Annotated in this window: 56 protein-coding genes (1 of these 56 only partly in view); 42 read left to right on the top strand and 14 right to left on the bottom strand. The window is 59.8% G+C overall.

The window, feature by feature from the left end; genetic code table 11:
- Positions 1-2148 precede the first annotated feature (2148 nt).
- A complete protein-coding gene (locus EPN96_03985; protein TAL17690.1) occupies positions 2149-5124 on the top strand; it encodes a hypothetical protein in 2976 nt (991 codons plus the stop codon).
- Between the two features lie 66 nt (positions 5125-5190).
- Here the strand turns inward: EPN96_03985 and EPN96_03990 are convergent, their stop codons facing one another.
- Positions 5191-6105, bottom strand: coding sequence for a hypothetical protein (locus EPN96_03990; protein ID TAL17691.1), 915 nt, complete (start codon positions 6103-6105; stop codon positions 5191-5193).
- A 13-nt stretch (positions 6106-6118) separates the two neighbouring features.
- Complete coding sequence (locus EPN96_03995) at positions 6119-7105, bottom strand: glucokinase (protein TAL17692.1); 987 nt, start codon at positions 7103-7105, stop codon at positions 6119-6121.
- A 144-nt stretch (positions 7106-7249) separates the two neighbouring features.
- Between EPN96_03995 and EPN96_04000 the strand changes: the two genes are divergently transcribed.
- Positions 7250-8911 (top strand): hypothetical protein, encoded by a 1662-nt coding sequence (locus tag EPN96_04000; protein TAL17693.1) that lies wholly within the window; start codon positions 7250-7252, stop codon positions 8909-8911.
- A 14-nt stretch (positions 8912-8925) separates the two neighbouring features.
- On the opposite strand, the gene EPN96_04005 is transcribed toward EPN96_04000, so the two are convergent.
- Positions 8926-9678 (bottom strand): hypothetical protein, encoded by a 753-nt coding sequence (locus tag EPN96_04005; protein ID TAL17694.1) that lies wholly within the window; start codon positions 9676-9678, stop codon positions 8926-8928.
- A gap of 25 nt (positions 9679-9703) precedes the next feature.
- Positions 9704-10501, bottom strand: a complete 798-nt coding sequence (locus EPN96_04010) for a DsbC family protein (GenBank protein TAL17695.1) — start codon at positions 10499-10501, stop codon at positions 9704-9706.
- A 278-nt stretch (positions 10502-10779) separates the two neighbouring features.
- On the opposite strand from EPN96_04010, the gene EPN96_04015 reads away from it, so the two are divergent.
- The gene (locus EPN96_04015) at positions 10780-12057 is read left to right on the top strand and encodes a CCA tRNA nucleotidyltransferase (GenBank protein ID TAL17696.1); all 1278 of its coding nucleotides are present in this window, start codon (positions 10780-10782) and stop codon (positions 12055-12057) included.
- Position 12058: 1 nt separating this feature from the next.
- Here the strand turns inward: EPN96_04015 and EPN96_04020 are convergent, their stop codons facing one another.
- On the bottom strand, positions 12059-12652 hold the full coding sequence (locus EPN96_04020; GenBank protein ID TAL17697.1) for a hypothetical protein: 594 nt from the start codon (positions 12650-12652) through the stop codon (positions 12059-12061).
- Between the two features lie 142 nt (positions 12653-12794).
- On the opposite strand from EPN96_04020, the gene EPN96_04025 reads away from it, so the two are divergent.
- The 14 genes from EPN96_04025 (at position 12795) to EPN96_04090 (ending at position 26695) form a co-directional block, all read left to right on the top strand.
- On the top strand, positions 12795-13160 hold the full coding sequence (locus EPN96_04025) for a response regulator (protein ID TAL17698.1): 366 nt from the start codon (positions 12795-12797) through the stop codon (positions 13158-13160).
- Entirely contained in the window at positions 13157-15280 is a 2124-nt protein-coding gene (locus tag EPN96_04030) for a HAMP domain-containing protein (GenBank protein TAL17699.1), read from the top strand. The genes EPN96_04025 and EPN96_04030 overlap by 4 nt, the downstream gene beginning before the upstream one ends.
- 32 nt (positions 15281-15312) lie before the next feature.
- On the top strand, positions 15313-16698 hold the full coding sequence (locus tag EPN96_04035) for a GAF domain-containing protein (GenBank protein TAL17700.1): 1386 nt from the start codon (positions 15313-15315) through the stop codon (positions 16696-16698).
- Positions 16699-16953: 255 nt separating this feature from the next.
- A complete protein-coding gene (locus tag EPN96_04040) occupies positions 16954-17574 on the top strand; it encodes a precorrin-8X methylmutase (GenBank protein TAL17792.1) in 621 nt (206 codons plus the stop codon).
- An 8-nt stretch (positions 17575-17582) separates the two neighbouring features.
- Positions 17583-18713, top strand: a complete 1131-nt coding sequence (cbiD, locus tag EPN96_04045; protein TAL17701.1) for a cobalamin biosynthesis protein CbiD — start codon at positions 17583-17585, stop codon at positions 18711-18713.
- Entirely contained in the window at positions 18710-19933 is a 1224-nt protein-coding gene (cbiE, locus tag EPN96_04050; protein ID TAL17702.1) for a precorrin-6y C5,15-methyltransferase (decarboxylating) subunit CbiE, read from the top strand. The genes cbiD and cbiE overlap by 4 nt, the downstream gene beginning before the upstream one ends.
- Positions 19930-20709 carry a precorrin-4 C(11)-methyltransferase gene (cobM, locus tag EPN96_04055; GenBank protein TAL17703.1) on the top strand — a complete coding sequence of 260 codons (780 nt, stop codon included), beginning with the start codon at positions 19930-19932 and terminating at the stop codon, positions 20707-20709. Before cbiE ends, cobM begins: the two co-directional genes overlap by 4 nt.
- Positions 20706-21773, top strand: a complete 1068-nt coding sequence (locus tag EPN96_04060) for a cobalamin biosynthesis protein CbiG (GenBank protein ID TAL17704.1) — start codon at positions 20706-20708, stop codon at positions 21771-21773. The genes cobM and EPN96_04060 overlap by 4 nt, the downstream gene beginning before the upstream one ends.
- A complete protein-coding gene (gene cobJ, locus EPN96_04065; protein ID TAL17705.1) occupies positions 21773-22507 on the top strand; it encodes a precorrin-3B C(17)-methyltransferase in 735 nt (244 codons plus the stop codon). Before EPN96_04060 ends, cobJ begins: the two co-directional genes overlap by 1 nt.
- A gap of 24 nt (positions 22508-22531) precedes the next feature.
- Positions 22532-22825, top strand: coding sequence for an ACT domain-containing protein (locus EPN96_04070; GenBank protein ID TAL17706.1), 294 nt, complete (start codon positions 22532-22534; stop codon positions 22823-22825).
- A 15-nt stretch (positions 22826-22840) separates the two neighbouring features.
- A complete protein-coding gene (locus tag EPN96_04075) occupies positions 22841-24205 on the top strand; it encodes a PFL family protein (protein ID TAL17707.1) in 1365 nt (454 codons plus the stop codon).
- A gap of 179 nt (positions 24206-24384) precedes the next feature.
- On the top strand, positions 24385-24846 hold the full coding sequence (locus EPN96_04080; GenBank protein TAL17708.1) for an aminoacyl-tRNA deacylase: 462 nt from the start codon (positions 24385-24387) through the stop codon (positions 24844-24846).
- A 13-nt stretch (positions 24847-24859) separates the two neighbouring features.
- Positions 24860-26227: a dipeptidase gene (locus EPN96_04085; GenBank protein ID TAL17709.1), complete on the top strand. Its 1368-nt coding sequence runs from the start codon at positions 24860-24862 to the stop codon at positions 26225-26227.
- Between the two features lie 75 nt (positions 26228-26302).
- Complete coding sequence (locus EPN96_04090) at positions 26303-26695, top strand: hypothetical protein (protein ID TAL17710.1); 393 nt, start codon at positions 26303-26305, stop codon at positions 26693-26695.
- A 69-nt stretch (positions 26696-26764) separates the two neighbouring features.
- Here EPN96_04090 and EPN96_04095 read toward each other — a convergent pair whose 3' ends face one another.
- From EPN96_04095 to EPN96_04120, 6 genes are all read right to left on the bottom strand, one after another.
- Positions 26765-27580 carry a DUF2971 domain-containing protein gene (locus tag EPN96_04095; protein ID TAL17711.1) on the bottom strand — a complete coding sequence of 272 codons (816 nt, stop codon included), beginning with the start codon at positions 27578-27580 and terminating at the stop codon, positions 26765-26767.
- A 185-nt stretch (positions 27581-27765) separates the two neighbouring features.
- Positions 27766-28224, bottom strand: coding sequence for a single-stranded DNA-binding protein (locus EPN96_04100; GenBank protein TAL17712.1), 459 nt, complete (start codon positions 28222-28224; stop codon positions 27766-27768).
- Between the two features lie 218 nt (positions 28225-28442).
- A complete protein-coding gene (locus tag EPN96_04105) occupies positions 28443-29285 on the bottom strand; it encodes a hypothetical protein (GenBank protein ID TAL17713.1) in 843 nt (280 codons plus the stop codon).
- Positions 29282-29698 (bottom strand): membrane protein insertion efficiency factor YidD, encoded by a 417-nt coding sequence (locus EPN96_04110; GenBank protein ID TAL17714.1) that lies wholly within the window; start codon positions 29696-29698, stop codon positions 29282-29284. The genes EPN96_04105 and EPN96_04110 overlap by 4 nt, the downstream gene beginning before the upstream one ends.
- Complete coding sequence (locus EPN96_04115; protein TAL17715.1) at positions 29673-30668, bottom strand: serine acetyltransferase; 996 nt, start codon at positions 30666-30668, stop codon at positions 29673-29675. Before EPN96_04115 ends, EPN96_04110 begins: the two co-directional genes overlap by 26 nt.
- Positions 30661-32469 carry a menaquinone biosynthesis decarboxylase gene (locus EPN96_04120; GenBank protein TAL17716.1) on the bottom strand — a complete coding sequence of 603 codons (1809 nt, stop codon included), beginning with the start codon at positions 32467-32469 and terminating at the stop codon, positions 30661-30663. Before EPN96_04120 ends, EPN96_04115 begins: the two co-directional genes overlap by 8 nt.
- Before the next feature lie 122 nt (positions 32470-32591).
- Here EPN96_04120 and EPN96_04125 point away from each other — a divergent pair, with 122 nt between their 5' ends.
- From EPN96_04125 to EPN96_04175, 11 genes are all read left to right on the top strand, one after another.
- Positions 32592-33401, top strand: a complete 810-nt coding sequence (locus tag EPN96_04125; protein ID TAL17717.1) for a futalosine synthase — start codon at positions 32592-32594, stop codon at positions 33399-33401.
- A gap of 263 nt (positions 33402-33664) precedes the next feature.
- Positions 33665-33856 (top strand): hypothetical protein, encoded by a 192-nt coding sequence (locus tag EPN96_04130; protein ID TAL17718.1) that lies wholly within the window; start codon positions 33665-33667, stop codon positions 33854-33856.
- A gap of 605 nt (positions 33857-34461) precedes the next feature.
- Positions 34462-34731, top strand: coding sequence for a zinc ribbon domain-containing protein (locus tag EPN96_04135; protein TAL17719.1), 270 nt, complete (start codon positions 34462-34464; stop codon positions 34729-34731).
- A gap of 61 nt (positions 34732-34792) precedes the next feature.
- Positions 34793-35677, top strand: coding sequence for a 4-hydroxy-tetrahydrodipicolinate synthase (locus EPN96_04140; GenBank protein TAL17720.1), 885 nt, complete (start codon positions 34793-34795; stop codon positions 35675-35677).
- Positions 35674-36471, top strand: a complete 798-nt coding sequence (locus tag EPN96_04145; protein TAL17721.1) for a 4-hydroxy-tetrahydrodipicolinate reductase — start codon at positions 35674-35676, stop codon at positions 36469-36471. The genes EPN96_04140 and EPN96_04145 overlap by 4 nt, the downstream gene beginning before the upstream one ends.
- 20 nt (positions 36472-36491) lie before the next feature.
- Positions 36492-37661 carry an LL-diaminopimelate aminotransferase gene (locus tag EPN96_04150; protein TAL17722.1) on the top strand — a complete coding sequence of 390 codons (1170 nt, stop codon included), beginning with the start codon at positions 36492-36494 and terminating at the stop codon, positions 37659-37661.
- A gap of 2 nt (positions 37662-37663) precedes the next feature.
- Positions 37664-38188 (top strand): 2-amino-4-hydroxy-6-hydroxymethyldihydropteridine diphosphokinase, encoded by a 525-nt coding sequence (gene folK / locus EPN96_04155; GenBank protein TAL17793.1) that lies wholly within the window; start codon positions 37664-37666, stop codon positions 38186-38188.
- Positions 38185-38436, top strand: coding sequence for a hypothetical protein (locus tag EPN96_04160; GenBank protein TAL17723.1), 252 nt, complete (start codon positions 38185-38187; stop codon positions 38434-38436). Before folK ends, EPN96_04160 begins: the two co-directional genes overlap by 4 nt.
- The gene (locus EPN96_04165) at positions 38437-40227 is read left to right on the top strand and encodes an aldehyde ferredoxin oxidoreductase (protein ID TAL17724.1); all 1791 of its coding nucleotides are present in this window, start codon (positions 38437-38439) and stop codon (positions 40225-40227) included. It abuts the gene before it with no gap.
- Positions 40227-40823: an aldolase gene (locus EPN96_04170; protein ID TAL17725.1), complete on the top strand. Its 597-nt coding sequence runs from the start codon at positions 40227-40229 to the stop codon at positions 40821-40823. Before EPN96_04165 ends, EPN96_04170 begins: the two co-directional genes overlap by 1 nt.
- Before the next feature lie 10 nt (positions 40824-40833).
- A complete protein-coding gene (locus EPN96_04175) occupies positions 40834-41112 on the top strand; it encodes a hypothetical protein (GenBank protein ID TAL17726.1) in 279 nt (92 codons plus the stop codon).
- 60 nt (positions 41113-41172) lie between these two features.
- On the opposite strand, the gene EPN96_04180 is transcribed toward EPN96_04175, so the two are convergent.
- Genes EPN96_04180 through EPN96_04190 form a run of 3 tightly spaced genes read right to left on the bottom strand, consistent with a single transcriptional unit; the run spans position 41173 to position 43227 of the window.
- Positions 41173-41892 carry a hypothetical protein gene (locus EPN96_04180; protein ID TAL17727.1) on the bottom strand — a complete coding sequence of 240 codons (720 nt, stop codon included), beginning with the start codon at positions 41890-41892 and terminating at the stop codon, positions 41173-41175.
- A gap of 28 nt (positions 41893-41920) precedes the next feature.
- Entirely contained in the window at positions 41921-42373 is a 453-nt protein-coding gene (locus tag EPN96_04185; protein ID TAL17728.1) for a DNA polymerase III subunit chi, read from the bottom strand.
- A 44-nt stretch (positions 42374-42417) separates the two neighbouring features.
- Complete coding sequence (locus EPN96_04190; protein TAL17729.1) at positions 42418-43227, bottom strand: methyltransferase domain-containing protein; 810 nt, start codon at positions 43225-43227, stop codon at positions 42418-42420.
- Positions 43228-43288: 61 nt separating this feature from the next.
- Between EPN96_04190 and xth the strand changes: the two genes are divergently transcribed.
- The 14 genes from xth to EPN96_04260 form a co-directional block, all read left to right on the top strand.
- Entirely contained in the window at positions 43289-44071 is a 783-nt protein-coding gene (xth, locus tag EPN96_04195) for an exodeoxyribonuclease III (GenBank protein ID TAL17730.1), read from the top strand.
- A gap of 10 nt (positions 44072-44081) precedes the next feature.
- Positions 44082-44696: a nitroreductase gene (locus tag EPN96_04200; protein TAL17731.1), complete on the top strand. Its 615-nt coding sequence runs from the start codon at positions 44082-44084 to the stop codon at positions 44694-44696.
- A 221-nt stretch (positions 44697-44917) separates the two neighbouring features.
- A complete protein-coding gene (gene amrS, locus EPN96_04205) occupies positions 44918-45946 on the top strand; it encodes an AmmeMemoRadiSam system radical SAM enzyme (GenBank protein ID TAL17732.1) in 1029 nt (342 codons plus the stop codon).
- 4 nt (positions 45947-45950) lie between these two features.
- Positions 45951-46424, top strand: coding sequence for a universal stress protein (locus EPN96_04210; GenBank protein ID TAL17733.1), 474 nt, complete (start codon positions 45951-45953; stop codon positions 46422-46424).
- A gap of 13 nt (positions 46425-46437) precedes the next feature.
- Positions 46438-46872 (top strand): Rrf2 family transcriptional regulator, encoded by a 435-nt coding sequence (locus EPN96_04215; GenBank protein ID TAL17734.1) that lies wholly within the window; start codon positions 46438-46440, stop codon positions 46870-46872.
- Between the two features lie 22 nt (positions 46873-46894).
- Positions 46895-47728, top strand: a complete 834-nt coding sequence (ispH, locus tag EPN96_04220; GenBank protein TAL17735.1) for a 4-hydroxy-3-methylbut-2-enyl diphosphate reductase — start codon at positions 46895-46897, stop codon at positions 47726-47728.
- A 211-nt stretch (positions 47729-47939) separates the two neighbouring features.
- Positions 47940-48878 (top strand): bifunctional riboflavin kinase/FAD synthetase, encoded by a 939-nt coding sequence (locus tag EPN96_04225; protein ID TAL17736.1) that lies wholly within the window; start codon positions 47940-47942, stop codon positions 48876-48878.
- Positions 48875-49741, top strand: a complete 867-nt coding sequence (gene aroE / locus EPN96_04230; protein TAL17737.1) for a shikimate dehydrogenase — start codon at positions 48875-48877, stop codon at positions 49739-49741. The genes EPN96_04225 and aroE overlap by 4 nt, the downstream gene beginning before the upstream one ends.
- 33 nt (positions 49742-49774) lie before the next feature.
- Positions 49775-51469 carry a type IV-A pilus assembly ATPase PilB gene (gene pilB, locus EPN96_04235; protein TAL17738.1) on the top strand — a complete coding sequence of 565 codons (1695 nt, stop codon included), beginning with the start codon at positions 49775-49777 and terminating at the stop codon, positions 51467-51469.
- 64 nt (positions 51470-51533) lie between these two features.
- Positions 51534-52652 (top strand): PilT/PilU family type 4a pilus ATPase, encoded by a 1119-nt coding sequence (locus tag EPN96_04240; GenBank protein TAL17739.1) that lies wholly within the window; start codon positions 51534-51536, stop codon positions 52650-52652.
- A gap of 29 nt (positions 52653-52681) precedes the next feature.
- Entirely contained in the window at positions 52682-53896 is a 1215-nt protein-coding gene (locus tag EPN96_04245; protein ID TAL17740.1) for a type II secretion system F family protein, read from the top strand.
- Positions 53897-55486, top strand: coding sequence for a hypothetical protein (locus EPN96_04250; GenBank protein ID TAL17741.1), 1590 nt, complete (start codon positions 53897-53899; stop codon positions 55484-55486). It begins immediately after the preceding gene.
- A gap of 4 nt (positions 55487-55490) precedes the next feature.
- On the top strand, positions 55491-56855 hold the full coding sequence (locus EPN96_04255; GenBank protein ID TAL17742.1) for a sigma-54-dependent Fis family transcriptional regulator: 1365 nt from the start codon (positions 55491-55493) through the stop codon (positions 56853-56855).
- Between the two features lie 54 nt (positions 56856-56909).
- Positions 56910-57345, top strand: partial view of a cobyric acid synthase gene (locus EPN96_04260; protein ID TAL17743.1) — the 5' end (the start) only. The gene runs 1067 nt beyond the window's last position; the window shows 436 of its 1503 coding nt (coding positions 1-436); the start codon lies at positions 56910-56912; its stop codon lies beyond the right edge, outside the window.

Genomic DNA, 57345 nt, shown 5'->3' on the forward strand with positions numbered 1-57345 from the left:
CACAGACGGCGCGGTCAACGCGGTAACCTGCTCCGGCGCGGGAGTCAGCGTGGCGAACTGCCACGACGAAACCGGCGACGCCGGAACCTGGGCGCGCAAGTGGACCACCGACGCCTACCTCAACGTAGCGTCCAACCCTGAAAACTCCGCCGCTTCGCAGTGCAACGGCTGCCACGGCACCTTCGCTGGCGGCTGGAGGACAGGCACGGCCGCCAACACAGCCGACGGGCAGGTCGAGCACGGAAAAGACTGGGACGTCGACGCCACCCCCGAAGTAGCCGCGAGCCACGGCGACCCCAAGGACTGCATGCAGTGCCACGTCCTCGGCGACCCGGCCTACCCGACTACCGCCTCCGCCGCGCACCGCAACGGCAGCATAACGATGAATAACGACGCCACCTCCAACTACCTGGCGGCGACGTGGGACTGCAGCACGACTTGTCACGGCGGGGCCGCGGCGAACCATAAACTCGAAGACTCCGGCTTCACCACCGTGGATTACATCAACGGCCCCGAGGCGACCTGCGTCGGCTGCCACAACGGCGGCAACACCGCCGCACCGAAGGTCATCTGGTCTGACGCTTCGGCGACAACCGGAGCCACCGCTCACGACACCACTTACGGCTCGCATCTGAAGACCGCCACGGCAGAGACTTTCACCACCGCGACGGACTTCAACCTGCAGTGCAAGAAGTGCCATCCCGCCACCGGCCATTCCGGCGGCCTGGCGGTTCCTCTGCCGCCCACCTCGTACTCCAACGGCGTCATCGCTCCGTACAGTCTCCAGACAACCCTGAGGATCGACTACACCGTCAACAGCGGCATCCACCTCGGCGGCACCTCCACGCCGACCATAACCAGCGAGGCGGTAATCTGCTGGAACTGCCACAACCTCGCCACGGTCAACGTCTCCGAGTGGGGCACCAACAACAACGTCGTTACCGGCACCTCAACTTACGACTACGGCGCTCTTAAGACAGTAGCCTACACCGGCTCCGCCACGGCGGACTGGGTGGCCGGCATCTGGCACAGCGCCCAGGGCCTCACCGCCTCCTCGCAGCTCTTCGGCTACAAGGCGTTGGCGACGAAGTCGATCCACTCCGCCAATCCCACCTCCGGCACGCAGACGATATCTGGCACCCTTTACTCGGCCATGGCAGAGACAAAGGAAGCGGTCGCGGACATCCGCTGCTCCTACTGCCACGACGTTCACAGCCATACGACCAAGGCGCCGGCCGTATCGGTAGGCCCGTTGGGCCAGCCGTACCTCCGCGGTACCTATACCGGCAACATGTACAAGGAAGACGGCGCGCCCCATTCCTCCATCACCTACTCCAACAGCGCGCTGTTTGGCGCGGTTCCGCGCGGCGTCACCGCGAACGCCCTCAACGGCGGTTACTTCATCGACCAGAACAGCGGTAATCCCACCAGCACCATCAACGTCACCGGCGCGGGCGCGACGGCGGCGGGCCTTTGCGAGCTCTGCCACGGTAGCGGCGACGGCACCTGGACCGGCGGCGAAATCGCAGCCATCAACTACAGGGCTGACTCGCCCGCCCTCTGGATAAGCTCCAATGGCCACGCCAACTCCGTGAAACAGGGCACCAAGACCACCGCCGCGGCCAACAACATCTTCGACTACTCCCACGGCAGGCCGACACCCGTATCGGTAGGCAGCATCGACACCGCCGCCCTGACCGGTCAGATTCCGGGCATGGCTTACAAGAGCCAGCCCACCTACGGTTACGGCTACCGCGGGAACGAGGACTCCGCCACCTTCGGCGGTTACACTCCCGCCTACGGTGGCAGGTACGCCATGAACTCCTACGACTGGGGCGCCACGCTAGACGGCACCACGGTTAATTCAACCTACCACAACTTCATCTGCTCGAAGTGCCACAACCCGCACGCTTCGAGACTGCCGAAGCTGATGATAACCAACTGCCTCGACATCAACCACAACACCTGGGACGACAACAAGTCCTCGCAGACCAGGTACACGAAAACCTACCTGCTCAACGGAGTTTCCACGAGGGCCGACAGAAACAAGAAGACCGCTTACTTCCTCTCGGCGCAGAACTGCCACCGCAGGGATGATCATACGCTCATCACGCCCTCCCTGAATCCCGGCTGGAACAAGGTGACGCCATGGTAACAAAGAGAGCGAAAACGAGTATTATACACAGACGCACCATGCATGAAATCAGAACGGCTCCGTCAGGAGGTGTCACCATGAAAACGAGAACCAACAAAGTCTGCCTCTGGCTTGCCGGGTTGCTGATCCTTCCCTTGCTGGCGCTCGGCGTTGCAAACGCGGCTCAGCCGGAGTTCAAGGAAAAGGGCTTCTTCACCCAGAGGGGCGGAGTGATCGAGGTAACGGGCGGAAAGCCCGGCTGGAGGGCCTCAAAGGGCGGGGATTCCGCCGGAGGAGTCAACTACGGCTATCTCGACGTTCCCTCCAGGTATCTGGATCCGGAGAAAGGTTCGATTACCTTCACGGTCGAAAGAAACGAGGAGGGGGGAGAACCGGAAACCCTTTTCGCGATGGTGGACGCCGAAAAAAGACATGTCCTCAGTCTGCTTCTGAGATGGGACATGAAGCCGCTGCCTTTCTTCGTATGGTCGAGCGGAGTGTCCGGCCTGCAGCCTCTGGGAAACTACTATCCGATTCCCTACACCGATGAAGGCTATATAGAGGGCGCTTCGATGGGCAACATCCCAAGAGGCTCCACCTTTGAATTTGCCTTCACGTGGGGGCCGCTGCCTGAAGACAACACGGTTCTGATAAACGGCGTAAAGGCTACGCTTCTGGTTCCGTCCGGGTACGCCTTTCCCAAGTGGTTGCAGAGCGCCGAAAAGGCGGTCATCGGAGTTGGGCCCAAAGGGGACCGTTATAATTCCCACATGGTTTCGACGCTCCGTTCGGTCAAGATCACCGGCGTCGCGCCGCAGACCGTTCCGGCGATACTCGCCGAATCCCCGTGGGGCGGCGAGATAAAGGTAAGCTGGACCGGCTCCGTTTCAAGCGACGTGAAGGAGTACGAAATATACAGAGGCGAGGGGAAAGCCCCCGTCGTGGGCGGCGTGCCCTACAAGGCCACCGGCCTCCTTGAAATAACCGATACCAATATCGTTCCCGGCGTTCAGTACTTCTATACCGTAGTCGCCGTCGATTATCAGGGGCTAAAGAGCGTGCCTTCCGAAGTCGTCAGCGTGACCGCTACGGCCGGCGACGGCCCGAGAATCACCGAAGTAACCGTTACCCCCTCCGACCGCCCGGTGCGCACCGGCGACCTCCTCACCTTCACGTTGAAGGGCGAAAGCGGCGCGACGGCCATTGCCGACATAGAGGGCCTCGTAAAGGATCTGCCCCTGACCGAAAAGGGCAGCACCGGCCTCTACACGGGCGCTTACACCGTCGCCCTCGCGGACATCAAGGCCGAGCGCGGCCTCTACCGCGTGGTGGGAAAACTGGCCGACGACCTGGGCAAAAGCGCCCTCGGCGGCTCCGAGCTGACTGTAGTCAGCATAGCCGATCTTAACGACAAAACTCCGCCCGCCATCGCCTCCGTCGAAAACGACGCCTTCGCTGTCGCCGGTTTCAGCGGCAAGCTTGTCGCCGGAGACATCCTGACCGTGACAATGTCGGGCGAGTCGCAGGGCTTCGCCAGCTTCAAGATCGACGGCGTGACCGAACCCGTAAAAATGCCCGAAGTGCAGCCCGGCCTTTACCGCGGCAGCTACACCATCGGCTTTGACGACGACGGCCTCGGCGTAGTCACCACCGCCACTCTGGCCGATTTCGCCGGCAACGCCGCCACTCTCGCCGGCACCCAGAAGTTCGACATCGACACCAGGGTCCGCATGGTCGTAACCGCCAGCGATCCCCTTCTTCCCGCCGACAAGACGAGCAAGACCAAAGTGCTCGTAAAGGCCGAGGACGCAAACGGCGAGCCGGTAGCTGGACACGATCTGGCCCTCACGCTCTCCACCACCTCCGAATATACAGGCGTGGTCGGCGGCGGCAAAATCGAAGAAAAGTTCGCCGCCAAGGATGACGTGGACGATCTCGAAATCCGCTGGGGCGGCGTAACCGACTCCTTCGGCGAAATTTCCGCGAACTACACCGCCGGTTTCGCGGCCAAGACCGCCCTCCTGCTGGCGAAAGACCTCACGACCGGAGACATGGGAGCAGGCTGGCTGAACACCTACGTAGCCTCCACCGTCTCGATACAGCTCATCCCCAGACTCGCCCGTCCGGGCGCGCAGCCCGCGATCAAGCTTGCCATCACCCCCGGCTGGCTGACAGCGGACGGCCGTTCCAAGGCGAGAGTCAAGGCCTGGCTGGGTGACGGCTCCGGCATTCCGATGGCTGGCGAAAGGGTCACCTTCTCCGTCGCCGGCGCAAACGGCAGCATAAGGCTTCTCAGCGGAGTCACCGACAACACGGGTCTCGCCGAGGCCGAATACAGGGCCGGTACGATCGCCGGATTCGTGACCATCATCGCCGAAGCGCCCGATTACGCGGTCAGCCGCTCCGGCCAGATCGAACTTCGCAGCGACGCGCCCGCCAAGATCGGCCTCGTTTCGAGCGTACTGGTGCTCCCGGCCGACGGAAGCTCCACCAGTGACATCATCGCTACCGTCACCGACATAAATGACAACCCGAACAAGAAGACCCCCGTTCTCTTCAGCCTCCTCGAAGGCAGCGGAAGCGTAAATCCCTCCGAAATCCTCACCAACGACGACGGCGTCGCCAAGGCCGCCTACACCGCCGGACGCACCGCCGGTCTGGCGATTGTCGAAGCGAGACACACCTCCCGCGCGCCGAACGAAGACGAACTCAGAAGAGTCTACGGCACTGTGTTCGTACCCAAGCTCTACGAAGGTCAGGAACGCGACCGCATTAAGGTTGACGAGTGGCTCGTAGCAGTCGGCGACGAAGTCGTAAAGGGCCAGCCCCTTGCCAGACTCTCCGGCGACAAGGGCGACTACATCCTTGCGGCTCCCGACAAGGGCGTCTTCGAGAAGATCGTCAAGCACAAGCGCGACAGGGTCGAGCTTGGAGATACGGTCGGCTACGTCGCAATCGACAAGGCCGTCTGGGACGAAAACTACAAATAAGACAATCTGACAGCAAAAAAGGGCCGCCCCGTAAGGAGCGGCCCTTTTTTTGCCCTGGGTTCCGGGTTACTTCTCTGTCTTGCCGAGGCGACCGAGGCTTTCGCGAATCATCCTTATGAATATTTCCGAAGTCTCGGGTAAAAAGCCGAGCCCCTTGTAGTACTCTTCGGAATCGATCATCACCGTCGGGCAATCGGTCTTTACGCCGCCTCTTTCGAGTTCGCTTTTCCAGCTTTCGGGCTCGTCTCCCATGATGTCGTTCATGATATGGTCTCCCGCGACAAGCATGAGGGGGATAAACCGCGCATTTTTCACAGGGAAATCCAGGGCGGCATCGATGGCGTCGCTCCGTGTGACAACCCCGTCCACCGCGCCGAGAAAGACGTTGGAAAACCGCTTGGAAAGGTAGCGGTCGAGGCCGAGAATCGCGATATTGGAGGGTTTGTCCGTGGAAGGGGTGCCGTGGGCCACGATGACGTTGGAGCCCTTGTCTGCGGGAAGAAAATCAGGCTTCAGGGCGTCCACAACGTCGTACATGTCCTCCCACTTCTGAAAAAGTGCGTTTCCGGTCTCTATGCTGAGTTCCGGGAACCGGGCTATCGCCTTTAAAACTTCCTCGTACTCCTCGCCGGGAAAAATGTGGAGCGGCTGAACGACCACCTTCTTCACTCCCTGAGCCCTGAGGGTTTCCAGAACCTCCTCAAGGCTGTAAAGGCGCATCGGGCTGCCTTCCTTTTCCCATTTCGCGTTCATCTTTTTGCGTATTATCCCGGAGGTGAAGGCCCAGTGAATGGGATTTTTGGGAAACGCCTCCCCGACGCGCTTTCCGATAACGTCGTAGGTAATCCCGGCCTTGGTCGAGGTGCCGAAAGCCGCAAGAATCACCGGGGGCTCGTCCTTTACGGTCTCGGCGCGAAGAGGGGCCGAAAAAAACAGAACCAGAGAGGCCGCCGTAAGGGCGTTTTTAAGCAAACTGTTCATATTGAATCCTTGTTTAACTCCGCTTGAAAAAATTAGCGCCGATGCGCGCCGCGCCGAAAAGGGCGGCTTTAGGCTCGACCACTGCGAGAACGGGGAACTTCTCCAGCACGCTACCGAGCCTTCCCTTGGCGAGGTAAGACTCCATAAATCCCATTTTCATAAGAGAGGGGAGTATCGTAGCGATGATGCCGCCGCCGATGAAGAGCCCGCCGGTGGGAAGCGAGGAAAGCGCCAGATTGCCCGCCTGGGCGCCGTAGGCGCGCGCGAAAAGCTCCAGCGCCGCAGCACAGGCCCCGTCGGAACCGCATTCCCCCTCCTCGGCGATAACCGAAGCGGGTTCGGCGAAGCGCATCTTTCCAGTCACCCGTTTTGACCGGGGGAAACGGCCCGATTCGACGAAAAACTCGTAAGCCCTGACCAGTCCAGGCCCCGAGACCACCCTTTCGATGGACACGTGGCCGAACATTCTCTTTAAATAAAGGTAGAATTCTACCTCTATATCCCGCGAAGGGCCGTAGTCCCGGTGTCCGCCTTCCGAAGGGAGAGGAACAAAAGAACCGCCCGAAGGTACCAGCAGTCCTTCGCCGAGACCCGTTCCGGCGGCGATAAAGGCGTGGACGCCGTGCGGGTCTGGATGACCCCGCTGAAGAACGGTAAAACATTCGGGCGAAAGCTCAAGAGTGCCCATCGCGGCGGCGGAAACGTCGTTGGTGAAAATTACGGGAACGCTTCCGAACAATCCCGCAAAACTGCCGGGCGAAAGTTTCCAGGGAAGATTGGGGGAAGTAATCTCGCCGTAAAGGACGCAACCGGCGACGCCGACGCTTATCGCGTCAGCCTCTTCACCGGCAAGAAAAGAAAAGAGCCCCTCTTCGGCGGAGGGAAGGGAAGCGGTGGAGAAGTTCTGAAGTTTCACGAGCGAAAGAGTCTCTCCGCTGAGGGTGAAAACGCCCATGAATGTTTTTGTGCCGCCGATATCGGCGCAGAGAATTTTCTTCATCTCCACCAATCCGTAATTGAGTTCGCGGGGATTATAAACCAAAGAACGCCGCCGATAAGAAAAATAAAATCAGGCTGGTATCTTCCCCTGTGGCTGATAATATCAAAGTGAAAATTATCTTGTCCTTACATTGAAGGCGAGGTCATGGAAAATAATTCAATAGAGATAATCCCCAAAGACGCGGCAGGCAGCATCGAAGAGGCGACGGCGAGATTTTCCGGCGAGGAGGTAGCCCGCCGCATTCTTGAGAGAGACCACACGCTCTGGAGCGATTCTCCCGAGGAGATCTGCGACAGGCTGGGCTGGCTGGAGGTAGCTGAAAATTCGCAAAATGCGCTCGAAGACCTGCGGGCTTTTCGGGAGGAACTGATAAAGGACAAATTCGGGAGGGTGCTGCTTCTCGGCATGGGCGGCTCAAGCCTCGCCCCAGAACTTTTCGCGAAGGTTTTCCCGTCCGGCGGCGGCGTAGCGCTTTCGGTTCTCGATTCGGTCCTTCCCGATGAGATTCTCAAAAAGGAAAGGGAACACGATCCCGCCGAAACCCTTTACGTAGTCTCCAGCAAGTCGGGCACTACCGTAGAGGTGGATACCCTGATGAAATATTTTTATTCCAAAGCCGTAGAAAAGCTCGGAGCATCGGAGGCGGGAAAGCACTTTATCGCTATCACCAACCCCGGTACGGCTCTCGTCCGCACGGCGGAGAGTCTTTCCTTCAGAAAGACCTTCTTTTACAGACCGGACATAGGAGGAAGATACGCCGCGCTTTCGCCCGTCGGGGTGATTCCGGCGGCGCTCATCGGGATGGATCTCCAAAAACTCCTCGCCAGCGCCGTAAGAGAAGCCAAAGCGAGCAGGGAGAAGGGGCTTTCTGCGGGGGCAAAGCTGGGAATCGCCCTCGGGGCGCTCGCTCTTCGCGGCAGAGACAAGCTTACCCTCCTCACCGGAGAGAAAATCGCCCCTTTTCTGGACTGGCTCGAACAGCTTGTCGCCGAATCGACGGGGAAAGACGGCAAGGGGATCGTGCCGGTAATAGGCGAAGCTCTCAAACCCCCCTCTCTTTACTCAAGCGACAGGGTCTTCGCAAGAATCCTCCTCCCGGGGGAAATGCTCTACGAAAAAGAGCTGAAGGCTCTCGCGGCGGCGGGACACCCGGTGATTACAATACGCCTGGAAGACGTTTACGAACTCGGAGGGCAATTCTTCCTTTGGGAATACGCCACTGCCGTAGCCTGCTGGCTGCTTGAGGTCCACCCCTTCAACCAGCCTGACGTGGAGGCGGCCAAAAAATTCGCCAGAGAGGTTCTCGCGGAGTACAAAATCAGGGGGAGGAGCGACGAGGGAGAGGTTGCCCTTCGCGACAGCCTTGCCGAAGTCTACGGCGAGACAACCGGGACGGACGCGATCGGCGCGGTCAAAAATTTCGCGAAAGCGGCGGAGGAAGGGGGATACATCGCGGTTCAGGCCTACCTTCTCCGGCGCGGGGAGGTTGAAAAATCCCTCGCGGGTTTCAGGGAGGCTCTGTCGCGCTGGAGCGGCGTCCCCGTGACCCTCGGTTACGGGCCGAGATTTCTCCACTCCACGGGCCAGCTTCACAAGGGCGGACCGAAGGGGGGAATTTTTATACAGATTTGCGCGAAGGACGGGGAGGATATCGAAATTCCGGGGGAGGGGGTTACCTTCGGAACGCTGCGGACCGCCCAGTATCTGGGTGATTTTCAGGCTCTGAAAAAGAGCGGGAAAAAGGTGCTCCGGCTAAAGCTGCGGGGCGACGCGGCTGAAACGATCGAAAGACTTTCCCGAGGCTGACAAAGAGACGAAATTCAGTAATCCTTGCCGGTCTCGATGTCGTGCAGCCAGCCCGCTACAGTGCCCTCTTTCCGGTCGATGAAAATGATGAACTTCGAGTCTCTCGCCTGGACGGGGAAGATGAAAAAATCTTCCCTCGCTCTTCCCTTTTTTCCCAGAAAAGCTTTTACCTTGTCCATGCCCGCCGGGCCTTCGGGGACCATCTTTTCAAGTTTCGGCTCGGAGTAGGCCAGCTCCTCCAGAGCTTCCTTTCCAAGCGGGACGTAGTACCGGTCGAAATTATAAATCGGAATTTTCGTCTGCATCGACTCGAATCTGATTTTCTGCCTCTCGTTAAGGTCTCTTGGCAGGTCAAGGACGACGTAGGCGGGCTTGTGTCCGCCTCCTAGTTCCCCCGCCCTCTTCGTAGCCGCCGAAGAGTTGTCCGCCTCGATGGAATAAAAGGTGCCGTCGGACCCGACCACCGCGACGGTGCGCTGGCCGTAAATCGACCAGAGCCCCCAGGACATGGCGGCCAGTTGCAGCGCGCCGATGAAAGCCAGATCCTTGATTATGACCTTTTTTGCCTTTTTGGGGTTACAGACGATGAGGGTGAGAAGCGGGCCCACGGTGGCGTCCACGCAGGCGATTATGCGAAGCGCCCTCCACCCTCCCTCGGCGTAGAGGAAGGGGGGAGGGAACCACCAGAAGACGAAAAGGGCGCTGATGGCGGTTATAAGGACCGCGCTTATCAGCAGATGAAGGCCGAAGGTTTTGTAGCGGTTCATCGGAGCCCGGCGAAGCTGTCGATTGTCACTTTTTTAACGGCGGCAGCGGACTGTCCACGAATTTTATGACATCCTCCGCGGATCTCGCGCCGGGGAAAACCCTTCCGTCAGGGACGATGAAGGTAGGGGTCGAGCGGATATCAAGCTTCGCCGCCAGCGCCTCGTTTTTGTCGATCTGATCGGTCTTGCAGGTGGCGGCGGGTATCTCCTCCCCGGCAAGGGTCTTGTCGAGAAGCTCCAGGGATTTGGCGCAGATTATCGCTTCGGCCTTCGCCCTTGCTTTCGGGTGAATCTTGAGCGGCAGCATTTTGATGTAGAAGGCTATGTCGCTCCGCTTCGCTACAACCTTTTTCATCTCCTCCTGAAACTTCTTGCAGAAGGGGCATTCGGGGTCGTCGAAGACTATGACCTTGAATTTCGCCTTGGGAGAGCCGAGCACCAGAGCGTCGTCGAGGGGGATGTCATCCGTGTTGACCCTGTTTAGCTCGGCCATCGTCATGCGGGTCAGGCTTTCGCGGGTGGCGATCTCGACCACGTCCCCCTGGATGAGATACTTTTTGGAGTAGTCGATGTAGAGGGGGATCTTTTTGTTGTTGCGTTTGTCGAAGACGGCTATGGACCACAAGCCCGGGACTTTGGACAGCTTGACCTCTATGACCTCGGCGGTGAGGCCGAGCGGCGCTATCGCTTCCTGAGCCTGCTCTTTTGAAAGACTGTGGCAGTCCACGCAGCTTCCCTCGCCGCAGCCCCCGAAGGCGAAGGCGCCCTCCGTTACCGCGAAGAGGGCAAGACTCAGGATGGATAATTTAATCAGGCGATTCAAGGCAACACCTCCTCAAAAGCAAACACTTGGGCGTATTGTACAACTTAACGATAAATCTTTAAAGGAAAGGGATGGGGCAAAATACGCGATTTTTTTGGCTGCGTACGCTCAACCCGTACAGACGCGCCGCCGGGCCGGAGGGTTTAGCATGGCCGATCGAGGCCCAAAAATCACTCCCGCATAAAATTTCAGACGGGCTCGCCCGGCATGACCTTTTCTGATAGAATGCGCACGGATTAAAGGATACTGCACGTACGAGGTTTTGAAACTTTAAGGTCATGCAAGCCAAAGAAGAGATTTCAGCCACAAGCCCGGTGCGGCTTTCACGCCAGGAACACCCGCTAAGCCGTTCCCTCATCGATCCGGACGTCCTCTGGATAATGAGAAAACTCCGCAGCGAGGGATTTTTGGCCTATCTGGTCGGAGGAGCCGTCCGTGACATCCTGCTCGGCAGGGAGCCGAACGACTTCGACATCGGGACCGACGCCCGGCCTAGCCAGATAAAGCACATATTCCGCAACTGCAGGCTCGTCGGCAGGAGATTCCGCATAGCTCACGTGTTTTTCCGCAGGAGAGGAGAGCCTGACAAGGTCGTGGAGGTGACCACCTTCCGCGGCCCCGCCGGGAGCGCCGAGGGGAGCGAAATGCACCCGGAGGACATGGATCACACCGGCGCGGCCTTCGGTTCGCCCGAGGACGACGCTCTTCGGCGCGACTTCACCGTCAACTCGCTTTTCTACGATTTTACCGATTTCACGATACTGGATTACACCGGCGGCCTGAAAGACCTCGAAGCCGGAATAATTCGCCTCATCGGGGACCCCGACGAGAGATTCGCCGAAGACCCCGTCCGCATGCTAAGAGCCCTCGAATTCGCCGCGCGGCTGGATTTTTCCATCGAAGAGGCGACTCTGGAGGGCATACGCAGAAACGCGCCGCTTATCTCCGGCGCCTCCAGGGCGAGGCTGCGCGAAGAGCTTCGCCAGATGCAACAAAAGGCGATAACCGCAAGGGTTCTTTCAAAGGCCGACGAGCTCGGGCTTTTCAAGGCCATCTACCCCAACGTCAGGGAGACCGGCGGCATATTTCACATGCTGGAGTGGCTCGACCAGAGGGTTCGCGCGGGGGAGGAGGGGCCGGAGTTCGCTTACGTGGCGGCGATGGCACTTCCGGGAATAGCCAAAGAATGCCCCTTCGGGGCCGACATATCCCTGGAGCTGGCCGCGGAAACCTGCTCGCGCGAGATTGGCGAGCTTTGCGCCGAGTATCAGCTCGCGGCTCACATACGGCACAACGCGCGCGAACTTGTCATGTCGCTCTACCGCATAGGTAAGGGCAAAAATTACCGCTCGAAGGGGCGTTTTGCCAGAAAACCGGAGTTTCGCTTCGCCTGGGAATTCTGCCTCAAATACGCCGAGATCAGGGAGGAGCTTCGCCCCGCGCTGGAGTACTGGCGCGCGTTTGTCGAAGGAAAGAGTTCCGAGACGCCCGCGAAGAAGGGGAGACCGAGGAGGAGACGGCGCAGGCCTAACAGAAAGCCCGAAGCGGCCCAATAGCTTATCTTCCGGCGGGAGTCCGCTTCTTCCAGGCCTGAATCTTCCTTATGGTTTCCAGTTGCGCTTCGGAATCCTTGACGTTCGCCCCGAGGTCGATGGCGGTCCGGAGCCATTTCTCCGAGAGGTCGGGGTTGCCCTCGTAAATTTCCGCTATCGACAGTTGACGGGCCACGGAGGCGCGAAGGGGGGGGTCCATTTCCGCCGAAAGCTCCCAGGCTCGCTCCAGCATAGCCTTGGCCTTTTCGATGCTGTCGTCGGTGGGGTAATCCGCCGCGAGGTCGGCGGCGGCGAGGTCGGTAAGGATCGAGACGTAGACTGCGGCCTCCCTCGACTGCGGCGAGGTTTCCAGGGTTTTCCGGGCCTCGTCGAGAAGCTTCCTTTCCAGCGTCTTGTCGCCGCCAAGGTGGGCCTTGCGGGCCTCCTCTATGTTCGAGGTGACAAGCTGGGAGGTCCGGTGGCCGTGGACGATCGCCTTCTCCCTCGTCTCGGAGGAGGCGAAAAAGCCAAGAAGGGCGCCGAGCCCTATCGCGGCTGCGGTCCAAAGGAGCGGGTGTTTTTTTATGAAATCGAATCTGCCCGGGGCGGTGGTTTCCATGGAGCCATCCTATCGGTCCCCTTTGCGGGTGTCAACGAGTTGGATAAACCCGATTGACTGACGTGCCAAAATAAAATATCGTTTTTATGGTTTGCCCGGGGCTTGCCTGAAAGCCGCGCGATCTCCTGCCGGAGGCTTGAGAATGTCCAAAAAAAAGGTCCTCGTCGTCGACGACGAGCCGAATATACTGTTGTCGCTGGAGTTTATCCTCGAGGAAGAGGGGTTTGAGGTTAAAACCGCAGGCGACGGCGAGGAAGCTCTCGAAATCGCGCGCTCTTTTTCTCCCGACATAGTGCTTCTGGACGTAGCCATGCCCAGGAGGGACGGCTATGAGGTCTGCCGCATCCTCAAGGAAGAAAAAAATCCCGCCAGGGTGATAATGTTGACCGCCAAGGGCCAGCCGCTCGAAAGGAAAAAGGGGCTTGAGGTCGGGGCTGACGCCTACGTCTCCAAACCCTTCCACGCCGGAGAGCTTGTAGCCGAAATGCGGGCTCTGCTGGAAAAATGACCCCCTCCAAGGACAGGACCGTTCCCTTCCTGAGGCGCATCCGCGTGCGCCTGATCATCTCGCTCGTCCTGATTTCCGTCATTCCTTTCCTGATCATTTCCGCCGCCATCCTGAGCTCCCTGCCCGAGGGCACCGCCCCGGACGTTATGACGCCGATTTACGTAATGGGCGTCTTTCTCGGGCTCTTCTGCGCCTTCGTCGCCTGGCAGCTGGCCGAAAAGTTCACCGAGCCTATCGACGAGATACGGCACGGCGCTGAGATTATCGCGAGAATAAACCTCTCGCACCGCATCTCCGTAAAGACCGGCGACGAGCTGGAATCCCTCGCCAGGGATTTCAACGACATGGCGCACGCCCTCGAAGGGGCCTACAGCGAGCTTGAGGACCGCGTGCGGCAGGTGACCCTGAATCTTCAGGAGGAAAAGAGCCGCCTCGCCACGGTGCTTCGGACAATGGTCGAGGGCGTCGTCGCGGTAAACGAGGTCGGCGAAATAATTCTGATGAACCCCCGGGCGAGGTCCGTGCTCGCGGGCGGGCCGGAGTTCGGGGTCGGCTCGCCGCTGAACCGCCTCCTCCCAAAGGGAAGGGTCGATTACCACATGCGCAGGCTCCGCGCCGCGTGGGAAGAGGGACGCGACGGCGTCGAGCATGTCATATTTCCTCTCCCCGGCGGGAAGCTGCTCAAGGGCGTCATGGCGGCGATGCCGGGGCCGGGCGGAGAAAGGGCGGGTTTTCTGCTGGCCTTCCGGGACGTGACCGAAGAGGCCGAGCGGGAAAAGCAGATCGAAACGGCCCTGCGCACACTTCCGACGCGCCTCAAGAGCCCGATGACCTCGGTGCAGTCGATCGCACAGATAATCGAGACTCACAAGAACCTCTCCGAGGAAAAACAAAAAGCCTTCGTCTGCGCCCTTCGGAGCGAAGTCGAAAGCTGCCTCGTCCAGCTTCAGGAGGGAGAGAAGGCTGAGGCCAGAATGCCCAGCTCCCACTGGCAGGGGCAGCCGACCGACGCCAAGGGGCTGGTGGAAGAGGCTCTCGCCGCAATCCCCGGCGTTTACGCCCATTTCCAGCCCCCGGAGGGGCCCCTTCCGCCCGTGGCGGTAGAGCCTTACGGCTGCATCCTCGCCATGTCCTCGGTGCTAAGGTGGCTGGCGGCGAACTCCACCGGCTGGAACCCCGTCGAGGCCACGCTGGAAGCCGAAGAGGACATGGTGGTCGCCACCTTCCGTCTTGCGGGTTCGCAGGGGCCGAGCCCCGAAGGGATGGAGTCGATGCTGGTCGAGCAGCAGGGCGAGGAGCAGATCACCATAGCCGAGGCCGTAAAGAGAAACCGGGGCGAAATATGGACCCGTGTTTCGGAGGGCTCCTTCGAGGTCCGGTTCGGCATGGTCAGGGCCTCCCGGATGCCGCAGGCCGAAAGCGGCGTCAGAATCTTCGACGATCAGCCGGATTTCTACGATTTCGACCTCTTCCTCGCGCGTTCGGGGGCCGAGGTCAGGGAGACTCTTGAGAGGGACCTGAAGGATCTGGAGATCGTGGTTTTCGACACCGAGACAACGGGACTTAGGCCCTTGAAGGGCGACCGCGTAGTCAGCCTCAGCGCCGTGAGAATCCGCAAGGGAAAGATAGTGCAGGCCGGAGATTTTCACACCCTGGTCAACCCGCAGATTCCGATACCCAAAGAGTCTACCCTCTTCCACGGGCTCACCGACGTGATGGTGAAGGACGCGCCTTCCATCGCCGAGGTCTACAAGAGCTTCGGCCAGTATATCGGCGGAGCGGTGCTGGTGGCCCACAACGCGGCGTTCGACATGAAGTTTCTGGAGATAGCCGCGAGAGAGAACGAGCTTCCGCAGGTAGACAACCCGGTGCTCGACACCCTCTTTCTCTCTTACGGCGTCCACGGCGACCTTCCGGGCCACAATCTCGACTCCATAGCCGAGAGACTGGGCGTCACGATAGAGGGGCGTCACACCTCGGACGGCGACGCCAGGGCCACCGCCGAGATATTCGTGCGGCTTCTTCCCTTGCTGGAGGCGAGGGGGGTGCGAACCCTCGGGCAGGCCAAGGCTTTTTGCGACCGCAACCTGATCTTGCGCTGGCAGGCCTCCCGTTTCTAGTTCTTTATTAAAGCCTTTCAAAAGGGCTTAACATGGCGACTCTATACCTCATAGCCCTTCTTATCGGCCTCGGCGTGGGCGCGCTGGCGGCGTTCGTCCTCATGGGGAGGCTCGCGGCCGGAAGGGCGGAGCTTGAAAGAAGGCTCCGCGACCTCAGCGTCCTCCACGAGGCCAGCGGCATATTAGCGGCCAGCCTCGACCTGGACAAGCTCCTCGACAGCATTTTGAAGCTCATCAAAAGGGAGTTCGGCTTCCAGCACCTCGCCATACGCCTGTTGAACGAGCGCGGGCATCTTGAGGTGCGGGCCTCGATAGGCATGGACAGGGACTACATCGAGGCGACGAGGATTATCCCCACCAGAAGCACGATGTTCGGCAGGGCTTTTCTCGACGCGAAGCCGGTGGTCGTCCGCGATACCAGGGAGGCTCCGCCCTCCTCTCACTACGAGATGCTCCGAAGGTTCATCCCCGTCACCGCGCTCGTCCACATCCCCATGATTCACGAGGACAAGCCGATAGGGGTTCTCGCCGCCTACTCCACGAGGGGGCCGGAAAAATTCACCGACCAGTTCGTCGCCCTCCTGCAGGCGCTGGCCAACCAGCTCGCGCTGGCGGTGGTGAACGCCAACCTCTACAAGCAGGTGCGCTCCGCAAGCCTTGTCATGGAGGAGAGGGTAAGGCAGAGGACGGCGGAGCTTGAGGCCGCCAACGAAAGGCTGAGGGAACTGGACAGGCTAAAGAGCGAGTTTTTGTCCAACGTCAGCCACGAGCTTCGCACCCCGCTCACCTCCATTCAGTCCTTCTCCGAGATATTCCTGCGCTACGACGTGGACGATCTGGCCAAGCGGCGGCGCTTCGCCGAGATAATAAACGACGAGGCGCAGCGGCTTACGAGGATGATAAACGACCTTCTCGACCTCTCCAAGATAGAGGCAGGGAAACTCGAAGTTAACCTCCAGCCCGTCGATCTCGCGAAGCTCATAGAAAAATCACTCAATTCCACCGAAGCGCTTTTCTCAAAGAGCAGTCTTCAAATAGAGAGGCAATTCGACAAGAACATCCCCATGGTCTTCGCCGATCCCGACAGGCTGGTGCAGGTGATAAACAACCTTCTCGGCAACGCGGCGAAGTTCGCGCCCGACGGCAGCACCATAACGGTCAGGGCGAGGTGGCGCGGCCGTTTCGCTCTTGTATCTGTGACCGACGAGGGGCCGGGGATAGACCCGAGGAAGGTCAAGGAGATTTTCGACAGGTACACCCAGCTTCGAGACCCGCGAAAGCACCAGTCTCTGGGAACCGGGCTCGGCCTTTCGATATCGAGGGATCTTGTCGAGCGCCTCGGAGGGTACATCTGGGTCGAAAGCTCCCCCGGGCGCGGCGCGACCTTCTCTTTTTCCGTTCCCCTGGTGGAGCAGTGAGTTAACCGCAGACACGCCGCCGGATTTCCTGTTAAAATCTATCGCACGCAGCAAAGCTGCACCCGCATGGCGGCCGGTCTCGCGGACTTGACTTGCCTGACTTCGCTGTGCAAGCATCTTTCTCTTCTTGGAACTGAAAAGACATCGCAATAACGCTCTGCCCGCGCCCCGGTCTTCACCGAAGACCATGAGGCTGGCTCGGAGCGGATACTGGAGATACTGGTGACCGGACTTGACAAGAGGTGGGGCTACGACATACGCCCCGACGAGATAGAAAAGGAAAGTTTCCGCATAATCGAAGGGCTCGCGGACCTGTCAAAACTGAATCTCGCCCAAAAGGCGCTGGTTAAGAGGGTGATTCACGCCACCGGCGACCCTTCCTTCTCAGCGATAGTTAAATGGAGCGAAGGAGCTATTGAGGCGGGAGCAAAGGCCCTTTCGGGCGGCGCTCCCATCGTTACCGACGTGGAGATGGCCCGCTCGGGGATAAGCAGGGTCCGCGCCGACAGGTTCGGCTCCACGGTCAACTGCTACATCGGCGACGAGGGAGTCACGGCTTCGGCGCGCGAAAGAGGGGTGACCCGCTCGATAGCGGCGGTCGAAAAGGCCGTTAAGAACTTCCCCGAGGCGGTCTTCGTATTCGGCAACGCGCCCACAGCCCTATTCCGGCTGCTTGAACTCTGCGACGAGGGGCTGGCGAGGCCGAAACTCGTGGTCGGCGTCGTCGTGGGCTTCGTCGGGGCGGCGGAATCGAAGGAAGCGCTCATGCAAAGAAGCGATTTCCCCTGGATCTCCTGCGCAGGCAACAAGGGGGGGAGCAACGTGGCAGCGGCCTGCGTCAACGCTCTCTTCAAAGTCGCGCTGGGCGAGGTCTAGCCTCCGTCATGACCAGAAAGATCCTTCGCCACGGCTATTCCACCGGCGCCACAGCGGCGGCGGCGGCCAGGGGGGCGACTCTTGCGCTCTTCGGCAGGGAAACGGGAGCCGTAAGCCTTCCTCTCCCCTGGGGGAGCGAGGACGCCAAAGAGGTCAGCTTCAAACTCACCGGCACTCAAAACGGCATGGGCTGGTCCTCCTGCGGCGTATTCAAGGACGGCGGCGACGACCACCCCGACGTGACCAACGGCATGGAGATACGCGCCACGGTGGCGATAGCCGCGAGGGGGGGAGACGAAGTTTCCCTGCGCATGGTGGAGATAGAGGGCGGCGAGGGGATAGGCAGGGTCACCAAGCCCGGCCTCGCGGTCAAGCCCGGCGACCCGGCGATAAATCCCGTCCCACGGCGCATGATTGAAGAGGCTGTCAGGAGCGCGGCGCTTGAGGCGGGGATGGAGAACGTTCCCCTGCGGGTCACGATAAGCGCCCCCGAGGGGGTTGAGCGCTCGAAGCGCACGATGAACGCCCAGCTCGGCATTATCGGAGGCATATCGATTCTCGGGACCACGGGAATCGTCATACCGATGTCCGCCTCCGCGTGGATGGCGACAATAGCCGCCTGTCTCGACGTGGCGAAGGCTTCGGGGCAGTCACGGGCTCTTCTCGCCTTCGGGAGAACCAGCGAAAACGCCGGGAAAAAGCTCTTTCCCGAGCTTAGGGACAACGCGGCGGTGATAATGGGCGATCACGTAGGTTTCGCGCTGGACGAGGCCGCGAAGAGGGGCCTTTCGCCGGTCGTCGTCGGGCAGTTCGCCAAGTTCTGCAAGGTGGCCGGAGGGAATCTGCAGACCCACGTCCGCAATTCCACCCTTGATCTTCTGGTCGTAAAGGAACTCATGGATAGGGCTGGTTTCCCGCCGGAAGAGGCGAAGGCCGCTCTGGGCGCGAACACCGCCCGGCAGCTTTATGACGAGCTGGCGGCCAGGGGGGACAGGGGGGTCTTTTCACTGCTTACGGGGGAAGTGGCCAAAATCGCTTCAAAGAGGGTAAACGGGGGAGTGGACGTAGAAGCGGTTCTCTTTGACTATTCGGGAAATCGCCTTTCTCGCGCTTCCATCCGTGGAGAGTCACGAAAATGAAAAAGACAAGGGTCTGGGTAATCGGAGTGCATCCGGGCTGCCGCAAGCTCGACCTCGACACGCAGAAAATCATCGCCGAATCGGGGATAGTCTACACCTCGGAACGCCACCGCTTTCTCGTCGACAACATCGCCGGGATGGTGGAGGTGGTCGAGGGGAAGGTCGTCGAACGCGCTCTGGAGGTCGCCGCCGACCCCTCGCGCAGCGCCGTCTTTCTCGCCTCGGGAGACCCCGCGTTCTTCGGCGTGGCGGCGCTGCTTCTCAGGAAATTCGAGCACGGCGAGGTGGTCATCCGCCCGGCGGTCTCCGCCATGCAGGTGGCTTTCGCGCAGGCTGGCCTGAGCTGGTCGGACGCCCGCATCACCAGCCTCCACGGCCGCGACCTTCAGGAGCTGGCTCAGGTTCTCGGGGCGCCCAAGGTCGGCCTCTTCACCGATTCGGTGAACACCCCGGCGAGGATCGCGCGCTTCCTGATGGAAACCGGGTGGGACGACCTCGAAATGATAGTCTGCTCCGACCTCGGCCAGCCCCACGAGTCGGTGATGCGCGGGCTGGTGGAGGATTTCAAAGACTGGGAGGGCTCGGACCTCAACGTCGTCATACTGGTGCAGGCCAGCCAGGACCCGAGGCCCTTTGGCCCCGGAATCCCCGACGCCCTTTTCGACCACGACCGGGGGAAGATAACCAAGGCGGCTGTCCGCGCCGTAATCATGGGTCTTCTGGAGCTTCCGAGGGGAAGGTCGGTGCTTTGGGACGTGGGGGCGGGCTCCGGCTCCGTGGGCATCGAGGCGGCGCTTTTGAACCCCTACATACAGGTCTGGTCGGTGGAGCGGGACGAAGAAGCGCTTGTGCACATAAGGGAAAACAGAAGGCGCTTTCGCACGGCGAGCGTGTGGATAGCCAACGGCCCCGCCCCCGACGCCCTCGACGGCCTTCCGCCGCCGGACAGGGTTTTCGTCGGCGGTTCCGGCGGCCGTCTCCCGGAGATACTCGACAAGAGTTTCGCGAGGCTCAAAGAGGGCGGCATAGTCGTCGTCTCCGCCGTCCTCTCCGAGACCTTCGCCGAGGCGATCATCTGGGCCAAAAACAACAACAAGGCGGCCGAGTGGGTCGATCTCTCTTTCAGCCGGTCGCGCAAGGTCGGCGAGGGTAACATCCGCGCCGCCGAAAATCCGGTGATACTAGTTAAAATCACAAACCCCGGAGAGAAAGCGCTTTGAAAGGCAAGGTAGTTTTCGTAGGGGCGGGTCCCGGAGATCCCGGCCTGATCACGGTCGCGGGCAGCGAGGCTCTGGCAAGGGCCGACGTGGTCCTTTACGCCGGAAGCCTGGTCAACCCCGGGCTTTTGAAATACGCGAAAAAAGCCTCTGAAATTTACGACACGGCGGGGATGAACCTCGACGAGACCACCCGCGTCTGCCTCGAAGCCGCCAGAGCCGGCAAGTCCGTCGTCCGCCTTCACACCGGAGACCCCTCTCTCTACGGAGCGATACTGGAGCAGATGCTTCCCTTAGAAGAGGAGGGGGTCGAGACCTCGGTTATCCCCGGAGTCTCCAGCGCCTTCGCCTCGGCGGCGGCGCTCCGGAGCCAGCTAACCCTGCCGGGGATGAGCCAGACGGTAATCTTCACACGGCTATCGGGCAGGACTCCCGTACCGGAATCGGAAGGGCTCGAAAAGCTCGCCTCCACCGGCGCGACCCTTTGCGTCTTCCTCTCCGTGGACAGAATCGCGGAGGTGGTCCAAAAGTGTCTGGAAGGAGGGCGTTCGCCCGATACCCCGGCGGCGGTGGTCTCGCGGGCGAGTTGGCCGGATCAGTCCTTCGTCGCCGGAACCCTTTCCGATATCGCAAAAAAGGTCTCCGAAGCCGGATTTACGAGGCAGTCGATGATAATAGTCGGCGACCCCCTCGGTCCCCGTATTCTCGGAAGCTCTTTCACTCCCTCGAAGCTCTACGATTCTTCCTTTACCCACGGCTACCGCGAGGGAGAGAAGTGACAACCCCTCCGGGCGGCAGCGGGGAGCTTTACGCCATCGCCCTCACGAAGACCGGAGCAAAGACGGCCCTCCGGCTGGCCGGGGCCACGGGGGCGAAAGTCTACCTTCCCGAGCGCTTCGCCACCGGGGAGGCGATACCCTTCTCCGAGCCGGTGGCGTCCCTCATCGCAAGACTCTGGAAAAAGAGCAGGGGGCTCTTTCTGGTAATGGCTTCCGGCATCGCGGTGCGCTCCATAGCGCCCCTGCTGAAGGACAAATACACCGATCCGGCGGTTATACTGCTCGATTCGGAGGGCAGCTTCGCCGTTCCCCTCCTTTCGGGTCACCTCGGCGGCGCGAACGAACTTGCACAGGAGCTTGCCCAAGAACTCGGCCTTCAGGCGGTCATAACCACCGCCACCGATACGGCGAAAAAGCCTGCCGTCGAAGTCTGGGCGGCGAAAAAGGGGTGGGCGATTGAAAACAGGGGCGCGGTAAGGCTGATAAATTCTGCCTGGGTCAACGGCGACGGAGTCGGGCTCTACCTCGACCCCCTCCTCTCGCTAGACCTCGTTGAGGATATCGCCGAACATCTCGCCTTCATCTCGACCGGCGCAGGAGAGGCCAGAAGCTACGGAGGCCCGCTGATCGCGGTGACTCCCCGGCTGGAGGAGCTTCCCGGAGCGCTCTTCGTAAGGCCGAAGGTTCTTTGTCTCGGCGTTGGGTGCAGACTCGGCGCGGACCCTAAAACCGTCCGGGAAGGGATTCTGGGGGCGCTCGCTTCATCGGGACTTTCTCCACTGTGCGCGGCGATGGTCGCCAGCGTAGACGCCAAGAAAAACGAAGCAGCCCTCATTGAACTGGCAAAGAGCCTCGGAGCGCCGTTCCTCACTTTTTCCTCTGAAACACTCGCAAAATTTGAAACGCCCAACCCCTCGCGGAGAGTCATGGAAGCCGTCGGCACCTCCTCGGTCTCGGAGGCTGCCGCGCTCGCGGGAAGTTCGGGCGGCTCGCTTTTAATTGAAAAAAAGTCCGGAGGAGTCTGGACTCTGGCCGTGGCCCTGATTGCGGCGGAGAATAAATAATGATTTACATCGTAGGCATCGGCCCCGGCTCGCGGGAGCACATGACAAGCCGCGCCCTTTGCGCCCTCATGGAAGCCGAAGTTATAGTCGGCTACTCCCTTTACGTCGGAATGCTCGGCTCCCTTATTGAGGGCAAGGAAGTGGTCTCCACCGGCATGACCCGCGAGACGGAGCGGTGCCAAAAGGCCGTCGAGCTCGCCCTCCTAGGGCGCAAAGTCGCCGTGGTGTCCACCGGAGACCCCGGGGTCTACGGCATGGCCGGACTCGTCCTCGAACTCCTCGAAAAAGCCGACCCGGAAGGCCGTGTGGAGGTTGAGGTGGTCCCCGGAGTTTCGGCGGTCAGCGCCGCGGCCTCGCTCCTCGGAGCCCCGCTGATGACGGATTTCGCCGTAATCTCCCTCTCCGACCTCATGACGCCCTGGGAGACCATCGAAAAGCGCCTCGAAGGCGCGGGAGCGGGGGATTTCGTCGTCGCCCTCTACAACCCCCGGTCGAAAAAGCGCGTCAAACATCTCGACCGCGCCTGCGCTATACTTATGCGTCATCGCCCCCCTTCGACCCCCGTCGGCATAGTGCGAAACGCCCTTCGGGAAGACCAGTCCATCCGGCTGACGACCCTGGGGAACGCGGCGGGCGAAGAGGTGGACATGATGTGCGTGATAATAATAGGAAATTCGACGACCCGTATTCTGGGGGGCAGAATCGTCACCCCGCGCGGGTACGGCGTAGAATAATCAATTTTGGGAGAAAGAAGAAAAATGGTTCAGGCTAAAAAAGGTAAAAAGATAGTGATCGCCGTCATCGGACGCGATCAGGTGGGCATCGTCGCCAAGGTCGCGACGGTCCTGGCCGAAAACACCGTCAACATCGAGGACATAAACCAGAAGGTCTTCGCGGGCGACGTCTTCGCCATGACGATGATGGCCGACATCTCCGGCTCCGCGCTTGGGCTGGCGGAGATAAACGCGAAACTCGACGAGGCCGTCGGGCCGATGGGGCTCAAGGTAACGATTCAGGACGCCGAGCTTTTCCAGTATATGCACCGGGTCTGAGAGGTATTTGTATCCATGAAGTTTTCAAGCGAAGAGATCTACGAAACCATCGGCATGATAGCCGATGAGAAGCTGGATATAAGGACGGTCACCCTCGGCCTCTCCCTGTGGGACTGCTCCGACCCCGATCCGAAGAAGTGCGCCGACAAGATCGGCCGCAAGATACGCTCAAAGGCGGAGAGGCTAAGGGACACGGCGCTGGAGATCGAAACCCAGTACGGCCTCCCCATAGTCAACACCCGCATAAGCCTCTCGCCCCTCGCCCTGATCGTCCCCTCGAAGGTGCCGGAGGCTTTCGTAGAGGTCGCCCACGCCATCGACCTTGCCGCCCGCGACGTCGGGGTCAATTTCGTCGGCGGCTTCTCCGCCCTCGTCCACAAGGGGGAGACCCACGTGGACAGGGCGCTGATAAAGGCCATTCCCGAGGTCCTTTCCACCACCGAAAGGCTCTGTTCCTCGATCTCGGTCGCTTCTCTGCGCACCGGCATAAACATGGACGCCTGCTACGAGATGGGGAAGATACTGCTGGAGACCGCAAACCTCACCGCCGAGGCGGACGGCCTCGGCTGCGCGAAGCTGGTCATCTTCGCCAACGCCGTCGAGGACAACCCCTTCATGGCGGGGGCCTTCTTCGGCCCCGGCGAGCCTGAAAACGCCATTCTGGTCGGCGTCTCAGGCCCCGGAACGGTGAGGCGCGCCCTCGAAAAGCTCGGCCCCGGCGCTAATCTCGGCGAGGTCGCCGAAGCCATTAAAAAGACGGCCTTCAAGATTACAAGGGCCGGAGAGCTTGTCGGCAGGCAGATGGCGAAGAAGCTGGGCGTAAGCTTCGGCATACTCGATCTTTCCCTCGCGCCCACCCCCGCCGAGGGCGACTCGGTGGCGCAGATACTGGAGGTGATGGGGCTCGCCCGCGCGGGCGCTCCCGGCTCAACCGCCGCCCTGATGATGCTCAACGACGCCGTCAAGAAGGGCGGCTCCTTCGCCTCCTCCTCGGTCGGCGGACTCTCCGGGGCCTTCATCCCCGTCAGCGAGGACGCGGCGATGATACGGGCCGCCGAAGAGGGAGCGATAACCATAGAGAAGCTTGAGGCGATGAGCGCGGTATGCTCGGTCGGCCTCGATATGATAGCCGTCCCCGGCGACACCTCCGCCGAGACCCTCGCGGGCATAATAGCCGACGAGATGGCGATAGGCGTCGCCAACAACAAGACCACCGCCGTCAGGATAATCCCCGCTCCCGGAAAGAAGGCGGGCGACAGGGTCCACTTCGGCGGCCTCCTCGGCGAAGCGCCGGTGATGCCGGTCAGCAGGGTGAGCGCCGAAGGTTTCATCAGGCGAGGCGGTCGCATACCCGCGCCATTACAGGGACTTCGCAATTGAGAGCTTGTGAAAAACTGCTGCGCGCCCCGTTTGCTTCGTCGCGTGCTCGCTCACTGCTCGACGTATTGCCGATACAGTCTCGCATTTCGCTGTGCGTCTCCTTGCATCCGGGGCTGCTCGCGACGTTTTTGACAAGCTCTTTGGAGTAGCGGTGTTCTCCATCTTCAGGAGATAAAAAGATGTCCGTAACCCAGGCGATGCGCTTTCTCGACGCGAAAAAGATTCCCTACGAGATTCGCGAGTACGACTTTCGCGTTAAAGGGGCCGAGTACGCCGCCGAGGCCCTCGGCTGGCCGCCCGAGTCGATGATAAAGACCCTCGTGGCCGGACTCGACAAGCGCTTCGTCCTTAGCCTGATGCCCGCGGGGAGGGAGCTTTCCCTAAAAAAGCTCGCCCGCGTCGCGGGAGGAAAAAACGCCCGCATGTCCACGGTGGAGGAGGCCGAAAAGCAGACAGGCTATCTCGTCGGCGGGATAAGCCCCTTCGGCGTCAGGAAGGCGATGGAGGTCTGGATGGAGGAGTCGCTCACCGGCTTTGAAAAGGCCGGGATAAACGGCGGGCGGCGCGGGTGCATAATATTTCTCTCCCCGAAGGACATCAGGGAGAGTCTCGGCGCGAAGACCGCCGACCTTACGGCCTGAGGGTTTGGGTGCGATGGAAAAGATATTAAAGGCACTGAAAGACAGCGAGGCGGAGACATTCTCCGGGCTTTTCGAGTTCCTGCGCTTTCCCTCCGTCAGCGCCGACCCCCAAAGCGCCGGTGACGTTCGCCGCTGCGCCGAATGGCTCGCTGAAAAGATGAAAATGGACGGCTTTGCCGCCTCCGTCGAGGAGACCGGCGGCCATCCCGCGGTGCTCGGAAGGTGGGACAAAAATCCCGGCGCTCCGACCGTTCTCATCTACGGCCACTACGACGTGCAGCCCGCCGTGAAAAGCGATGGCTGGAACCACGAGCCCTTTACGCCGGTCATCGACGGCGAGAAACTCTACTGCAGGGGTTCCAGCGACGACAAGGGGCAGTTCTGGTGCCACTACGCGGCGGCGAAGGCGCACCTTAAAGCTTACGGAAAGCTCCCGGTCAACGTCATCTTCCTCGTCGAGGGAGAGGAGGAGGCGAACACCGGCAAGTTCGACAACTACGTGCGGGAAAGCGCGAAAAAGCTCGCCTGCGACGCCGTAATCGTCAGCGACGGCCCGATGTACGGCGACGGCTTCCCGGCCCTCACCTACAGCCTCCGGGGGCTCGCCTACATGGAGTTCACCGTCACCGGCCCCGACCGCGACCTCCACTCCGGCGTGATGGGCGGGATAGTGATGAACCCCGCGCAGGCGCTGGCTAAAATGATAACTTCCCTCAAGGACGAAGAGGGCAGGATTATGGTTGAGGGGTTTTTCGACGGCGTTGCCCCTGTGGCACAGTGGGAGCGGGACAACTGGAAGAAGCTCCCCTTCGACGAGGCGGCGTCCGCGAAGGAAATCGGGGTCGAAACCCTCGCCGGGGAAGTCGGCTATACCTGGCTTGAGCGCCTCTGGGCTAGGCCGACCCTCGACGTCAACGGGATGTGGAGCGGTTACATCGGAGAGGGCTCGAAGACGATAATTCCCTCCGCGGCCTCCGCCAAGATCTCCTGCCGCCTCGTTCCGGGTCAAGACCCGGACAGAATCGCCGAACTCCTCGAAGCGAAGATGAGAAGCGTGATGCCGAAGGGCGTCACGATGACTGCAAAGATGCTGGCCAAGGCGCAGCCGGTCCTTCTGCCTTACTCGGGTCCGGCGGTGGAGGGAGCTCTCGCCGCGATGGAGGCGGCCTACGGGAGGGAGCCTTTCAGGATACGGGAAGGGGCGACGATCCCGGTCGTACACACCCTGGCCGAATCCCTTGGCGCTCCGGTGGTCCTCGCAGGTCTGGGGCGCGTCTCCGACCGCATCCACGGCCCCGACGAACATTTCAGGCTTGAGGATCTGCGTAGCGGGATGGAATTTTCAGCGAGGCTGCTTACGGAACTTGCCGGAAGACTTTAAATTGTTTGGCCAAAAACCTTCGCGGCGTGGTTAAATGCCCGATTGCAAGGTTAAACGATAATTCAGGAGCGATTCATGGGTTTTGAAAACAAGGCGCTGAACAACGCCATATACTTCGTAAACGCGCTTGGCGCGCTGGTTCTCGTCGTCATAGCGATCAAGGGCGCGTCGTCGCTTGCCGCCGTCGCCTTCGTGCCCCTACTCATAACGCCCTCCGCGGCCTTCGCGCTCCTCCCGAAGCAGGCCAAAAACATCGCAGCCCTTTCCTTCGCCTTTATCGGCTCGATAACCTCGGCGGTAATAGGCTCCCAGGTAATGTACAACGAGCTCTTCGTCGATACCGCTTCAAAAACACCGCTGAAATTCTTCCTCGCGCCCTTCTGGCAGGCGGTGGTCTATTGCGCGACGATAATTTTCGTTCTGGGGTGGAACCGGATGATAAAGCCCAAGAAAAACGAAAGCGATTAGGCTGGCTTTAGTGCATGGAGGTTGATGAAAAACTGTTGCGAGCCTGTGTTTTCTGCGTCGCGTGCTCGCTCAAAGCTCGCCTAACACCCGGTTATGTCTCGCTTCTCGCTGTGCGTCTCCTTGAAACCGGGGCTTCTCTCGACGTTTTCCAACAGCCCTGGTAATGCCCCCGAATTTATATATAATAACCCGAATTGGAGTTGGTGCGTCCGCAATCCAACCCTGAATTGTTTCTTTGTGTTTGGTAGGCATGTTTTTACCGAGAATTATCGATTCAACAGCCCCTATAAATGGGAATTCAGAATTACCATTCTTGAGAAAATAACGCCATTCTGCCTCATGTTCAAATTTAGCTTTTGTTTTTGTATATAATACCTTCATCATTTCTGATTCGGCGTCAGGACTCAACATTAATTTGCTCAATAGCAACTGTGGCCTTTGATCTTCATACTTAACTTCAAATAAATATTCATTTTTTTCAGGCAAATGGAAAACAATACATACACCCTTGCCTTCATCGGCATACTCCTTCCACAATTCTGGGCTATCTTTAGCTTTAGTGAGCGACAGTATGCCAAGGGTATCTAGATAATTTTGCATAACTCTTTGTGTGTTTTCAATTTTTTTTATAGCCAGTTTGGATAACCCTTGGGCTGTTAAACATTTTTTAAGCTCATATCTTAAACGTTGGCGTGGCCATAATTCCTGCCGTGCTCTTTGCAACAGAAAATTACGATATATATCTTCATCCACGTCATTAATGAGATTTACTTTCAAATCTTCCGGATCGTTAAGCTTAGCTCTTGCAGGGAAAAATATTTTCTGTGACTTAATTATTGGCTTAAGAAATTCGTTAAACGGCCTGTATTTATAAAGAGTAATCACAATGAAGTCCTTTAGTTGGGTGCATTTGTATCGCGTCTCCCGCTTGCTCGCATTTCGCGGCCCCCGCAACTGCCTTTCAAAAGCATTCTGGTGGCCTAAATTAATTTACAAAGGTCGAAAACACAAAAACCGCAAATCCAAAGACTTGCGGCTAATTGTTTACAAAATCAAAATTTAGACCTGCATTAAAACGGGATGTCGTCGTTGGGGTCAAACCCCCCGCCGCCGCCGCTCGGGAAATCCTCGCCGCCGCCGCCGTAGCTTCCGCCACCGGCGTCCGCGCTGCTGCTTCCGCCGCCTCCTCCGCCGCTGGGTCGTCCGCCCAGAAACTGTATGGATTGCGCGACTATCTCAGTGGTGTAGCGGTCCTTGCCCTCTTTGTCCTGCCACTTGCGGTTCTGGATGCGCCCCTCGATGTAGGCCGTGGAGCCCTTCTTGAGGTACTGCTGGCAGTTCTCGGCCGTTTTTCCGAAGACGACGATGTTGTGCCACTCGGTGTGGTCAACCCATTCGTCGCCCTTTTTCTGGCGCTCGGTTGTCGCCAGCGAGAAGTTGCACACGGCGGTGCCCCCTTGCGTGTAACGCACCTCGGGGTCCTTGCCGAGATTTCCTATCAGTATCGCCTTGTTTACGCCTCTGGCCATTTTATGCTCCGTTTGCTGTTTTTATAATGGGGTGATTCTAGACGCCCGCTACCGGTTGGTCAACACCATAGCCTTTGAGGCTGTTGAAAAACGTCGAGAGAAGATCCGGTTTCAAGGAGACGCACAGCGAGAAGCGAGACATAACCGGGTGTTAGGCGAGCTTTGAGCGAGCACGCGACACAGAAAACGGGTCTCGCAACAGTTTTTCACAGCCTCAGTCAAAACGAAGAGGTCAGGAGAACTCCTCCACCCTTCGCATCGCCCCACAGGGAGAAAGAGGGTATGTTCCCGCTCTCGCGGCGCTCGAAAAATCTCTCTTCTTCGCGGTGGTTCCACTTTTGCGCCCCGGTCACCGCTCCCGAAATCGTTCCCGAATACCAGATAAGCTCGATAGCGCCGAGGGCCAGGGCAGCCTCCTCGTTGCCACGGTTCGCCGCGCTTATTGTTCCCCAGATGAAGATGGAGTTAACGGCGAAGGCCATCAGGGCGTCGTGCGGCCTCTCCACGTAGAGGTGGCCCGAGCCCGGCAGCACCGCCGAGAGAAGGCCCGCGAGGGCGGGGCTCTTTCCCGGGAGCCGTTCATGTTCTTTGACGATTTCGGCGTCGAGTTTGGCCGGTGTCTTCGCCTTCTCCCCGCTCTTTATCCAGGCGAGGGTGGCGAGGGTGCGGTAGGACTCCGGGGTGCTCTCGCCGCCGGTGAGTATCGACACCGCCGGAGGGTAGATGCCCGCGAGGTAGAGCGCCGTTCCGTAGAGGTGGCGGTTTTCGGCGGTGGGTTCGAGGTTGAAAAGGGCGCTGTAAGCCCCCGAGGCGTCTTCCCACCTTCCCGCCGAAGCGTAGGAGCGCCCGAGGCCGGTAAGAGCCTTCGCGGTTATGTCCGTGTCGTCGGGGAAGAAATGAATGACGCGCATGAACTCCGTCGCTGCCCGGTAGCTGTCCTGATTTTTCAGGAGCGCCTCGGCGAAGGAGAGCATCCCCTCGGCGCTCTCGGGGGGAGGAGGAGCGCAATAAGCGGCGGCTCCAAGAAAGAGTGCGAGCAAAAGGGGAATAAGGCGCTTCACTTTTCACCAGCCAGAAAGGCCATGTCCCGCTCGGGAGGGCTCGAAACCAGCCACCGCCCCTTGTAGACGGCGGGGGAGAAAGCGGCTTCGTCGGCCTCGGAGACCAGCCGCCCGGCGGTGAGCATTATCCCCGCCGCGGGGCCGTACTGTTTTATCGCCGAGAGGGCGTAGGCGGAGCAGGAGGGGTAGCTCGGGCACTTGCCGCTGTCGATGGGGCTTACGTAGCTGCGGTAGACGTAAAGCAGCCCGTTGGCGACCGTTTCACCCGCGCCGACGCCCCCTTCCACAGCGGCGGGAGGGGGTTTCTCCCATCCCGGAGGGTTCCACCCCGCGAAGGCGGGGCGGGCAAGAGACAGAAGAAGCAGTGCCGCCGCAAGTTTCCTCAAATCAGTCTTTCCGCTGCCGGTAGACAAGTTCCGGGCTCGACATGGTTACGGTCGTCCCCGGCGGGACGGAGCGCGTCACCCACACGTTGCCCCCGATAACGCTGCCCTTGCCGACGACCGTCGCGCCGCCGAGGATGGTAGCGCCGGAGTAGATGACCACCTCGTCCTCGATGGTCGGGTGTCTCTTGGTGCCCCGCACCAGAGCGCCCTGCTCGTCTTTGGCGAAACTCAGCGCGCCGAGGGTGACGCCCTGATAGAGGGTGACGCCCTTGCCTATCTCGCAGGTCTCGCCGATGACGACGCCGGAGCCGTGGTCCACGAAGAATTCCTCGCCGATCGCCGCGCCGGGGTGGATGTCTATGCCGGTTTCGCCGTGGGCGTATTCGGTCATCATACGGGGAAGAAGAGGGACCTTGAGGCTGTGCATTACGTGGGCCAGCCGGTAAACGGTTATGGCGAAAAGGCCGGGGTAGCAGAAGACCACTTCGTCGTAGCTCTTGGCCGCAGGGTCGCCGCGGAAGGCCGCGCGCACGTCGCTGGCCGCCAGACGCCTCACCTCCGGCATCTTCTTCAGGAATTCGAGGGCGTCTATCTTCCCAAGCTCGACGCAGTGGGTGCAGGAGCGCTTGGTGCGCCTGCACTCGTGGCGGATGGCGCGCTCGATCTGCAGCGAAAGCCTGTCGTGGAGTTCGGCGGTCTTTTCCCCGATGTAGAAGGGGAGGGAGGACCTGTCAACAAGCTTGTCGCCGAAAAAGCCGGGAAAGACTATCTCCAGCATCATGCGGACGAGCCGCCTGACCTCCTCCTTGGAGGGCAGAAGCTCTGATTCCACGTGGGTCATGGTCTCCGCATCGCTACGGCAGCTTTCGAGTATCGCTTCGACGACCTCGGGGAGCTGTTCCCTGCAGTCCTTCGTCTGGTCCTCTACGGCGCTGCAGACGACGCCCTCCTCCGAAAGAGGGTCTAGAACCGGAATTATCTTTTTCTTCTCACTCATCTTTTAGCAGCTTCCTCGCCTTTGTAATGACTTCGGGCGGATGAGATACCTCTTTTGGCCACTCGCGGAAATGGCCCTCTTCCGGGCCGGATTTGAAGGTGGCGTCTATCGCCAGCTTTTTGCCGGTCACGGCGATGTCCCGCTTCGGATCGACCGAGGAGAACGCCCTCCAGGCCAGAACCCCGAGGGGGTCGCCCGCGCTCCCTTCGACGGCTACGGCTATGTCCACTCCCTCGCACCCGAGGGCGCTTTTCGCAAGCTCCGCACCTTCCCCCGGCCGCCTCTTTTCGAGGACGAGGAGAAAAAGGCCGAGGCGCGTCCCGCGGACCGGCGCAAGGCAGCTTAGAAGGCCCGGAAAAGAACTCTTGAGTTTTGAATATACCTCTTCCGGCCCTACAGGGGGAGAGGCCGGAAGGATTTCTCCCGCTCCCGGCTCGCCCTCGATCTTCACCGTGGCGTCTACGCCGAACTTGCCGCCCCAGAGGGGGTGGGGGGAGGAGTGGTCGAGGGCGTCCAGCACTCCCTCGGAAAAGACGAGGTCTTCGGGGATGCGGACCCTGTCGAGGACGACTTTGAGCGCCGCCGCCGGGTCGCGTACGGGGTCGTTTTCCTCCATCACGCAGATGGTCTTGGTGAAGCTCATCTGTCCCGCGCCCCAAAAGCCGCTCATCAGCCTCCTGGCCTGCATCGGGTAGAGTTTTCGTATGGAGGCGAGGCAGAGGTTGTGGAAGACCCCCTCCACCGGGAGGTGCATCTCAACGACCTCAGGCCAGTTGGTGCGAAGGAGCGGCAAAAAGAGCCTCTCGGTAGCCCACCCGAGCCACTCGTCCTCCATCGGGGGAATGCCGACCACCGTGGCGAAGTAGACCGGGTTTTTGCGGTGGGTTATCGCCGTGAGGTGGAAGACCGGGTAGGGGTCGGCGGGCGAGTAGTAGCCGGTGTGGTCGCCGAAGGGCCCCTCTATCCGAGTTTCTCCCGGCTCGACGTAACCTTCGAGGATTATCTCGGCGGTAGAGGGAACCCAGAGGTCCACGGTGACGCATCTGGCCAGCTCCACCGGCTTTTGGCGCAGGAATCCGGCGAACATGAACTCGTCGATACCCTGCGGGAGCGGGGCGGTGGCGGCGTAGGTGACGGCGGGGTCGGTGCCGATGGCCACGGCCACCTCCATCCGCTTTCCCAGCCTGCGGTGGGCGTCGTGGCTGACCGAGCCGTCCTTGTGGATGTGCCAGTGCATCCCGGTGGTCTTCTTGTCGAAAATCTGGATCCGGTACATCCCCACGTTCTGCCTTCCCGTCGCGGGGTCTTTCGTAACGACGCAGGGGAGGGTGACGAAGGGGCCGCCGTCGTCCGGCCAGCAGGTGAGGACCGGAATCTTCGTCAGGTCGATAGCCTCGCCGGTGAGGACCACCTCCTGACAGGGCGGTTTGCCGGATTTTTTCTTCCTGGGGACCACCGAACGCAGAGAGGCCACCTTGGGCAGTAGCTTTAGAAAATCCCCGATACCGGTGGGCGGGGCGAGGTGCAAAAGCTCCTCTATCCTCGCCGCGTGGGAGTCGGGGTCGCCGTTCAGCGCCATCGCGATTCTCTTTTTGCTGCCGAAGGCGTTGACGAGGACGGGCATCGAATGGCCCGTCACCTTCTCGAAAAGGAGAGCCTTGCCGCCGCCGGGAGACTTCATTTCGAGGTCGCTTACCGCTGCGATTTCGAGGTCGCAGGAAACCTCTTCGGCGATGCGTTTTAGCTCCCCCGCCTTTTCCAGCGCAGTTATGAATTCCCGAAGAGAGGCAAAAGCCGCCAAGGAAAAATCCTTCCCCGCTTGACCCGCGTTATCTTGGGTCGTATGTTAACCATTCAAATCCACATTAATTTACCATAAGAGCGCTCCGAAAAACCTTAAAAAGGGGAGATGTAAAAGGCGTTATGGAAAGCCTGAGAATCGGAAGAATCGGTTTCGCGAACTGCACACCCATCTTCAGGGCTCTGGAGGAGGACGAGGAGGCCGGGGGGCTTTCCTTCGTCAGGGGCGTTCCCACCGAACTGAACAAAAAGCTCCGGGAGGGGGAGATAGACATCTCGCCTTCGAGCAGCTTCGAGTACCTCGCCAATCAGGAGCTTTACGGCTTTTTGCCCGACCTTTCCATCTCCTCCATCGGGGAGGTGGCCTCGGTGCTCCTCTTCAGCAAAGTTTCCCTCGAACGGCTGGATGGGGCGAAGGTTGCGCTGACCCCCGCCTCGGCGACCTCCGTCGCGCTCCTTAAGGTGATTCTGGAGGGGATGAAGGGGATAAAGCCCGAGTACGTCACAGTAAGCGAGGGAGGAGAGGCGCTTCTCCTCATCGGCGACGAGGCCCTGCGCGCCGCGAAAGCGGGCGCGTACCCCTTCGTCTACGACCTCGGCAAGCTCTGGCTGGACCAGACCGGCGACCCCTTCGTCTTCGCCCTCTGGATAGCGAGGCGCGACCGCTACGCCGAAAAGCCCGAGGCCTTCAGGAAACTTTACCGCCGCCTGATAGCGGCGAGGCAGAGGGCCTACCGCTCCTTCGCCAGATACGCCGCAGACGCCGAGGAGGCGAAATGGCTGGGGGTGGAGGAACTGGTCGAATACTGGCAGACGATCTCCTACGATCTGACCGCCTGGCATCTTCGCGGCCTCGAAAATTTCGCGAGGGAGGCCGAAAAGCTGGGGCTGATTGAAAAGCTGCTTCCGCTTCGCCCTCTCGACGTCGCCTGAGGGGCTCCCGCAATCCTTATGCCTCTTTGCTCCGCCCTCTCCGGCAGTGTGGGCCGGCTTGAAATTTGAGCGGGTTGACGATGCTTGAGCGTTGTGTACCCTTATGTTATGAGAAAAAGAGAGAAACCCCCGGTAGATTTGAACAAGCCATTTTACGGGTTGGAGCGCCAATTTACGGCGTCATTTAACTTGACTTTAGCTGGACCATCTGAGTACGGTACGAGATAGTTAGATGTACCGGTATGCAGCGTGAGGAGAATGTAATGGACGCACAGGTTTTGGTTAAGGACAAAAAGTATAGCGGCAAGTATGTCGCTATGGTGTCCTTCTACGACAGCGAGGTCGTTGCATCTGGAAAAGACCCGTCCGCCGTAATGGCCTCGGCTCGTAAAAAAGGTTATGAATCCCCGGTCGTGATGTACGTCCCGGAGAAATCGGCGGTGTTTGTATACTAAATGCCGATCACCGCATATCCGTTCAAAGCTACTGCGCCGGGTCAAATGGCCCGGCCCATGCTCCCCGTCAAAATTATCAATCCGGCTACTGGGCAATCGATCTTACAATGGGGTCTGATTGACACAGGGGCGGATGAATGCTCTCTTCCTGCATGGATTGCACAGGAGTTAGGTCATAATCTTAACGCCGGGGCTCCAAAACGAATCGGGACCGGGAACGGAGTAACTACGGCCTATTCACACACTACCTCTATCGAAATTTTGAAGGTGGACGATAGTGGCGCTGCTGACAACGCTACCGTCGTCCATACCATTTTGAATACACCGATAGACTACATGCCGAATCTGCACTGCGTCATTCTGGGAGTGCGAAATTTTCTCGGAAATTTTAAACTCATCATCGACTACCCACAGTCTTGCTTCTCGATTAAACGATGATTTTGAATCCCCGTAGTTTCCGCACGGCCCCTTAGGGGCTTTTTTATTCCTTTTCCCAAACTGACCCGCTACCTCCGCTTCCTCGGCGTTGCTTCGGGAAAAAAGCGGTGTTATAGTTTATAGTTCTTCTTCTTTATTGTCTGAAACGCCGTCAGTGAGGTCCGGTTATGCCGATTTACGAATACAAGTGCTCCGCCTGCGAAAAAGAATTTGAACTCCAGAGGAAATTCAGCGATCCGCCCCTTTCCGAATGCCCCGAGTGCGGCAAGGGTCCGGTAGCCAAGCTTCTCTCCAGAAGTTCCTTCGCGCTCAAGGGATCGGGTTGGTACAAAAGCGGTTACGCCGGCAAAAAATCCGGCGACGACGCCAAACCCAAGGGGGGCTGCGGGGCAGCCGGTTCAAAGTCCTCCTGCTCCGGGTGCCCCGGCGCGGAGTAGCCTTCCCCTTTCCCGATAATTTTTTTCAATCCGGTTTTTTATTTTCCCTCAGGAGGAAAGCATGTTTCGCGGCGCAATAACGGCTCTCGTTACCCCCTTTCGGAACGGGAAGATCGACGAGGAGGCTTTTCGCAGCCACATAGACTGGCAGATAGCCCAGGGCATCCACGGCATCGTCCCCTGCGGGACCACCGGGGAATCCGCCACCCTCAGCCACGAGGAGCACCGGCGGGTGGTGGAGATAGCGGTGGAGGAGGCGAAAGGGAGGGTGCCCGTAATCGCGGGAACCGGCTCCAACAACACCTCCGAGGCGGTCGCCCTCACCCTTCACGCGAAGAAGGCCGGGGCCAGCGCCGCCCTGATGATAACCCCCTACTACAACAAGCCCTCTCCCGAGGGGATGTACCTCCACTACAAAAAGGTGGCGGAAGAATCCGCCTTCCCCATAATCGTCTACAACGTGCCGGGCCGCACGGCGGTGAACCTCGCTCCCGAGACTGTGGCCCGCATCTCCAAGGTTCCCGGAATCGTGGGGATAAAGGAAGCCACGGGAAACCTTGAGCAGGTGAGCCGGATTATCGAGCTTTGCGGCGAGTCCTTCGACGTATTTTCCGGCGACGACGCGACCAATCTTCCCCTTCTCGCCCTTGGCGGCTGCGGCGTAATCTCCGTTGTCTCGAACCTGGCGCCGAGGGACATGTCCGCTATGTGCGAGGCCTTTTTCGCCGGAGATATCAAGAAGGCGCGGGAACTCCACTACAAGATGGCCCCGCTGGCCAGAGACCTCTTCGTCGAGGTAAACCCTGTGCCGGTAAAGGCCGCGCTTGGGATGATGGGCAGGATTGAGGATACCGTGCGCCTGCCCCTCTGCCAGCTTCGCGAGGAGAGCTTCAAAAAGCTGCGCAAGACCGTAGAGGCTTACGGCCTCGCCGGGGGCGCGAAGTGATCCGGGTAGCCGTCACCGGTGCGGGCGGGCGCATGGGCGGGCTTATCGCCGGGCTCGTGCGCGAGACCCCCGGAATGGTCCTCGCGGGAGCGGTGGAGAGGCCCGGTCACCCGGCGATAGGCAGGGACGCGGGCGAGGTCTGCGGCTTTTGCAACGTCGATGTTCTCGTTACCGGCGACGTGGCCGAGGCGATGAAAAACGCCGACGTGCTCATAGATTTCACCAGCGCCGAGGTCTCGATGAAGAACATCGTGACCGTGGCGAAGCTGGGCAAGGCCATCGTCGTAGGCTCCACCGGCTTCACGAAGGAGCAGAAGGAACGGGTAGCCGCTCTCAAGGACGCGAGGATATTTCTCGCGGCCAACATGAGCGTGGGTATGAACGTCCTCTTCAAGCTGGTCTTCGAGGCCGCGAAGCTGCTGGGCGACGATTTCGACGTGGAGATAGTCGAAACTCACCACCGCTTCAAGAAGGATTCCCCCTCCGGCTCCGCCAAAAGGCTGGCCGAGGCTGCCGCGAAGGCTCTGGGGCGCGACGAGACGAAGGATTTTGTCTACGGCAGGGAAGGTTTTCCCGGCGAGAGGACGAAAAAAGAAATTGGAATACACGCGGTGCGCGCCGGGGACGTCGTCGGCGACCACACGGTAATCTTCGGCGCTCTCGGAGAGCGTCTGGAACTTACGCACAAGGCTTCGAGCAGGGAGACCTTCGCGAGGGGCGCACTTCGCGCCGCCCTCTGGATTCCCTCCCAGAAGCCGGGCGTTTATGAAATGATGGATTTACTGGGCTTATAATTATCTGATCGAGGATTTTAATGAAATTCAAGCTTGCTCACCGGGTGGCGCAGTTGCCGCCCTATCTTTTCGCGGAAATCGACCGGGCCAAGAACGCCGTCAGGGAGCGCGGGGTGGACATAATCGACCTCGGCATAGGCGACCCGGACATGCCCACCTTCGACAACATCGTGCGCAAGCTCCAGGAAGTGGCGCCCAATCCGGCCTACCACCGCTACCCCTCCTATCAGGGGCTTAAGGTGTTCCGCGAATCGGTCGCCAACTGGTACGGCAGAAGGTTCGGCGTAAAACTCGATCCCGCCACCGAGGTCGTAAGCCTCATCGGCTCCAAGGAAGGCATAGCCCACATCAGCCTCGCCTTTATCGATCCGGGCGACGTAAGCCTCGTTCCCGACCCCGGCTACCCGGTCTACAACATCGGCACCATCTTCGCCGGCGGACGCTCCTACTTCATGCCCCTCAGGGAGGATAACGGCTATCTGCCCGATCTGGAAGCGATACCCGAGGACGTTCGCCAGAAGGCGAAGATAATGTTCATAAACTACCCCAACAACCCCACCTCGGCGGTTGCGGACAAACCCTTTTACGAGAGGGTCGTCGCCTTCGCGAAGAAATACGACATCATCGTCTGCAGCGACAACGCCTACTCGGAAATATATTTCGGCGACAATCGCCCCTGCAGCTTCCTGGAGGTACCGGGAGCGAAGGAGGTCGGGATAGAGTTTCACAGCCTCTCCAAGACCTACAACATGACCGGCTGGCGCATAGGTTTCGCCGTCGGCAACGCCGAGGTGATCGCGGGTCTCGGCAAGATAAAGACCAACGTCGATTCGGGCCTCTTCGAGGCTATTCAGATTGCGGGCATCGAGGCGCTCGAAGGCGATCAGGGGCCGCAGGAAGAGCTGCGCAACATCTACAAGAGGCGCAGGGACGTGCTGGTCAAGGGTCTTCGCGAGGCCGGTTTCAAGGTGCGCGCGCCCGAGGCTACCCTCTACGTCTGGTTCCCCGTTCCGAACGGCATGACCTCGGCCAATTTCTGCAAGGAACTGCTCGACAAGACCGGTGTGGTCGCGACTCCCGGAAACGGCTTCGGTCAGGCCGGGGAAGGCTACGCGAGAATGACCCTCTGCCTTCCCGAGGAGCGCCTTCTCGAAGCGGTGGACCGCCTGGTCAAGGCGAAACTGGTATAGTGCTGACATCCCTCGTCCACGTCGCCATCGGGGGAAACATAGGGGATGTCCCCGGGACCCTTTCGCGGGCGGTGCGCGCGCTCGACGAGGCCGAAGGGATAAGGGTCAGGGCGGTAAGCCCCCTTTTCGAGACCGCCCCCGTCGGCGGCCCCGAGGGGCAGCCCGCCTTTCTTAACGGGGCTCTGACGCTCGAAACTTCGCTGCCTCCCGGCGAACTCCTCCATGTGCTTATGGAGGTGGAGAAGAGTCTTGGCAGGGTGCGGGAGGTCGCTGACGGCCCCCGGACGGTAGACCTCGACATCCTCCTTTGGGGAGAGCGGGTGATAAGGGAAGAGGCACTTGAAATCCCCCACCCGAGGATGCATTTAAGATCCTTCGTCCTCGTCCCCCTCGCGAAGATAGCTCCCGAGGCGGTCCATCCGGTGTTGAAAAAGAGCGTCGCAAAGTTGCTCGCCGGACTTGGCGAGATAGAAGGGGTAAAACCTTTCGGCGAAAAGTTCGACCCCCTTGGCGGGTCAGGCAAATGATAAAACTCGCGGTACTGATTTTTCTCGGCTACATAGCCTACAAGATTTTAAGCGAGGCTTTTTTCGGTTCCGAAGAGGAAAAACCAAAGCACAGACCGGCGGGCGCCGTAAAGGACGAGCTGGTGCAGGATCCCCAGTGCGGCGTCTATATCCCGAAGAGCTCCGCCTTAAAGAGGGGCGACGGAAGGTATTTTTGCAGCAGGGAGTGTCTGGAAGCCTGGGAAAAGCGGCGGGAGAGAGAGGGCTGAGTGTCAACCTGGGCAGGAAAGCTTCTTAAGGCCGATCTTTCGTCCCGCACCTTCGAGGTGATTGGACTGGAGCGCGGGGAACTGGAAAAGTTCCTCGGCGGGCGCGGGCTCGGAGCCCGGCTGCTGCGCTCCTTTGGCCGCCACCTTTGCGACCCCTTCGACGAGTCCGCTCCCCTGATCCTTACCGCCTCCCCCCTGTCCGCCACGAAAGCGCCAAGCTCCTCGCGCACCTCTCTTACCGCCATCTCCCCGCTGACCAACACGGTCTTCGAGTCCAATTCCGGCGGAAGGGCGGGGGAATACCTTCGCAGGGCGGGGTTCGACGCGCTCTTCATCGAAGGAGTCTCCTCCTCGCCTCTTCGTCTCGACATCGGCCCCGGCGACCCGCGCTTTATCGACGCCTCTTCCTTGTGGGGGCTGGGCAACGGGGCGGCAAGGGAGGCGCTGAAGAGGGAAAACGGAAAAGCGGCCTGCATTACCATCGGACAGGCGGGTGAAAACGGCTCCCTCATCGCCAACGTCTGCAACGACGGGCGGTTTTTCGGCAGGGGAGGGCTGGGCGCGCTCTTCGGGGCGAAGAAACTGAAGGCCATCACCATTTTCGGCGAAGGGGAGGTCTTTCCCGCCGACCCCGAGGGTTTCGAGTTTATCGTCGACGAGTGCAAAAAGCTCCTTTCAGCCCATCCCATTACCTCCAAGGGGCTTCCCCAGTTCGGCACGGCGGTTCTGATGAACGTGATGAACTCGGTCGAGGCCCTTCCCACCGGAAACTACCGCGCCGGGCGCTTCGAGGGGGCGGAACGCATAAGCGGCGAGGCGATACGAGACAACATCCTGACGGGGAGGCACGGCTGCCCCGGCTGCCAGATAGTCTGCGGCCGAAGGGTTACCGTCGATGGCGAGGAGTCGGAGGGACCGGAATTCGAGACCCTCTGGGCCTTCGGAGCTGCGCTCGGCCTCGATGACCTCAGCGGGATCGTGCGCCTCAACAGGCTTTCCAACGATCTCGGCCTCGACACCATCTCCGCCGGGTCCACCATCGCCGCCGCCAGAGAGCTTTACGAAGAGGGCAGGCTCGGCTGGAACCCCCTCGAAGGCGGGACGGAGGGAATCGGCGAGCTTCTGGCGCAGATGGCGAAGGGGGAGGGGCGGGGCGCCGTACTCCGGGACGGCAGCCGCGAACTCTGCGACCACTCAGGCGCGCCGTGGGCTTCGATTGCGGTCAAGGGACTGGAACTTCCCGCCTACGACCCGAGGGGATGCCAGGGGCAGGGGCTCTCCTACGCGACCTCGTCGCGCGGCGGGTGCCACCTGCGCGCCTACATGGTGGCCCCGGAGATACTCGCCGTCCCCAAGCTGGTGGACAGGTTCGCCACTTCGGGCAAGGCCGGGCTCGTCATCGTCTCGCAAAACCTCAATTCCGCCGTAGACTCGATAGGGATGTGCCGCTTCACCTCCTTCGCACTGAAAGACGATTACTACGCCCGGCTGCTAAGCTCGGTGTCGGGGATGGAGATCGACGCGCAGGGGCTTATGACGGCGGGCGAGCGGATTTACAACCTCGAAAGGCTGATTAACGTCGAGAGAGGCTTTCGGCGAAGCGACGACACCCTTCCGCAAAGGCTTCTCTCCGAACCCCTCGCCGAAGGCCCTTCGGCGGGAAAAGTCGTCGAGCTCAAGGCGATGCTGGACGAATACTACCGGTTCAGAGGGTGGGACGCCGAAGGAAGGCCGACACCTCAAAAATTAAGGAGCCTCGGGCTGGCTGGTTCGGAAACGGAGGCCGGATAATGTACGAAATGTTCCGCGACATCGGGCGAGACATCTTCCTTGCCGGGCTCGTAAGCTCCCACGCCGGGAACATGTCCGTCAGGATGGGGGACCGCATAGTGATTACGCGGCGGGGCTCGATGATCGGGAGGCTGAAACCCTCCGACCTCATCGAAACCGGCCTCGAAAAGGACGACGCGATGGTGACCCTCGCCTCTTCCGAGCTTATCGTCCACAGGGCCATCTACATGGCGACCAGCGCGCTCGCCGTCGTACACACCCACCCCGTCCACGCCACAACCCTCTCCCTCGCCGAAGACGCGCTTGTCCCTGTCGATTCCGAGGGCTCCTATCTCCTCCACAGGATTCCCGTGGTCAGCGCTCAAAAGACAATCGGGAGCGAGGAGGTGGCGAGGATCGTCCCCGAGGCGCTTAGGGACCACAAGGCGGTGATGCTGCGCGGCCACGGGGCCTTCGCCATCGGAGAACTACTGGAAGAGGCGTACATGCTAACCTCTTCACTGGAATTTTCCGCCCGCATCCTGTACCTTGTCCGTGGCTTCAAGGAAAACATCAAGGAATACCGGAAGGGCGCGAAGCGCTTCGAGAGTTGGTAGGGTATCTTAAATGATTACAAGGCTGCGTCAGCGATTCGGCGAGATGGAACTTTCAAACAGGCTTGGGTACCTCTGGCTCCTGTGCTTTTTCATACTGGTACTGTCGGTGGCGTCAGCGATATTGATCCCGATACTCAGGGAAAAAGCCCAGGAAGGAGAAGAGGCGGCGCCGGCCGAGGAGGAAGAGAATTCTCTTCGCAGACAGGTGATCGAGCACCGTCTGGCGGCGGCCCCCGTGGTTCCCTTCGAGGAGTTTTCAGGCAGGTTCGAGGGGATGCCCCGCGTCTGAAATCTACAGTCTTTAAATAATCGAAGAGCCCGCAAAGAAATTTGCGGGCTCTTTTTATTCTCAGAAGAGTTTCGCAAGCCCCAGGCCGAGAGAAAGGCTGGCGATGCCTCCGTCGCCAAAGTAGTGAATGTCGTCGAACTGCAGGTAAAAGAAGGCGTCGTCTTCGTGAAAATACTTCACTCCGCCGCCCACGCCGAGGGCGAAGGAGGTGAAATGGTTGTCCGAGCCGTCTCCCAGGAGGCCTCCGCCTATCTTTGCGTCAACGAAAGGCACGAGCTTCGGATCGACGAAGAAATGGTACTGGGGTTCGATGAAAAAGGAGTTTACGTTGTCCCTCCCGTCGAGGTTCGTCGTGAAGGACAACCCCAGCGACAGTTCGCGGGTGTAGAATAACCCCACCCTGCCGCGAAGGGTCATGGTGTCGGTCATCCCGCCGGTCCAGGCGTAGGCCAGCGCTCCGCCCGCTTCGACCTTCCCCTGCCTGATGGGCGTTTCGACGGAGGGCTTTGCGCTCTGGACCATGAGAGCCGAGGAGGAGGCCGGGTAAGGTACGGGCTGGGCCTGCGCGGGAGCGGCCTGTTCTGTCGCGGCCTGGGCCGGGGGGGCCGCCTGAACCGCCGCAGGCTGTACGGCGGCGGGCTGCGCCGACCCTGTCGTTTCACTGACGTTTGCGGCCGCGTCCTTTTTTCTCCTGCTCATCGCCGCCGAAGCGGGATCGGCGGCCAGAAAGACCAGCGCGAGAATAAGTGCCAGAATTGCCGTAGCGTTAATCCGTTTCATCAAATTCTCCGTCAAGAAAATCTGTCCGTTATCCGTTCAGGGGGTGGTGTGTAAGCTCGACCCCCGCCTCGCGCAGCAGCTTGTACCTCTCTCTGGCCGAGATCGTCGCGGCCTTGTCGCCGCTTGGGACGAAATCGGCTATGGAGCTGAAGGAATCTTGCGCCGACAGCAACTCTTTTACATCCACCGGCCCTGCCACCACCAGCTTCTTCGCGCCGTTCGGGTTTCCCCGCTTCCAGCCCACCGCCACCGGCTCGGACAGCGGCGTTTCCTCGCCGCTCCAGAGCGCGTGCGGGACGAAGGAGTTGTCCCGGAAGGTCCAGAGAAGTTCGTCGAGTTTTTTCGCCGCCGCTTCGGAGGGAGCCCACACGTAGAGCCGCTCCCCGCTCTCGTAGAAGGCGGAGACTTTCTCGCAGAGGGATTCCTCCCGCCGCGCGGCGGGAACCTCAAAAAAATCGGCGGTGACGGCGGAGCTTTTCATGGTCAGGGATACTACCTTATGGTTTTTAACTCGACAAGGGTAGCTTACGCCCCGGCCTTAAAAAGGGCCGCGACCCATCCCTCTTCTTCAGTAACAATGATTTTTTCCAGCGGAGCGAAAGCTTCTTCGATCGAGGGGAGCGCGGCGGTCTCGAAACCGGACAAAAGAAGCAGACCGCCGGGGGCGAGGCGGCTCTTAATCTCTCCGGCGAGCGATTTAAGCTGCCCGGCCACGATGTTGGCCATAACGAGACCGTAGCTGCCGGGGAGGAGGTCGAGGGAGAGCAGAACCGGGGTAACTTCATTCCCGGCCCGGTTCGTTTTCACGTTTCTTTCGGCGCTGGCGAAACAGAAGGGGTCGATGTCAAGGGCGGTAATCTTTTTCGCCCCCAGTTTCGCCGCCGCTATGGAGAGAACCCCGGTTCCCGCCCCGGCGTCGAGGATCCCGCCTTCAAACTGAACGTCCTGCAGGATATTTTCCAGAATCCTTATGCAGAGGCGGGTGGTAGGGTGGTCTCCGGCGCCGAAAGCCATGCCGGGGTCTATGTAAATGACCGTCTCGCCCTCACCCGGCTCGCGCGCCTCCCAGGCCGGGGCGACAGTTATGGTCTTCGTCACCCGAAACCCGGTAAAAGCTTCCTTCCAGTGGCCGGTCCAGTCCTCTTCGCAAAGGTCCGCCTCCCCTGCGTCCTCCAGCGGCCAAAAGACCCGCAGAAAATCACGGTGAAGGATTCCGCTGCCCCGCGAGGTTGCCGCTCCGGCAGCCCCTTTTTCCCGCCACCTATCCCAGAGCGCTCCGGCCTCGCCGGGGGCGCAGGGGATCTCAATGGTTTTCCAGAAACTTCTTTTTGTCATGGTGATATATTTTCTGTATGAATATGCCGGTGAGACGCCAAGGGAGTTTTAAAAGAAAGCCATGAAAATCGCAACCTGGAATGTGAATTCCATAAGGGCCCGCGCCGGCCATGTGAAAAAGTGGCTCGAAAGGGCGTCTCCCGACGTTTTGTGCCTTCAGGAACTCAAGGCCCCGGCAGATGAGTTTCCCGGCGAGCTTTTCAGGGAAGCGGGGTACGATTTCGCCGTAAGCGCGCAGAAGACCTACAACGGGGTCGCCATCCTTTCCCGCAGCGGTATTGCAAATGTCAGGGAGGGGCTGGCCCACCTCCCCGCCGACCACCCCCTGAACGGACAGAAGAGGGTTTTGTCCGCCGAGGCAGGGCCCGTGCGGGTGATTAGCGTCTACATGCCCAACGGTGAAGAGGTGGGCTCAGACAAGTATGCGTACAAACTGGATTTTTTTCGGGAGTTCCGCAATTATCTCGACGCCTTTCACTCTCCCTCCGAACTTTTGTGCGTATGCGGAGACTTCAATGTGGCGCCGGAAGACAGGGATGTATACAATTCCTCAGAAAGAAGCGGGGAAATATTCTGTTCACCCAGGGAGCGCGAGGCCCTTTCGGGGGTGGCCGGTTTCGGGCTCGCCGACCTTTACCGCCTCCACAGCGATGAGGCGGGCAGATACACCTGGTGGGATTACCGCGGGGCAATGTACTGGAAGGGGCTTGGAATCCGCCTCGACCTGATGCTCGCCACCCGGCCGCTCGCGAAGAGCTGCAAGGATTGCGTTATTGACGAGAGCCCGCGCAAATGGGTGAAACCGTCAGACCATACGGTAGTGTGGGCGAAGTTCGATCTGTGAGGGAAGAGAGATGAAATTCGCGGAACTGGTAAAAAAATCCAGAAGCTACAGGCGCTTTGACGAATCCGCGCCGCTGGCAAGGGAAGATCTCCTCCAGCTCGTAAACCTCGCCCGGATGGCGCCGAGCGCGGCCAACCAGCAGCCTCTGAAGTATTTCCTCTCCTCAGACCCCGAGACAAACATGAAAATATTTCCCTGCCTTGCCTGGGCCCGTTACCTGGGGGAATGGTCCGGGCCGGAGGTGGGCGAGCGGCCGACAGGCTACGTGGTAATCTGCGCCGATTCGACGATTACCAAAAACATCTGGTGCGACGACGGGATAGCGGCCCAGACGATGATGCTGGGTGCGGTAAGCATGGGGTTTGGCGGCTGCATAATCGGGGCCATCGAGAAGGAAACCCTCCGCGAGATTATAAAGCTGCCCGACTACCTCGAAATACGGCTGGTCCTGGCCCTCGGGAAACCGGCCGAGGAGGTCAAGCTTGAACCGGCCGACGGCTCCATACGCTACTGGCGGGATGAAAACGGCGTCCACCACGTCCCCAAGCGCCCTCTGGACGAGATTATAGTCTCGCCTCCGAAACAGATCGTCAAAAAAACCTTCGGCCCCGTAGGTTTCGAGTAAAGAGAGGGCCGGACGCGGAGCCGGCCGCCGGCACCGGTTTTTCATCGGCCGCGACGGAACCCTCTTTCCCTTCTACGCAAAACCCACCTCTTCGCTTCGTCTGCCCCGGTCAGGTGTTGACTAACCGGGATTTTTGAACTATAACTGAATCACTCCTGAATGTCTTGACAGCGGTTGCCCGGGGTATATCCTTGGGAAAAGACCACTGAAAGGAGTTCAGGATGGATCCATGCGTCAGGGAAGCCGGGTTCTGGGAACCGTCGGAGGGCGGGGACGTACAGTGTTTTCTTTGCTCGCACCGTTGCAGGATAAAGCCCGGAAAGCGGGGAATATGCAGGGTGCGGGAAAACCGCGAGGGGAAGCTCTACACTCTGGTTTACGGAAGGGTTGCGGCCACGGGGCTTGACCCGGTCGAGAAAAAGCCCCTTTACCATTTCCTCCCCGGTTCTCTGACCTTTTCGCTGGCAACCGTCGGCTGCAACCTCGATTGCAGCCACTGCCAGAACTACTCGCTGAGCCAGGCCCCCGGCCCGCCCGCGAAAATGCCGGGGTCCTACGTCGATCCGAGAGGCATCGTTTCCGAGGCTATGGCCTCGGGAGCTTCGTCGATAAGTTATACTTATTCCGAGCCCACCATCTTCATGGAGTACGCCCTCGACATAATGGAGATGGCCCACGAGGAGGGGCTCAAAAATATTTTCGTCACCAACGGCTTCATGACCCCGGAAGCCGTCAAGGCTCTTGACGGGCTTCTGGACGCGGCAAACGTAGACCTGAAGGGGATGACGGAGGATTTTTACCGGAAGGTATGCCATGCGAAGCTTGAGCCCGTACTCGAATCCATAAGGAACCTCAAGAAAATCGGGGTCTGGGTAGAGGTGACGACGCTGGTTATACCGGGGTACAACGATTCCGAAGAAGAGTTGGACAAGATCGCCGGGTTCATAAAATCCGTCGATCCCGAGATGCCCTGGCACGTTACCGGGTTTCATCCGACCTATAAAATGATGGATGTGGAGCCGACGAAATCGGATATTCTGGAAAAAACGCGCACAAAAGCTCTTTTATCCGGGCTTTCATATGTTTACACTGGCAATCGGCAAAGCGCGCAGGGGGCGAACACCTTTTGCCCCGGCTGCAAGGCGCTACTGATATCCCGTCAGGGGTTTTGCATAAACGATTTTCACATCGACCGCCCGAACAAGTGCCCATCCTGCGGCAGGGAAATAGCAGGCGTCTTCTGGAGGTGACGTAATGGGATTTAAAAATATACTTGTGCCCGTCGATGGCTCCCGCTTTTCAAGCCGCGCCCTTCGGGAGGCGATAAAGGTCGCCAAAAGAGAGAGCGGCAGGATAATCCTCCTCGGCGTCGTCGAGCTTCCCGTCGCGGGCTTCGAGGGCTATCAGGAGTTCTCGGTAAACATTGAGCTTGAGGAGCAGTTTTCCCACCGGATGAAGCAGATCCTCGAACAGGAAGCCGAGACGCTAAAGAAGGAAGGCATTTCGGTCGATACCGTAGTACGCACGGGAAATCCCGCCGACGAGATAGTGAGCCTCGCCAGAAGCGAGAAGGCCGATCTCGTGGTGATGACGACCCACGGCAGGAGGGGATTCATGAGGTTCATGCTCGGCAGCGTCGCCGAGAAGGTGGTCAGGACGAGCCCCTGTTCGGTTCTCGTAGTGCGACCCTCGGAAGAAGAGCAAACCGCCATGGAAAAGTCCGGCTGAAGGAGAAAACCTCTTGGTCATAACACGCGCTACGGAATACTCGATTCGGGCGATGCTGCACCTGGCGGCCAAATATCCCGCCTCGGTGGTTTCAAAACACGAGATATGCAAAGCGGAGGACATAACCCCGGCCTTTCTGGCGAAGATACTCCAGCCCCTGATAAAGGAGGGGCTGGTGGTGTCCAGGCGGGGCGTCGCGGGGGGGTTCGCGCTGGCGAAAAGCCCCGAGAGGATATCGCTGCTCGACGTGATGCACGCGGTGGACGAGCCTCTCTCCCTCAATCTTTGCCTTACCGCCGATCAGCAGTGCGACCGGATGAATCTTTGCCCCGTCCACATCCTCTGGCAGGACGTGAGGGGGTATATCGAGAAGCGCTTCGGCGGCAAGACCCTCGCCGACCTGATACGGGAAAAGAACGAGATTCAAAAAGCCAGGGCCTGCAGTTGAAATGCCTCCCCAGGGCCGTTAAATGGAAATAAAGATCGCGAAAGCCGCCGGTTTTTGCATGGGCGTCCGCAGGGCCGTGGAAATGGCTCTCGACGCGGCTCATTCTACAGGCGAAACAGTGTATACCTACGGGCCCCTCATCCATAACCCGCAGGAGCTCGATCGTCTGCGCGCCGAAGGGATAGTCCCCCTCGGGGAGGATCAGCCGGTTCCCAACGCGACGGTAATCGTCCGGGCCCACGGCGTCACCCCCCAGACAGCCGAAAAACTCCGCCGCGAGGCCTCCCTCCTCATAGACGCCACCTGCCCGAAGGTCGAGAAGATACACGAGAAGATCGTTGAGTACGTGAAGAAGGGCTACAGGGTGGTCATCGCCGGAGACGCCGATCACCCCGAGGTCGCGGGGCTTTTGGGATACGCGGGGGAGGATGCCCTGGTTGTGCAGAGCCCCGAAGAGATCGATTCGCTGCCGCCGATGAAAAAGGCGGTGCTGGTGGCCCAGACCACCCAGGACGAGGAGAATTACAAGCTCATCCGGGAAAGGTTTCTGGAGCGCTACGAGGAGGGGGAAGCCCTCTCCACCATCTGCCTCGCCACCCACAAGAGGCAAGAAGACGTCCGAAGGCTTACCTCCGAGGTCGAGGGGATAATAGTAATCGGCGGACAAAATTCGGCCAATACCAGAAGGCTCTACGAGATAGCCGTGTCGAGCGGCGTAAAGGCCTGGCACATCGAGACCGCCAGGGATCTGCCCTTCGACGAGCTGCGGGGGCTCAAAAAGATCGGGCTGACCGCGGGAGCTTCTACACCGCTGTGGGTAATCAAAGAGGTCCGGGAGGCCCTGGAGAACTGCTGATAAAGCCCCCTTTGCTTCCGGCGATTCCCATCCCTTCCGATTCCCTTCACCGCAAAGAAAACCAGCCGCGCCCACGGGCGCTTCAGGGGCGCCCGAACCCCCTTCGCCGCCGGGCCGAATCCTTGACATACCGCCCTTTTCTCTATAACTTAGATAGAAATTACAGGTTTACCGCGCTTGGGCCTTGCCCGTAATAAGGCGCATTTCAAAGATGCTTATAATTGAAGATACGGATTTAAAGCCCGGCAGATTTTGCTCCTCGGCGGTTACTATCGGAAACTTCGACGGCGTCCACCGGGGGCACCGGGCGCTTCTCGAAAAACTCGTAGAACGGGCGCAGAAAACCGGAGGGCCGGGCATCGTGATAACCTTCGATCCTCACCCCCTCAGGGTGCTGAACCCTTCGAGGTGCCCTCCGATGCTGACCGATTTCGACTACAAGGCCGAACTCATCGGGGCTCTTGGGGTAGACGTGCTCGTAAGGGCGCGTTTTGACCGTGATTTCGCGGCGCAGACGCCCGAAGAGTTCGCTGCGGAGGTGCTCGGCAAAAAGCTGGGCGCCGCCGAGGTATGGGTAGGCCCCGACTTCGCCTTCGGCAACGGAAGGGAGGGGGACCTCGGCCTTTTGTCGAAGATCGGCAAAAAGGCGGGTTTCGCCGTGCATTCCTTCGAGCCCTTTTTGCTCGACGGCGAGAGGGTGAGCTCTACGGCGGTGCGTGAGGCCGTCGGCAGGTCCGATTTCGAGTCAGCGAAGAGACTTCTCGGGCGGCCCTACGAGATTCACGGCGTCGTGGTGAAGGGAAGGGGTAGGGGGAAGAACCTCGGTTTTCCCACCGCGAACCTTCTGCCGCGTCAGGAAGCGGTGCCCGGAAACGGCGTCTACGCCGCCTGGGCTTTTACCTGCGGCAAAAGACTAATGGCGGCCGTGAACATCGGGCCGAACCCGACCTTCGGCGACGGCGGCGTCAACATCGAGGCGTACCTGCTCGATTTTGAGGGAGATCTCTACGGGCAGCCCCTTTCGCTCGTCTTCGTAAGCCAGCTCCGGGGCGAGGTGGCCTTCGGCTCGGTCGAGGCCCTTGTCAGCCACATACGGGCCGACGTGGCAAGGGTCAGAGAAACGCTGTCGGCCCTCGCGGAGGAGAATTGACGGTCACGGTAGAGGTCGGGGCGGCCACGAGGCTTTACTGCGTCCTGGGCTGTCCCGTCCGCCACACCCTCTCCCCCGTGATGCAGAGCGCGGCGCTGAAAAGCTGCGGCATCGACGCCTGCTACCTCGCCTTCGAGGTGGAGCCCGAAGACCTCGAAGAGGCGGTCAGGGGGGCGTGGAAGCTCGGCTTTTGCGGACTGAACCTTACTGTGCCGCACAAAGTCGCGGGCATGGCCCTTTGCCGCGAACTCGACGAAAGCGCTGCCTTGACCGGAGCCGTCAATACTCTGGTCCGGGGCGACAAGGGGTGGAAGGGTTACAACACCGACGCGGCCGGTTTTGTCCGCGCCGTCCGTCAGGATCTCGGCTTTAGGCCCGAAAAGGCGAAGGCACTTGTCTACGGGACCGGCGGAGCGGCCAGGGCGGCGATTTGTGGACTGGCCGCCGGAGGCGTAAAATACATATTCGTGGCGGGCAGAAGTTTCGACTCGGCTTCGGCGCTTGCCGGTGAATTTTCCGCGAGGCTCAAGGGCGCCGCGATAAAAGCCGTTAAGGAGGAATCCGCGCCGAAAGTTCTGGATGCGGGAGACCTTCTCGCTAGCGCCACCCCGCTCGGCCTGAAGGCCGGGTCGGGCTGGCCCTGGGATTTAAAGCGGTTTGCTGGCGGCGTTCTGGTTTACGACATGGCTTACGGGCAGGGACCGACGCCCCTCCAGAGAGAGGCCGCGGAGGCAGGGTTTGCCGCCGCTTCCGGCCTTTCCATGCTGGTCTGGCAGGGTGCCGAGGGGTTTTCGCTGTGGACCGGGCGGGAGCCTCCGGTTGACGTGATGAAAAAAGCCGTCCTGACGCATCAGGCGGGTTGAAAATATAAAAAACTCCAACTCCAAGGATCGAATATGTCCAAAAAACTCGGGGAAATGCTACTCAGGGAGAATCTCGTTTCAGCAGAATCCCTGAAAAAGGCCCGCGAAGACGTTGAAAAGAACGGCGGAAGGCTTGGCGAGGCGCTTGTCAGGCTCAAACTCTTAAAAGAGGAGACCCTCGTCTCCGCCCTCAGCAAACAGTACGGCATCCCCCCCGTCGATCTCGACAGTTACGACGTTGACCCGGACGTGATCCGGCTCGTCTCCGAAGAACTCGTCCACAAATACCACCTGATACCGATAAACAGGGTCGGTTCCACCCTCATCGTGGCCGTGGAAGACCCCTCGAACATGTTCGCCATCGACGACATCAAATTCCTGACCGGCTACAACGTCGAAGTCGTTCTGGCCGCGCCCACGGCGATAAAGAACTCCATAAACAAATACTACGACCAGTCGGCCACCCTCATGGACGTAATGGGCGATCTCGACCTGCAGGACCTCGAAGTCGTGGGCGAGGGCGAGGAGGTCGACATCAGGGATCTGGAAAAGGCGGTCGACGACGCCCCCGTCGTCAAGCTCGTCAACATGATCCTCATGAACGCCATCAAAAAGAGTGCCAGCGATATACACATAGAGCCCTACGAGAAGAGCTTTCGCGTGCGCTACCGCGTGGACGGCATACTCTACGAGGAAATGAAGCCCCCGCTCCGGCTCAAGAACGCGATAACCAGCCGAATAAAGATCATGGCGCAGCTCGACATCGCGGAAAGGCGTCTGCCCCAGGACGGCCGCATAAAGCTCAAGATAAGCCGCGATCAGGACATGGACTACCGCGTGTCCGTCCTGCCGACCCTCTTCGGCGAAAAGATAGTCATGCGTCTTCTGGACAAGTCGAACCTCCAGCTCGACATGACCAAGCTGGGTTTCGAGACCAAGGCGCTGAAAGATTTCAAGGAGGCTATCTACCGGCCCTTCGGCATGGTTCTGGTCACCGGGCCCACGGGGTCCGGGAAGACGACCACCCTTTACTCCGCCCTGTCGGAGCTAAACACCATCGATACCAATATCTCCACAGCGGAAGACCCGGTTGAGTTTAACCTTGCCGGCATAAATCAGGTACAGATGCACGACGAAATAGGCCTCAACTTCTCGGCGGCCCTCAGAAGCTTTCTGCGCCAGGACCCGGACATCATAATGGTCGGCGAGATTCGCGACTTCGAGACCGCCGAGATCGGCATAAAGGCCGCCCTCACCGGCCATCTCGTGCTCTCCACGCTTCACACCAACGACGCGCCGAGCACCATCAACCGCCTCCTGAACATGGGCGTCGAGCCTTTTCTCGTGGCTTCGGCGACAAACCTCATTCTCGCCCAGCGTCTCGCGAGACGCATATGCAAGGATTGCAAGCAGCCCAAAGACGTTCCCCTGCAGGCCCTCACCGATATAGGGGTGGACCCCCAGCGCGCCGCCAACATGACCTGCATGGCCGGCGTGGGCTGTCCCACCTGCAACGGAACGGGCTACAAGGGCCGCGTGGCTCTGTACGAGGTCATGACCATCGGCGACGAGCTTCGCGACCTCATTCTGAACGGCGCTTCCTCGATGGAGATAAAAGAGGCCGCGATACGAAACGGCATGAACAGCCTTCGCATGAGCGGCATCAACAAGATCGAGGAAGGCGTCACCACGATTGACGAGATTGTAAGGACAACGGCGCACGACTGACCGATTAACCTGGCGCCACGCGCGGTATCAGGACGTTCATTATTAAACCCAGAGGAGAAATGCCGTGGCAAGTCTACACCAGCTTTTGAAGACGATGGTGGACAAGGGAGCCTCAGACCTTCACATCACCGCTGGAACCGCTCCCCAGATACGCATCGACGGCCTCCTCTTTCCTATCGAGGGGATGGAGCCGCTGACTCCTCCGGAAACGAAAATGCTCTGCTACTCGGTGCTCACCGACGCCCAGAAGCACCGTTTCGAGGAGGAAAACGAGCTCGACCTTAGCTTCGGCGTCAAGAATCTCTCCCGTTTCCGCGCCAATATCTTCATCCAGCGCGGCGCGGTCGCCGGGGCCTTCCGAACGATTCCCTTCAAGATACTCACCTTCGACGAACTCGGGCTTCCGCCGATAGTCGAGGAGATAACGAAGCGGCCGAGGGGGCTGGTGCTCGTCACCGGGCCGACCGGCTCCGGCAAGTCGACCACCCTCGCCTCGATGGTGGACAGGATTAACTCCACCCGCCACGAACACATAATGACCATCGAAGACCCTATCGAATACCTCCATCCGCATAAAAAGTGCGTTGTTAACCAGCGCGAGGTCCGCGCCGACACGGAGAGCTTCCACACCGCGCTCCGCTACATCCTGCGCCAAGACCCGGATGTCGTCCTGATCGGCGAAATGCGCGACCTTGAGACGATAGAGGCGGCCCTCACGGTCTCCGAAACCGGTCACCTTTGCATGGCCACCCTTCACACCAACGGCGCGGTGCAAACCCTGAACCGCATAATCGACGTCTTCCCCTCCCACCAGCAGGGGCAGGTGCGGGCGCAGCTTTCCTTTGTCCTCGAAGGGATCATCAGCCAGATACTTTTGCCCAAGGCAAGCGGCAAGGGCCGCGTGCTGGCCTGCGAGATCATGGTGCCGAATTCCGCCATGAGAAACCTCATTCGCGAGGACAAGATCCACCAGATCTATTCCCATATGCAGATGGGGCAGGACAAGTTCCAGATGCAGACGATGAACCAGCACCTTTTTCATCTCATCAACAAAAAAGAGATTAACGCCGAGCTTGCCCTCCTCCGCAGCCCGGATTCCGAGGAACTGAGGCAGATGATTAACAGGGGAAGCCCGGACGTGGTTCAGCAGCGAAAGACCGCAATACCGGGAAGACCTCAATAGTCAGCTCATTTTGCTAAAGGGAGAATTTCATGGCCAAGTTTAATTGGCAAGGGCGCGCCAAGGACGGCTCGACCCAGAGCGGGATCATAGAGTCGGCAAACGAGGCGACCGCCAAAGCCACTTTATCGGCGCAGGGCATTAAGGTCACCTCGGTGAAAAAAGCCAAGGAGGCGATCAACATCAGCCTTCCCTTCCTGAAGACGAAGATCAAGACCGGCGATCTGGTGATTTTCACCAAACAGTTCGCGACGATGATCGACGCGGGGCTGCCGCTGGTCCAGTGCCTTGAGATTCTGGCCGACCAGCAGCCAAATCCCGCCTTCAAGAAGGTGCTCTCCGAAGTCAAGAACGACGTCGAATCGGGCTCGACCTTCGCCGAGGCGCTGGGGAAGCACCCCACCGTCTTCGACAGGCTCTTCGTAAACCTCGTGGCGGCGGGCGAGGTGGGCGGCATACTGGATACGATCCTGAATCGCCTCGCGAACTACATAGAAAAAAACATGCTTCTGAAAAAGAAGGTCAAGGGCGCGATGGTGTATCCGGCGTCGGTCATGGCCGTCGCGGTAATCGTCATAGCCATCATCCTCATCTGGGTCATCCCGGTATTCCAGAAGATGTTCTCGGGCGCCGGAAAGGCGCTGCCCGCGCCGACGGTTTTCGTCATAAACCTGAGCGAGTTCGTCCAGAGCTACTTCCTCCTCATCGTCGGGGCGTTCATAATCCTCCTCACTCTGGTGAAGAGGTTCTACGCCTCGGACAGGGGAAAAGCCCTCTTCGACAAGTTCTTCCTGAAACTCCCCGTAATAGGACCGCTGATACGAAAAGTCGCCGTCGCCAAGTTCACCCGAACCCTCGGCACGCTCATTTCCTCCGGCGTCCCGATCCTCGAAGGTCTCGACGTCGTCGCCAGAACTGCGGGCAACGTGGTCATCGAACAGGCGATTCTGAAAACCCGCTCCTCGATCTCGGAGGGCCGCTCGATTTCCGAGCCCCTCGCGGAGACAAAGGTCTTTCCCTCGATGGTCGTGCAGATGATCTCCGTAGGCGAGGCTACCGGTGCTCTTGACCAGATGCTCTCGAAGATCGCGGATTTTTACGATCAGGAGGTCGATGACGCCGTCGGGGCGCTCACCTCCGCGATCGAACCAATGCTGATGGTCTTCCTCGGAGGCACGATAGGCGGCCTTGTCATAGCCATGTATCTGCCGGTCTTCACAATGGCGGGCGCCGTCGCGGGAGGTTAGATGGTGCCCGAGCGGATCCCCAGGGCTTCCTTCAGAAGAGCCGGAGGGTATCTTCTCGGCCGCGCCATAGTACTTACCGCGCTTATCCCGCTGGTTAGCGTCTATGCGATCAATCAGGGAAGGGTTCTTGACGCGGCCCTTCTCTGGTTCATTCTCCTTACGGCGGTCTCTTTCGGATTCACCCTTCTGACGGCCGTATCGATACACCGCGGCTACTGCAACGAAAATCTGCTGAAGGCCCAGCCCCTGTGGGACGTCCTGTATTCCACGGGGCTTGTCTTTCTCTCGGGCGGCCTCTCTTCGCCGGTGGTTTTCATCTACCCGCTCATAATCATCGGCGCGGCCATGCTCTTCTACCGGCCCGGCGCGTTCGGGGCAGCGACGTGGTCCTCGCTGGCTTACGGTTTTGTGGGCATAGTTCAGGTCTACAGGCTGGCGGCCCCCGCCTCTCCCATTCACGGAATAGAGATAAGCGGTCTCTCCCTGCCATTCAGGATGACTTTTCATATCGTTTCCTTTTACGCAGTCGCGATTCTTTCGGGATTTCTGGCCGAGGAACTCCGCCGCGCGGACAAGAGGCTTGAAGAGGCCCGGACCGAGATACTCGATCTTGAGAACATACAGTTGGCGATACTGCATTCGATGGGCGGTGGGCTCGCCGCCTTCGACCCGAAGGGGAGGCTCATGTTCTGCAACGAGCATGGGCGAAAAATGCTCCTGGGGGCGGGTGTGGACGCCGGCGACGCCGGAGCGATGGGGTCTATCTTCGACCTCGAGAAGACGGGGCGCGAAGAGGCCAGCCTGGGCGGCGGAAAGAGCTTTTTCGGCTACAACGTCGCTCCCCTCGTCGGGCGCGACGGGCAGAGGATAGGAAAGATACTGAGCTTTCAGGACCTGACCGAGATTCACCGCCTGGAGCAGAGGCTAAAGCAGAGCGACAGGCTTGCCGCCGTCGGCAGGCTCGCGGCCGGTCTTGCCCACGAGATACGAAACCCCCTTGCAAGCCTCTCCGGCTCGGTGCAGATACTCTCGGGAAACCTCTGCCCGGAAGGCGGGACCGAAAAACAGCTCATAACGATAGTCCTGCGCGAGACCGAGCGCCTCAACAAGCTCGTAACCGGATTTTTGAGATACGCCAGGCCCCAGGAGGCGGTAAGGGAAGAGTTCGATTTTTGCAGGCTTGTCGATGAAGTGGCCCTTTTCTTCAGGCAGGGGGAGGGGCGCGATAATTTCATATTGGTCAACAGGATTGAAAAGGGGGAAAAATTTTACGGCAACCGCGAAGCCATGGAGCAGTTGCTCCTGAATCTCTTCTGCAACAGCGCGGAGGCTTCCCAAGGCAAAGTTACCGTGACGGTAGAGGGGGGTGCCGGTAACGGCGGGTTCGAGTTGACGGTATCCGACGACGGGCCGGGGATACCCCGGGAGATAGCCGACCGGATATTCGAGCCATTCGTCTCGGGAAAAAGCTCCGGCACGGGACTTGGGCTTGCGCTGGTTCACCGCATAGTTGAAAATCACGGTGGCACGGTGTCTCTCGAAACCGTCTCGCCGGACGGCGCGGTTTTTTTCTTCAGATTCGGACGATAAAGATATGGAAAGAATACTTGTCGTAGACGACGAACAGTCCATGCGGGAATTCCTCTCGATTCTCCTTCGGCAGTCGGGCTACGCCGTCGATGCCGTGGCCGGGGTCGGAGAAGCCCTCCGGAAGATCAAGAGCGACGCCTTCGACCTCATAATCACGGATCTGAAGCTCCCCGACGGCAACGGGCTTGAAGTGCTGGAGGAGGCCAAGAAGAACGACCCCGACGCCCAGATAATAGTGATAACAGCCTTCGGAACCGCCGAGACGGCGGTCAACGCCATGAAAAAGGGCGCTTACGATTACATAACCAAGCCTTTTTTAGTCGATCACATCCGCCTCACCGTCCAAAAGGCGATGGAGAAAGGCGCTCTTTCAAGGGAAAACCGCGAGCTTAGAAGGCGCATCCTGACCTCCGGCGCGAGCGGCGATTTCATAACGAAGTCCACCAGCGCCCTTGAAATGCTATATCTTGTCGAGCGCGTGGCCCCGACGGGAGTGACGGTGCTGATCTCCGGCGAGAGCGGCACCGGAAAAGAGATAGTGGCCAAGCGTATACACGAGCTTTCAGGAAGAAAGGGGCGCTTCGTCGCGGTAAACTGCTCGGCCATACCCGAGGGGCTTCTGGAGAGCGAGCTTTTCGGCCACCAGAAAGGGAGTTTCACCGGCGCAACCTCGGACAAGGCGGGGCTCTTCGAGGAGGCGTCGGGCGGCACGATCTTTCTCGACGAGGTCGGCGAACTGCCGCTTATTCTCCAGCCCAAGCTCCTTCGTGCGGTGCAGTCGGGGTTCATAAAGCGTGTCGGGGGCAATCGCGAGATAGAGGTGGACGTACGCATCTTGTCCGCGACCAACCGCGATCTCTCTGCGGAAGTGAAGGGCGGGAGGTTCCGCGAAGACCTCTTCTACCGGCTGAACGTAGTGGCCATAAAGCTTCCCCCGCTTCGCGACCGGCGCAACGACATACCCCTTCTGGCGCACTACTTCCTCGAAAAATTCCGGGTCGCTTTCGGCCGAACGATAAAGGGAATAAGTCCCGAGGTTCTCCGGTGTCTCGACAGCCACGATTTTCCGGGCAACGTCCGCGAACTGGAAAACATAATCGAGCGGGCGGTGGCTCTGGAATCCGGGGAGCAGCTTTCGATGAAAAGTCTGCCGGATTATCTGCTGGACGAGGCGGCGGGCGGAGCCCCAAGGCTGGAGCGGCTGCCGGAGGACGGGGTGGACCTGGAGGAGACCCTGCTGAACACCGAACTCCACTACATAAGGGAGGCGCTCGGAAAGACGGGGGGCAACAAGACGGAGGCGGCGAAGCTTCTCGGCCTCTCCTTCCGCTCCTTCCGCTACAAACTCGAAAAACTGGGAATTTCCTGAGATATCTCCCGAAAACCTGCTCAATCCCTGCGATGCGGAGAAATAAATAAAGCGATGGCGAAGTGTTTGATGATTCAGGGGACGGGCTCGGACGTTGGCAAAAGCGTCCTGGTCGCGGGTCTTTGCCGTATTTTCAGCCGCGAGGGGATACGGGTGGCCCCCTTCAAGCCCCAGAACATGGCCCTCAACTCCTTCATAACCCCCGAGGGTGGCGAGATGGGGAGGGCGCAGGTGGTTCAGGCGGAGGCGGCGGGCATTTCGCCGCACACCGACATGAATCCCGTGCTTCTAAAGCCCACCACCGACGTGGGCGCGCAAGTGATCCTACAGGGCAAGGTCTACGGGAACATGAAGGCCCTCGAATACCACAAATTCAAGAAGACCGCCCGGGAGGTGGTCTTCGACAGCTACCGGAAACTTTCCGAACGCTTCGACCTCATTATTATCGAAGGCGCGGGAAGCCCCGCGGAGATAAACCTTCGCGAGGGGG

It is taken from the genome of bacterium (assembly GCA_004322275.1).
In the GTDB taxonomy this organism is placed as follows: Bacteria; Desulfobacterota; Deferrisomatia; order Deferrisomatales; family BM512; genus SCTA01.

Bases quoted from the DNA above. Each gene is read 5' to 3' on its own strand.
- EPN96_04085 (TAL17709.1), top strand. From the start codon at position 24,860: ATGGAAAAGATATTAAAGGCACTGAAAGACAGCGAGGCGGAGACATTC.
- EPN96_04185 (TAL17728.1), bottom strand. From the start codon at position 42,373: ATGAAAAGCTCCGCCGTCACCGCCGATTTTTTTGAGGTTCCCGCCGCG.
- EPN96_04015 (TAL17696.1), top strand. From the start codon at position 10,780: ATGCAAGCCAAAGAAGAGATTTCAGCCACAAGCCCGGTGCGGCTTTCA.
- cobJ (TAL17705.1), top strand. From the start codon at position 21,773: ATGATTTACATCGTAGGCATCGGCCCCGGCTCGCGGGAGCACATGACA.
- ispH (TAL17735.1), top strand. From the start codon at position 46,895: ATGGAAATAAAGATCGCGAAAGCCGCCGGTTTTTGCATGGGCGTCCGC.
- EPN96_04255 (TAL17742.1), top strand. From the start codon at position 55,491: ATGGAAAGAATACTTGTCGTAGACGACGAACAGTCCATGCGGGAATTC.
- EPN96_04025 (TAL17698.1), top strand. From the start codon at position 12,795: ATGTCCAAAAAAAAGGTCCTCGTCGTCGACGACGAGCCGAATATACTG.
- cbiE (TAL17702.1), top strand. From the start codon at position 18,710: ATGAAAAAGACAAGGGTCTGGGTAATCGGAGTGCATCCGGGCTGCCGC.
- EPN96_03985 (TAL17690.1), top strand. From the start codon at position 2,149: ATGGTAACAAAGAGAGCGAAAACGAGTATTATACACAGACGCACCATG.
- EPN96_04130 (TAL17718.1), top strand. From the start codon at position 33,665: ATGGACGCACAGGTTTTGGTTAAGGACAAAAAGTATAGCGGCAAGTAT.
- amrS (TAL17732.1), top strand. From the start codon at position 44,918: ATGGATCCATGCGTCAGGGAAGCCGGGTTCTGGGAACCGTCGGAGGGC.
- EPN96_04020 (TAL17697.1), bottom strand. From the start codon at position 12,652: ATGGAAACCACCGCCCCGGGCAGATTCGATTTCATAAAAAAACACCCG.
- EPN96_04100 (TAL17712.1), bottom strand. From the start codon at position 28,224: ATGGCCAGAGGCGTAAACAAGGCGATACTGATAGGAAATCTCGGCAAG.
- EPN96_04070 (TAL17706.1), top strand. From the start codon at position 22,532: ATGGTTCAGGCTAAAAAAGGTAAAAAGATAGTGATCGCCGTCATCGGA.
- EPN96_04200 (TAL17731.1), top strand. From the start codon at position 44,082: ATGAAATTCGCGGAACTGGTAAAAAAATCCAGAAGCTACAGGCGCTTT.
- EPN96_03995 (TAL17692.1), bottom strand. From the start codon at position 7,105: ATGAAGAAAATTCTCTGCGCCGATATCGGCGGCACAAAAACATTCATG.
- EPN96_04125 (TAL17717.1), top strand. From the start codon at position 32,592: ATGGAAAGCCTGAGAATCGGAAGAATCGGTTTCGCGAACTGCACACCC.
- EPN96_04225 (TAL17736.1), top strand. From the start codon at position 47,940: ATGCTTATAATTGAAGATACGGATTTAAAGCCCGGCAGATTTTGCTCC.
- EPN96_04175 (TAL17726.1), top strand. From the start codon at position 40,834: ATGATTACAAGGCTGCGTCAGCGATTCGGCGAGATGGAACTTTCAAAC.
- EPN96_04000 (TAL17693.1), top strand. From the start codon at position 7,250: ATGGAAAATAATTCAATAGAGATAATCCCCAAAGACGCGGCAGGCAGC.
- EPN96_04190 (TAL17729.1), bottom strand. From the start codon at position 43,227: ATGACAAAAAGAAGTTTCTGGAAAACCATTGAGATCCCCTGCGCCCCC.
- EPN96_04180 (TAL17727.1), bottom strand. From the start codon at position 41,892: ATGAAACGGATTAACGCTACGGCAATTCTGGCACTTATTCTCGCGCTG.
- EPN96_04160 (TAL17723.1), top strand. From the start codon at position 38,185: ATGATAAAACTCGCGGTACTGATTTTTCTCGGCTACATAGCCTACAAG.
- EPN96_04075 (TAL17707.1), top strand. From the start codon at position 22,841: ATGAAGTTTTCAAGCGAAGAGATCTACGAAACCATCGGCATGATAGCC.
- EPN96_04115 (TAL17715.1), bottom strand. From the start codon at position 30,668: ATGAGTGAGAAGAAAAAGATAATTCCGGTTCTAGACCCTCTTTCGGAG.
- EPN96_04150 (TAL17722.1), top strand. From the start codon at position 36,492: ATGAAATTCAAGCTTGCTCACCGGGTGGCGCAGTTGCCGCCCTATCTT.
- EPN96_03990 (TAL17691.1), bottom strand. From the start codon at position 6,105: ATGAACAGTTTGCTTAAAAACGCCCTTACGGCGGCCTCTCTGGTTCTG.
- EPN96_04140 (TAL17720.1), top strand. From the start codon at position 34,793: ATGTTTCGCGGCGCAATAACGGCTCTCGTTACCCCCTTTCGGAACGGG.
- EPN96_04030 (TAL17699.1), top strand. From the start codon at position 13,157: ATGACCCCCTCCAAGGACAGGACCGTTCCCTTCCTGAGGCGCATCCGC.
- pilB (TAL17738.1), top strand. From the start codon at position 49,775: ATGTCCAAAAAACTCGGGGAAATGCTACTCAGGGAGAATCTCGTTTCA.
- EPN96_04135 (TAL17719.1), top strand. From the start codon at position 34,462: ATGCCGATTTACGAATACAAGTGCTCCGCCTGCGAAAAAGAATTTGAA.
- EPN96_04170 (TAL17725.1), top strand. From the start codon at position 40,227: ATGTACGAAATGTTCCGCGACATCGGGCGAGACATCTTCCTTGCCGGG.
- EPN96_04210 (TAL17733.1), top strand. From the start codon at position 45,951: ATGGGATTTAAAAATATACTTGTGCCCGTCGATGGCTCCCGCTTTTCA.
- EPN96_04090 (TAL17710.1), top strand. From the start codon at position 26,303: ATGGGTTTTGAAAACAAGGCGCTGAACAACGCCATATACTTCGTAAAC.
- EPN96_04245 (TAL17740.1), top strand. From the start codon at position 52,682: ATGGCCAAGTTTAATTGGCAAGGGCGCGCCAAGGACGGCTCGACCCAG.
- cbiD (TAL17701.1), top strand. From the start codon at position 17,583: ATGACCAGAAAGATCCTTCGCCACGGCTATTCCACCGGCGCCACAGCG.
- xth (TAL17730.1), top strand. From the start codon at position 43,289: ATGAAAATCGCAACCTGGAATGTGAATTCCATAAGGGCCCGCGCCGGC.
- EPN96_04035 (TAL17700.1), top strand. From the start codon at position 15,313: ATGGCGACTCTATACCTCATAGCCCTTCTTATCGGCCTCGGCGTGGGC.
- EPN96_04005 (TAL17694.1), bottom strand. From the start codon at position 9,678: ATGAACCGCTACAAAACCTTCGGCCTTCATCTGCTGATAAGCGCGGTC.
- EPN96_04080 (TAL17708.1), top strand. From the start codon at position 24,385: ATGTCCGTAACCCAGGCGATGCGCTTTCTCGACGCGAAAAAGATTCCC.
- EPN96_04250 (TAL17741.1), top strand. From the start codon at position 53,897: ATGGTGCCCGAGCGGATCCCCAGGGCTTCCTTCAGAAGAGCCGGAGGG.